Origin of the sequence: Sphingomicrobium aestuariivivum, assembly GCF_024721585.1 — a bacterium.
Taxonomy (GTDB): domain Bacteria; phylum Pseudomonadota; class Alphaproteobacteria; order Sphingomonadales; family Sphingomonadaceae; genus Sphingomicrobium; species Sphingomicrobium aestuariivivum.
Map to the genome: position 1 here is coordinate 1,102,138 of NZ_CP102629.1, position 56,299 is coordinate 1,158,436.

Sequence of the window (56,299 nt, forward strand, 5' to 3'; positions counted from 1 at the left end):
CGGGATAAACGGCCTGTGCCGGCGTCTCCTCGAAGCCGACATGGTGCATCACTCCCTCGCGCCAGCTGTAGGCGCCGTCGCGCAACAGGTTCGGGTGGCGCGCGAGCGGCGACAGGTCGGCGATGGCCGTGCCCGAGACGCCGAGGCTGCCCAGCGCCGGGAAGGCGAGGATGAAGTCGAGCCTATCGATGGGCGTCCCGGAGAGCGTCAGATATTGAAGCATGGGCAAGGGCGCGGCCTGCGCGGGGTCGGTGACCTTCGTCTGCTTGAGGTTGAGCGCTCGCAGGTTCGGCCAGCCTCGAAGCGACGAAATGTCGCGGATCGGATTGCCCGCCAACTCGAGACTCTCGACCGCTTCACTCGGACCCCAGTCGGAAATGTCCTCGATCCCGCACTGTTCGAGGTCGAGCCGCTTGAGCCTGGGGTGATCGAGCAGGCCGGCAATCCCTGAAACCGTGCAGCGGGTGGCAGCGACGTCGCGCAGCACGGGACACTCGCGAAGCGGGGACAGGTCGCCAATCGCCGTATCGGTGAAGCGCACCCGTTCGAGCTTCGGGAGACCCGCCAACAGCCCCGCATCCGCGATACCGCAATTCGTGAAGGAGGCAGTCTCGAGCGCGGCGAAGTGCGGGAGCGCCGCAAAATCTTCGGGCCTGCTCTCGGTGACCTGCAACAGTTCGAGCTGCGGGAGCGCGGGGAGCGGCGCGGACAATCCGGGCCCCTCGTAGGCCGACAGCACCTTGAGGTTCGGCCAGCTGGCAAAGACGCGCGGATCGAGGGTTCCCGTCGGCTTGCGCGGCGTGGAGAAATGACGCGGCACCCCCGCCTCCCACAGCGGCTGGCCGGCATAGTCCCACAAGGCAATATTCTCGAGCATGGACAAGTGCGCCAGCGGTGACAGATCGGCGACCCGGGCAACGTTGATGGCGACATCCGCGAGGCGGGGGCAATCGGTGACCGGTTCGAGGTTGCGGATCGTCGACGTCCACGCTTCCAGTCGCCCGAGCCCCGGCAGACGATCCAGGACCGACAGGTCGACCTCGCGCTCGCCGAGCTGGAGGGTCACCACCTCGGGCAGGTCGGGCAGGTCCGACAGGTCGCCGATGGCGGTGTCGCGGATGTTGAGCACCCGGCCCCGAAAATCGGCCATGTTGCGCGGCAGGCGGTCAAGCGCGGCGAGCCAGATGCGATAGTGATGCGCCGGATCGCAGGTGGCGATGATCCGCTCGGCTTCGGCCAGCGCCACCTCGGCGTCCTCGCTCGCGCGCGGGTCGATCTCGGGCGCGGGCGGGCGCGGCGGCGGCGGCGGCGGCGGCGGGGACTGTCGAGGCGCCGGAGCGGGCCGAGGAGGCATCGCGCGCCCATCGCGCTTTGCACCGAACAACTTTCGCCACACCATCACGCAACTCCCCCACTAATCCGCCGAACAAACAAAGCATGCGAGGGAACTTGTAAAGGGGGCTGGCCGTCGCCTAGAGAGCGCCAGAACAGCCATCAGAGCGAGACCCGACCCGTGACGTCCGATCCGACCGCACCCAAGATCATCACCCTCATCGGCGGGGGCGGCTTCATCGGCCGCTATGCCGCCGAGCAGCTGCTCAAGCACAACGTCCGGCTGCGCATCGTCGAGCGCAATCCCAAGAGCGCGCACACGCTCCAGCCGCTGAGCCGTGTCGGCCAGATTGCGCTGATGCCCGCCAACCTCGAGAAACCCGCGACCATCGAGGCCGCGGTCGCCGGCGCCGATGCGGTCATCAACCTCGTCGGCACTTTCGACACCGCCAAGCAGGACGCGCTCCATGTCGAGGGCGCCCGCACGGCGGCCGAACTAGCCGCCAAGGCGGGGGTGAAGGCCTTCGTGCAGGTGTCAGCGCTCGGCGCCGACAAGGATGGCGAGAGTCATTATGCGCAGACCAAGGCGCAGGGCGAGGAAGCGGTCCGCAAGGCCTTTCCGAACGCCACCATCCTTCGCCCCTCGACCGTCTTCGGCGCCGAGGACGAGTTCACCAACCGCTTTGCGGGCATGATGGATCTGCCGGTCACCCCGATCCTCGCCCCCGAGACCCGCTTCCAGCCGGTCTTCGTGCGCGACCTCGGGCTGGCCATCGCCAAGGCCGCGCTCGATCCGAAGACGCATGGCGGCAAGACCTACGAGATCGCCGGTCCCGAACCGGTCAGCATGCGCGACCTCAATCACCGCATCGCCGGCATGGCGGGCATGGAGCCCAATTTCGTCGAGCTGCCGAGCGTCATGGGCAACCTCATCTCGAGCTTCGGCTTCCTGCCGGGCGCGCCGATGACCAAGGACCAGTGGCTCCTCCTCCAGAAGGACAATGTCGCCACCGGCAAGAACCCCGGGCTGGCCGACATGGGCATCACCCCCACTCCGATGGCCTCGGTCGCCCCCAACTGGCTCGAGCGTTTCACCCCCGGCGGCCGCTTCGGTCGCGCCGCCCGCGAAGGCTAAGCGTCCATGTCCGTTACGCTGCTCGTCGTCATCCTCGGCATCGTCGAGGGTCTGACCGAATATCTGCCCGTCTCCTCGACCGGCCACCTCATCCTCGCGACCGAGCTGCTCGGTTTCGACGCGGCCGAATGGGCGGTGTTCAACATCGCCATCCAGCCGGGCGCGATCCTCGCGGTGGTGGTGCTCTACTGGAAGACGTTCTGGGGCGTGCTCAAGGGGCTGTTCGAAGGGTCCAAAGGCGCGTGGGATTTCACCCGCAACCTCCTCGTCGCCTTCTTCCCCGCGGTCGCGCTCGGCCTCGCCTTCGGTGACCAGATCGACAACCTCCTCGAAAATGCCGTCGTCGTCGCCTGGGCGCTGATCATCGGGGGCTTCGGCATCCTGCTCGTCGAAAAGCTCGCCAACCCGCCCGCGCGTCCCGACATTCCCGAGGACCAGGTCGGCGGCGCGGTCGCCACCATGAGTTTCAGGAAGTCGCTCACCGTCGGCCTCGTCCAGTGTCTCGCGATGATCCCGGGCGTGTCCCGCTCGGGCGCGACCATCATGGGCGCGATGGCCTTGGGCATCGACCGCCGCACCGCCGCCGAATTCAGCTTCTTCCTTGCCGTCCCGACGCTCACCGGCGCCACCGTCTACTCGCTCTACAAGGCGCGCGACGAGCTGGTCGCCGACGACCTCGGCATGATCGGGCTGGGTGCGCTGGTCAGCTTCATCGTCGCTTATATTGTTGTTAAGGCATTCATCGCCATCGTGACGAAAATCGGTTTTGCACCGTTTGCCTGGTATCGTATCATCGTCGGCGTCGCGGCCCTGTTCTGGCTCGGCGCTATCTAGTATTTTGCTTAAGCCCGTGGGGGGACCAATCATGAAGAAGCTTATCGCCCTGAGCGCCAGCGCGCTCGCCCTGACCGTTGCCAGCCCGGCGCTCGCCGCCGAGGCGCAGGCCGTCCAGACCGTCGAACTGGCCCCTTCGGGCGCCAAGCTCGACCTCGCCCGCGGCGCGGTCGACATCCTCTGGCCCGAAGGCAATGCCGAATATGTCGTCGACTATCTGGTCGGTCCCTATGCCGACAAGATGCTCTACACGCCGATCCCGCAGCTGGCCGAGGAATATGGCGTGGTCGAGAGCGCCAAGGCGATCTTCCTGTCGATGAAGGCGCTCGATGGAGAGATGGGTCTCGGACTCGACGGCATCGACGACATGACGCCCGAGCAGATCGAAGCCACCGCCGGCATGTTCATCGCCATGCTCGGCGACAAGTCGGTCGCCAGCATGATCGGCGAGAAGGACGAGCATTTCGACGAGCGCATCTCGATCCTGCGCGACGTGCTCGACAAGGAACTGCCCCCCGTCGCCGCCGCCTTCGACGCGCCTTTCCGCGAGGGCATGGCCCGTGTCTTCGCGCGCCAGTATAGCGAGAGCGAGCTCGTGGAACTGGCTGCCTTCGCCGCCACCCCGACCGGCAAGAAGTTCGCGCACAACTACATGCTCATGGGTTTCCAGCCGGAATATTATCTCGGCATGTTCGAGGGCCTGCCCGCCGCGCTGCCGGCGATGATGCCGCTCGCCGAGACGCTGGAAGCGCGCATGGCGCACCTGCCGCCGATGTTCCCCGAGCCCACTCCCTATTGCGAGGACCTCTCGGAAGAGGAACTGGCGGGCGAGGACGTCGAGTGCATCGCCGATGAGGCTGCCGAAGAACACGACCACGACTAAGCGTCCCTTTTCGTAACGATCGGCCGCTCGCCCCGCTGGACGGGGCGGGCGGCCTTTCTTATCAGCAAGCCTGATCCATGTTGCAGCTCTTCCAATTCCCGCTCTGCGCGCACAGCCGCAAGGTTCGCCTCGTCCTCGGCGAGAAGGGCGTCGCGCATGAACTGGTGCGCGAATATCCGTGGGAGCGCCGCGACGAATTCCTCGACATGAGCCCCGCGGGCGAGACCCCCGTGCTGGTCGATCCGGCGCGCGGCACCGTGCTGATCGGCGCGCAGGTCATCTGCGAATATGTCGAGGAGACCACCGAGAAGGTCGGCATGCTCCAGGGCAGCCCCGAACAGCGCGCCGAGATCCGCCGCCTGTCCGACTGGTTCGACCGCAAGTTCTTCGCCGACGTCACCGCGCCGCTGCTCGAGGAGCGCATGCTCAAGCGCCTCGTCTATCGCTCATCGCCTGACACGGTCCGCCTGCGCGATGCGATGCGCGCCGCCAATGGCCACCTCGATTACATGGACTATCTCCTCGACCACCGCCGCTGGCTGGCCGGCCCGAGCCTCAGCCTCGCCGACTTCTCGGCGGCCGCGCAGCTCTCTGTCGTCGACTATCTCGGCGCGCTCGACTGGCGCGGCCACCAGCAGTCGAAGGACTGGTATGCGGTGATGAAGTCGCGCCCCTGTTTCAGGCCCCTATTGGGCGAGCGCATGGAAGGGCTGGCCCCGCCCGCGCACTACGACAAGGTCGATTTCTAGCAGGAGCGCCCGCGTCGAACGTAAGCGGAGCGTAGCGAGCGTCGTTCGACAAGAGAGCGCGAATGCCGGCCAGCCTGCGATCGAAGATCGACAGGACTGACGGGGTCGGGCCGCCCCGATCCGGCTAGCGCCTACGCGCGCTGATCAGATAATTGAGTTTCAGATCCTCCGAGAGGTGCAGCCCCTTCGACGGCGAGAAGGCGATGCCTTTCGTCTCGATCACTTCCATACCCAGTTCCTCGAGCATCGCGGTCAGCGTCTCGGGCGGGATGAACATGTCATAGTCGTGGGTGCCCTTCGGGATGCGCCCCGTGCCTTCGGCCAGCGTGATCGTCAGCAGCTTCGACAATGGCGTCTTGTTGGGCGTCGACAGGATCAGCAAACCGCCGTCCGCCAGCTTCGAGACCAAGGTGGCGAGGAAGTCGCGCGGATCGGCGACATGTTCGATCACCTCCATCGCGGTGACGAGGTCGAACGTCTTGTCGACGGTCGCCACTTCGCCCGCGACATAGGTGATGGCCAGCCCCTGCCCCGCTGCATGCACCCGCGCCGCCTCGATCAACGGCTCGGCGGCATCCACGCCGGTCACCTCGGCGCCCAGCCGCGCCAGCGGTTCGGCAAGCAGCCCCGCCCCGCAGCCGACGTCCATCGCGCTCTTGCCGTCGAGCGGCGAATAGTCGCACTCGTCCAGCCCGAAGTGCCGGTCGAGCTGTTCGCGCACGAACCCCAGCCGCACCGGGTTCAACTTGTGGAGCATGGCAGACGCGCCCTTGGGGTCCCACCAGTCGCCAGCCATCGACCCGAAATGCGCGGCCTCGGAGGCCAGGATGCTTGTCTTCGCCATGTCCGCACCCTACCAGCACCGGAACGTTTTGCCACGCGGAGAAAATATGCGGGTCGTCATGAAGTTCGGGGGCACGTCGATGGCGGGGATCGAACGCATCCGCCATGTCGCGCGCCTCGTCGAACGTCAGGCCGCCGAGGATGGGGGCACCCAGACCTGCGTCGTCGTCTCGGCCATGGCGGGCGAGACCGACCGCCTCGTGCAATTCTGCAAGGAAGCCGCCGCGCATCACGACCCGCGCGAATATGACGTGGTCGTCGCCAGCGGCGAACAGGTCACTGCGGGTCTCCTCGCCATGACGCTCCAGAACAAGGGCCATGACGCGCGAAGCTTCATGGGCTGGCAGCTCTTGGAGGCCTCGGGCGTCCACGGCAACGCCCGCGTCGAGAAGATCGAGAGCGGCGCCCTGGACGGCGCGCTGCTGGCCGGCACCATCGCGGTCATCCCGGGCTTCCAGGGCCGGACCGAGGACGGGCGCATCGCCACCCTCGGGCGCGGCGGCTCGGACACCAGCGCGGTCGCCATCGCGGCGGGGCTCGATGGCGACCGCTGCGACATCTACACCGACGTCACCGGCGTCTACACCACCGACCCGCGCATCGAACCGACCGCGCGCAAGCTCGAAGCGATCGGCGCCGAGGAAATGCTCGAACTGGCGGGCGCGGGCGCGAAGGTGCTGCAGGTCCGCTCGGTCGGGTTGGCAATCCGCGAGGACATGCCGCTCGTCGTCCGCTCGGCCTTCGAGGACGAACCCGGCACCACCATCATCACCAATTGGGAAGAGACGACCATGGAACGCATCGCCATCTCCGGCATCGCCGCCGACCGCGGCGAAGCGCTGGTGAAGCTCGAAGCCAAGGACAAGCCCGGCCGCCTCGCCGCCGCGCTGCGCGCGCTGGCCGCCGAAGGCCTCAGCGTCGACATGGTCGCGCAAGGCTCGGACAGCCTCCACTTCACCGTGCCCAAGACCAATCTTTCGCGCGCCCTCAAGGCCCTTGAAGGCGCGAAGGACGCCATCGGCTTCACCGCCGTCACCAGCGACGATAATGTCGCCAAGGTCAGCGTCGTCGGGGTCGGCATCCGCTCCAATCCCGAGCTGGCCGCGCAGGTTTTCGACGTGCTCGCCGACCGTCAGGTGCCGCTGCTCGCCGCAACGCTTTCCGAACTCAAGGCCAGTGCGCTAGTGCCCGACGACCAGGTCGACGTGGCGGTCCGCGCGCTCCACGCCGCATTCGAACTGGGGGAATAGAACCATGAGCCACGACAAGCTCGACCGACTGATGCACCGCGGGACCGAGTTCCTCGGCACCCGCTACGCCATTCTCGGCGGCGCGATGAGCTGGATCTCGGAGCGCAACCTCGTCTCCGCCATCTCCAACGCGGGCGGCTTCGGCGTCATCGCCTGCGGCGCCATGCCGCCCGAGCTCCTCGACAAGGAAATCGCCGCCACCAAGGCGATGACCGACAAGCCGTTCGGCGTGAACCTCATCACCATGCACCCGCAGATCGACGACCTCATCGACATCTGCGCCAGGCATGAAGTGGGCCATGTCGTCCTCGCGGGCGGGCTCCCTTCGGGCAAGTCGATCGACCGCATCAAGCAGTCGGGCGCCAAGCTCATCGCCTTCGCCCCTGCGCTCGCGCTGGCCAAGAAGCTCAAGCGCTCGGGCGTCGACGCGCTCGTCGTCGAGGGCATGGAAGCGGGCGGCCATATCGGCCCCGTCTCCACCTCGGTGCTGGCGCAGGAAATCCTGCCCCATGTCGCTGCCGACATGCCGGTGTTCGTCGCCGGTGGCATCGGCCGCGGCGAAGCGATCGCCGCCTATCTCGAAATGGGCGCGGTCGGGGTCCAGCTCGGCACCCGCTTCGTCTGCGCGACCGAATGCATCGCGCACGAGAATTTCAAGAAGATGTTCCTGCGCGCCTCGGCCCGCGACGCCATCCCCTCGGTCCAGATCGACCCGCGCCTGCCGGTCATTCCCGTGCGCGCGCTGAAGAACCGCGAGACCGAGAATTTCACCGCCAAGCAGCGCGAAGTCGCCGCCAAGCTGGATTCGGGCGAAGTCGAAATGGCCGAAGCCCAGCTCCAGATCGAACATTATTGGGCGGGCGCCCTCAAGCGCGCGGTGATCGACGGCGACGTCGAGAGCGGCAGCGTGATGGCGGGCCAGTCGGTCGGCATGGTCAAGCGCGAGGAACCCGTCGCCGACATCATCACCGAACTGGTCGACGAGGCCGCCGCCGCCCTGTCGAACCGCGGCTAGTTCACGGCGGGCGCGGCCATGACCGGCGGCGCGATGTCGCCGAGCTTCTGGCGATAGAGCGCTTCCAGCGTCCCGCGCCGCCGCGCCGCATAATTGAGATTGTCGTAGCGCGAGACGATGAGCCGCGCGACCTTGTCGGCATCGGCCTCGCTGAGCGGGGTCGGGAGCCGCAGTTCCATCGCCTTGAGCTGCAGGCGGATCGTCTCGTACTTGCCGAAAGCCGCCTCGTAGCGGGCCATGGCGTTGCGTGCCTTGCGGATGTCGGCATCATCGCTTCCGGCGTCGAGCGCCTCAAGTGCCCGTCGCGCCTCGGCCTCCGCCGTCGCCAGCGCCATCCCGAGGCGATTGCCCTCCTCCCCTATGGCATCATGCATCGCCTCGACCTCGGCATCGTCCCACGGAATGACCGGCGGTGGCGGCGGCGGGATCAGCGCAAGATGGGCGGCACAAAGGACAATCGAGAGCATGGCGACACTCCTGCAACAACCGGTGCAACAACCGGACCGACCCTAGCGGCATCGAGGTCCTTGTCGAGCCCGCGCGCCCGGGGGGTCTACGGCCGGCCCGCTTCGACCGCGCGCAACTGCGCGGCGAGGCGCGGCACCAGCGCGCGGTCCCGTTCGACCCGCTCGGCAAGATGCCCGACGAGCACGCGGATATCGTGGCGGAAGGAGGCAAGGTCGCTGACCGCGCTGCCCGCATCGCCATAGCGGCCCGCAAACCGCTCGAGCGTGTCGGCGACCGCCTGCGCTTCCTCCGCCCGCGTGCGCGCCAACCGCGCCAGCACCGCATTTTCCCGCCCGGCCACGTCCGCGCCGAGCAGCCGGTCGGCGCGGCCGAGGTGGAGCCGTAGCAGCGTGAGCACCCGCGACAGGCGCAGGCCGAGGAGATGCGCGTCCTGGTCGGCCTGGAAGCGGTCGAGCGCGCCGAGCAATTCTCCCGACAGGCGCTCGATCATCGCCACGTCCCGCGTCGGACAGTCGGCCGGCGGTCCAGCGGCGGCTCGCCCGAAATCGGGCGGCGCCGGTGTCGGCGCGGCGGGCGCGATCGGTCGATGGAAACCCATGCTCTTGTCCCCTTTGCAACTGCCGCCATCCTGCCCGCGCAAAGGCGGCCACGGCCAGTGAGAATCTCACCGTTCCGGACCCGATTGCCGCGCTTTCCTAGCCGGTCCCGACCTGCTAGCGCTTTGGCCATGGTCGAAAGCGCTGCCCTTGCCGCCCGCGAGATTCTCACCGGTCTCCATGCCGTCATGGCGAGCCGCGGTTCGCCGCAGGACAAGCTCGACCGCGTCGTCGACATCATCGCCGATGCGATGGAGAGCGAGGTCTGCTCGATCTATGTCCTCAAGGAGGGCCATCTCGAGCTGTTCGCCACCCATGGCCTCAACCGCGACGCCGTCCACAAGACCCGCCTCGAGATGGGCGAGGGCCTCGTCGGCACGATCGCCGAGCAAATGCTCATCCTCAATCTCGAGGAAGCCAGCCGCCACCCGCAATTCGCCTTCCGCCCCGAGACGGGCGAGGAGCATTTCCACAGCTTTGCGGGCGTCCCCATCGTGCGCCGCGAGACGCCGATCGGCGTCCTCACCGTCCAGCATGAGGACAGCCGCAAATATCTCGATGTCGAGATCGAGGCGCTGCAGACCGTCGCCATGGTGCTGTCCGAACTGCTCGCGTCCGCCGGTTTCGCCGACGGCACCAAGGGCCGCGCCCGCGATACCGGCCCGCAGCAGCTCGCAGGGCTGAAGCTCGTCACCGGCATGGCCCGCGGCCGCGCCGTCTTCCACCAGCCCAAGGTCACCGTCGAACATACCGTCGCCGAGGACATCGAGGCCGAGCGCGCGCGCGTCTATTCCGCCTTCCGCAAGATGCGCGAGCAGATCGACAACAATATCCGCGATGCAGAATTCGGCGTCGGCGGCGAGCATCACGAGATCCTCGAGACCTACAAGATGTTCGCCTATGACGAGGGCTGGAGCCGCCGCATCAACGAGGCGATCGACAGCGGCCTGACCGCCGAAGCCGCGATCGAGCGCGTCCAGCAACGGACGCGCGCAAGAATGCAGGAGATCGACGATCCGCTCCTGAAAGAGCGCATGCACGACCTCGAGGATTTGTCGAACCGCCTCCTGCGCATCGTCTCGGGCCGCGTCGGCACGGCGGCCAGCCAGGGCCTCCAGGAAGATGCCATCCTCATCGCCCGCAACCTCGGCCCCGCCGAACTGCTCGACTACGACAAGCGCCGCCTGAAGGGCATCATCCTCCAGGAAGGCTCGCTTACCGCCCATGTCACCATCGTCGCGCGCGCGATGGGCGTGCCGATGGTCGGCAAGATCGAGGACATCCGCCACATCACCGCCGAGGGCGACGAGATCCTTCTCGACGGCGATCATGCCACCGTCACCGTGCGCCCCGAGGCCCGCACCCGCGACGACTTCGACCAGCGGATGGAGACGACGCAGGCACGCCGCGCCGAATTCGCCGCCAACGTCAAGAAGCCCGCCGAAACCACCGACGGCCAGAAGGTCGAGCTGATGGTCAACGCCGGCCTTGCCGAGGATGCCGACCATTTGGATGCCGTCGGCGCCGAGGGCATCGGCCTGTTCCGCACCGAATTCCAGTTCCTCGTCGCCGCAACGCTGCCGGGGCGCGAGAGCCAGTACAAGCTCTACAAGACCGTGCTCGGCGCGGCGGGCGACAAGCCCGTCGTCTTTCGCACCATCGACATCGGCGGCGACAAGGCGCTGCCCTATCTCGACGAGAAGGACGAGGCCGAGAACCCCGCGATGGGCTGGCGCGCGCTGCGCCTGTCGCTCGATCGCAAGGCACTGATGAAGGCGCAGGCCCGCGCGCTCATCGAGGCCGCCGCGGGCAAGCACCTCAAGGTCATGTTCCCGATGGTCTCCGAGCCGTGGGAATATGAGGAAGCACGCGCCCTGTTCGAGGACCAGATCGACTGGCTGCGCGGGCAAAAGCGCTTCCTGCCGACCGTCATCGAATATGGCGCCATGCTCGAGGTGCCCGCACTGGCCGAGATGCTCGACCAGCTCTTGCCGCGCCTCGACTTCCTGTCGATCGGCACCAACGATTTGACCCAGTTCCTGTTCGCCGCCGACCGCGGCGATCCGCGCCTTGCCGACCGCTACGACTGGCTCAGCCCCGCCATCCTGCGCTTCCTCAAGCGCATCATCGACCAGTGCAACGCGGCGGGCACGCCCGTGCGCATCTGCGGCGAGATGGGCGGGCGCACGCTGGAGGCGATGGCGCTCATCGGCATGGGGCTGCGCCGTTTCTCGATCACGCCCGCCGCCATGGGGCCGATCAAGGCGATGATCCGCTCGCTCGATGCCGGACAGGCTGCCGCGCAGATGGACGAACTGCTCGCCAATCCGCCGCGCGACATGCGCCGCACGCTGGCGGGCTGGGCAAAGCAGAACGGGGTCATCCTCGACTGACTGTCGCCCGCGCGCCCGCGCCGTCGATGGTTGACAAGATTGGCCTGCTCGCCTTCTCTCGCGGGGAAGCGGGAATCTGGGGAAGTTGACGATGGACGAGACCGAAAACGGCATGAACGAGGAATTGCCGGGCCTGACACCCGTCGGCGAGCAACTCCGCCTCGCGCGCGAGGAAAAGGGGCTTTCGGTCGAGGAACTCGCCCGCCAGAGCCGCATCCCCCAGCGCCACCTCGAAAGCCTTGAAGCCGGCAACTGGTCCAAGTTGCCCGCAACGACCTATACGGTGGGCTTTGCCAAGACCTATGCCGACGCCGTCGGCCTCGATCGCACCACGATCGCCGACCAGGTCCGCGAGGAAATGGGCGGCTGGGAATCGCCGACCGCCCATGTCGGCCAATATGAGGTGGTCGATGCCTCCTCCGGCATGCCGCGCTGGGTCATCGCCGCCGCCGCCATCGCGGTGATCGGCGCGGTCCTGCTCTTCTCCTGGCTCAACGAGCGCGCGCTCGTCGCAGAGGAAGAAGCCGCCGAAGCGATCACCGCCGCCGGGGAAAGCGCCCCGCCTCCGGTCGAGGAGGAGGAAGTGCCCGCCATCACCGCCGACACGCCGGTCACGCTCGTTGCCGCGCGCGCGGTCTGGCTGCGGGTCACCGATGGCAGCCGCACCTTGTTCTCGGGCGAAATGGCCGCGGGCGACGAATATGACGTTCCGGCCGATGCCGCCGCCCCGCTGCTCGAAACCGCCCGCCCCGCCTCGCTGACCGCGCGGATCGACGGGCGCGATTTCGGCTTCGAGGGCGAGGACGGTCGCCGCGTTCGCGACGTCAGCCTCCTCGCCCCAGACATTGCCGGGACGAGCGAGGGAACGCCCGCTGCCGAGACGACGACTGCGAGCACCGCCGCGACGACGACCGCACCCGCCGCGCGTCCGGCCCCCGCGCCCGCGCCGCGGCGCGCACTGGTTCGCGCCGTGCGCCCCGCGCCCCAGCCCGAAACGACCACCCCGCCGCCTCCCCCGCCGCCGCCGACCCAGCAGCAGGTGCCGCCTCCGCCGCAGCCGCAGCCGCGCGCCCAGCCGGCACAGCCGACGGCCGGCGAGCCCGAGGCCGAACCCCCGCCCCCGCCGCCCATCGAAGGCGATGACGGCGAGGCCTAGTTCATCCTTTTGAAAGGCTCGCCCTGCGAGCCTTGCGACATAGCGATCCCACCCAAGTCGACAGAGAGTTTCATGCACCGTTTGCTTCTCAGCCTTTGTGCCCTCCTCCTCGTCTCGCAGCCTGCCTATGCACAGGACAGCGACCGTGCCCGCGAGCGCGAGAACCGCGACCGGATCGAGCGCCTCGAGCGCCAGGTCCGCCAGATGCAGCGCCGCGTCTATCCCGACGGCCAGCCCGCCAACACCGCCGGCTTCTATGACGAGCCCGTCGCCACCCGCCAGTCGGTCGACATCATGACCGGCCGCGTCGAGGCGCTCGAGCGCCAGATGACCACGCTGGTGCGCCAGTCGGAAGAATCGCAATACCGCCTCGGCCAGATGGAAGCCGAAGTGGCCCGCATGCGCGCCGCGATCGAGGACCTGCGCTCGGCCCCGCCGCCCGCCCCCGTCGTGCAGCAGCCGGTGGTCGAGACCCCCGTCGAACCCGACGATGCGCTCTCGGGTGATGACGCGGACGACGACAGCACGGCCGCTGCCACCCCTGCGCAGCGCCCCGTCGCGGTCATCCCGATCACCGACCCTGCCCGTCTCGCCGACGGCGAAGAGGCTTATAACGAGGGCTACCGCCTGTGGAACGCGGGCGACAATGCCGGCGCTATCCGCCAGCTCACCGCCATGGTCGAACAATATCCCGGCCACCCCAAGGCGAGCTGGGCGCGCAACCTCAAGGGCCGCGCGCAGCTCGACGCCAACCGTCCGCGCGATGCCGCCGAAACGCTGCTCGACAATTATCGGACCGACCCCTCGGGCGAACGTGCCGCCGACAGCCTCTACTTCCTCGGCCAGGCGCTGATGCGCCTCGACCAGCCGGGCCAGGCCTGTCGCGCCTATGACGAACTCGCCGAAGTCTATGGCGGCTCGATGCGCGGCTATATCGCCGAGCGCCTGCCCGCCGCCATGGCCGCGGCGCGCTGCGACGGCTGATCGACAGATGACGGTGAGCGAGGAGGCGCGAGCCCGCTTCGCTGCCGGCCTCGATGAACTGGTAACGCCCGGCGACATGCTGGGCGTTGCTGTTTCGGGCGGGGCCGACAGCCTCGCGCTCCTGCTCCTCGCGCATGAGGCGCGGCCGGGCCGGGTGCGCGCCGCCACCGTCGACCATCGCCTGCGCGACGAAAGCGTCGAGGAAGCCACCACGGTCGCCCGTTACTGCGCCGACCTCGGCATTCCCCACGACCTGCTCGTGGTCGACTGGAAGGGTGCCCCGCCAATCGCCAATGTCGAGGCTGCCGCCCGCGACCAGCGCTACCGCCTCCTCACGGACTGGGCAGCCGACCACGGCCTCACCGCCATCGCCACCGCGCACCATGCCGACGACCAGGCCGAGACGCTGCTCATGCGCCTCGCCCGCGGTGCCGGCCTGTCGGGCCTTGCCGGCGTGCGCGCCGCCCGACCGCTCGGCGAGCGCGTCACGCTCGTCCGCCCGCTGCTCGAATGGTCGCGCGCCGAGCTACGCGCCATCGCCGAAGGCTCGGGCCTGCCGGTTGTCGAGGATCCGATGAACCGCGATCCCGCCTTCGACCGCCCACGGCTGCGCACCGCGCTGGCTGAAGCAGGGTTCGGCGATGCCCCCGCCTTCGCCGCGAGCGCCCGTCACCTCGCCGGGGCCGAGGAAGCGCTCGCCGTCACCGCCCGCCGCCTGTTCGACGAACGCGCCCGCCGCGAGCGCGGGGCCCTTGTCCTCGCCGCGCCCGCCGACCTGCCCCGCGACCTGCAACGCCGCCTCCTCCTGCTCGCCTTCGACGCGCTCGGCCGCCCCACCCCGCGCGGCCCCGACCTCGCGCGTGCGATGGAAGCGCTGGAGGCGGGCCGCCAGTGCACGCTCGGCGGCCTCCTCCTGCGGCTTGTGGGCGCGGACTGGCACCTGTCGCCCGCCCCGCCGCGCCGCGCGGGGGACGGCGCCTGACCGCCCCCCGCAGAAGGCCCCATTGTCGCCGCCCCTCGCCGTCCCTATCTTGGCGCTAGAAAAGCAAAGTTTCATCAAGGCTTATTCATGGACCCGAACACGCCCCAACCGCCTGAAAATCCCCGCAACCCGTGGATGAAGAGCCTCGTCATCTGGCTCGCCATCATCTTCGGGCTGATCCTGTTCGTGCAGGCCCTGTCGGGTGACACGGCCGCGCAGGGCGGCGAGAAAATCCCCTATTCCGAGTTCATCGACCGCGTCGAGGAAGGCGAGATCCGCTCGGTCACCATCAGCCCGCGCACCGACGGCTCGAGCCTCGTCTCGGGCGAGTTGGACGGCGCCCGCTTCACGACCGATTCGCCCCCCGACGCGCGCCTCTCCGACCGCCTCCTCGACAATGGCGTCGCGGTGCAGGTCCAGCCCGCCGAACAGGCGAGCCTGTGGCAGCTCATCCTCGTCAATTCGCTGCCCTTCCTCCTCATCCTCGGCATCAGCTTCTTCATCCTGCGCCAGATGCAGAAGAACTCGTCGGGCGGCGCGATGGGCTTCGGCAAGTCGAAGGCCAAGATGCTCAACGAGGCCAAGGGCCGCGTTACCTTCGAGGATGTCGCGGGCATCGACGAAGCGCGCGAGGAACTGCAGGAAATCGTCGAATTCCTGAAGGACCCCGGCAAGTTCGCCCGCCTCGGCGGCAAGATCCCCAAGGGCGCGCTGCTCGTCGGTTCGCCCGGTACGGGCAAGACCCTCCTCGCCCGCGCCATCGCGGGCGAAGCGGGCGTGCCCTTCTTCACCATCTCGGGCTCGGACTTCGTCGAGATGTTCGTCGGCGTCGGCGCCAGCCGTGTCCGCGACATGTTCGAACAGGCCAAGAAGAACGCCCCCTGCATCATCTTCATCGACGAGATCGACGCGGTCGGCCGCCATCGCGGTGCCGGCCTCGGCAACGGCAATGACGAGCGCGAGCAGACGCTGAACCAGCTGCTCGTCGAGATGGACGGCTTCGATGCCAACGAGGGCATCATCATCATCGCCGCGACCAACCGTCCCGACGTGCTCGATCCCGCGCTGCTGCGCCCGGGCCGCTTCGACCGCCAGGTCGTGGTGCCGCGTCCCGACATCGAGGGCCGCGAGAAAATCCTCCTCGTCCACATGAAGAAGACCCCGCTCGCCCCCGACGTCGACGCGCGCGTCATCGCCCGCGGCACGCCGGGTTTCTCGGGCGCCGATCTCGCCAACCTCGTCAACGAGGCGGCGCTGCTGGCCGCGCGCAAGGGCAAGCGCCTCGTCGCCATGGCCGAATTCGAGGAAGCCAAGGACAAGGTCATGATGGGCGCCGAGCGCCGCTCGATGGTCATGACCGAGGACGAGAAGAAGATGACCGCCTATCACGAGGCGGGCCACGCCATCGTCGCGCTGCACGAGCCGGCGTCGGATCCCATCCACAAGGCGACCATCATCCCGCGCGGCCGCGCCTTGGGCATGGTCATGCGCCTGCCCGAGCGCGACAGCTACAGCTACCACCGCGACAAGATGCACGCGAACATGGCGGTCGCCATGGGCGGGCGCGTCGCCGAGGAAGTCATCTTCGGCTACGAAAAGGTCTCGTCGGGCGCCTCGGGCGACATCCAGTACGCCACCAAGCTCGCGCGCGACATGGTCACCCAGTGGGGCATGTCCGACGAGATGGGCCCCGTGCAATATGAGGAACAGCAGGGCGAGACCTTCCTCGGCTACTCGCAGAGCCAGGGCATGAACGTCTCGGCCGAGACGGCGCAGAAGATCGACAAGGAGATCCGCCGCCTCATCGACCAGGGCTATGATCGCGCCAAGCAGGTGCTGACCGACCATGGCGATGAGCTCGAGATGCTCGCGCAGGCGCTGCTCGAATATGAGACGCTGACGGGCGAGGAGATCAAGACGCTGCTGGGTGGCGGCTCGATCGATCGCGGCGGCCCCAAGGGGCCCGTCATCCCGCTCGCGGGTTCCTCGATCCCCAAGGCAGGGCGCAAGCCGCTGGGCGGTCCGGCGACCGCCTGATCGGCTTCACGGTGAAATGGAAAGGGCGGCCCTCGGGTCGCCCTTTTCGTTTCTAGCCCCAGGCGCCCAGTGCGAACATCAGCCCGATGAAGATGCCGAGCACCATCCAGGCGAAGATCGACAGCAGCGTGGTGCGCAGCAGCGCCGACAGCCGCCCGAGCTCATAGGCGCCCTTCAATTGCCGGTAGAGGTGGAAGGGCGCGTAGAAGACCGCGAAGACGATCCCCACGAACTCGGCCCCGAGCCATGTCCACAGCCCGATGTTGAGCACGAGCAGCATCATGAAGCTGATCGAATAGGTCACGAACACGGCATGCTTGTAGAGGCTGTGGCGCCGCGAGAAGGGGAAGAGCAGCCACATGAAGGGCAATGACAGCGGGATGAGCAGCCAGCTCAGCTTGTAGGCCTTGGTCTGCACCTTGTAGAAGAAGAGCGCGGGGTTCTCTTGCGCCTCCTCGATGCCCTGTCGCAACGGTTCGAGGAACTCGCTGTCATCCGACAGGTTCGACGTCACCTTGACGTCGCCGTCCTCGTCGCTGGCGATGACGGTGTTGCCCGTTTCCATCTCCTCGAGCTGGCGACGCGCCACGGCCAGGCTCGTGGCCACGCCGGCCCGCGCGCCAGAGGCGCCGGGATAATCGTCACCCTCCATCTCGGCCAGCGTCTGCTCGAGATCCTCGACGCGTTCGCGCTGTTCCTCGACGCTCGCTGCCGGTTCGACCGCCGCCCCGAGATTGACATCGTCGCCGACATTCACCTGGTCGGCCGACACGACCAGCGCGAACATCGCCACCACGGTGAACAGGTAGAAGGCGATCGGGCTGATGTAGCGCGCGCGCTTGCCCGCGACATATTCGCGGGTCAGCTGCCCCGGCTTCCACGCCAGCATCGGCAGCGTGCGCCAGAACTTGCCGTCGAGGTGGAGCACGCCATGGACGATGTCATGGACCAGCCCGCCGATGGTGAAATGCACCTCGCCGCGCTGGCCGCAGCAATGGCAATAGTCGCCCTGCAATTCGCAGCCGCAATTGAGGCAGTGGGTCGGCGTCCCGTGGCCGTCCTCACCATGCCCCGGCTCGACCGCGCGCGCCGCGCCCGCGCCGCCCGCCAGTTCGCCCACTGCCGAAATCTCTTCGCCGCCCATAAATTCCCCGCCTTCTGGCCCCCTAGGTGTTACGCCCTTGCCATACACCGAGGTGCTGGCCCGCGCCAACACCCCATGCTAGCGCAGCTGGCATGGCACGGATCGGCCTTCTCGGCGGCAGCTTCAACCCCGCGCATCGCGGACACCGCCACATCAGCCTCGAGGCGCGCCGTGCCCTCGGCCTCGACGAGGTCTGGTGGCTGGTCAGCCCCGGCAATCCGCTCAAGCCCAAAAAGGGCATGGCGCCCTATGACGCCCGCCTCGCCTCGGCGCGGAAGATGGCGCGGCGCGCCCCGATCAGGGCGATGGATTTCGAGGCCCGCGCCGGCACCCGCTACACGATCGATACGCTGCACGCGCTCTTCCGCCGCTATCCCCAGCACGACTTCATCTGGCTCGTCGGCGAGGACATCATCGCCGAGTTCGACCGGTGGAAGGACTGGCGCGCCATCGCGCGCATGCTGCCGATTGCCGTGATGACCCGTCCGAGCTATAGTGGGGGTGCCCGGGCGGCTCGCGCCATGGGCTGGTTGCGGCACTTCGTCCGGTCCGACAACCATGCCAAGCACTGGACGGACTGGAAGGCACCGGCAATCACGTTCCTGACGCTTGCCCCCGACCCGACTTCCGCAACCGCCTTGCGCGCGCGCCAGCCCGACTGGCACCAGCATATCGACGGACCCGATGAAGCGACCGCGAGGCAGCGGTCGTAACCCCATGAGGAGTGACCTTGCCCGAGCTAGAGACCATGAGCACCGCTTCCGCCCCCACCCCGCCCGTGAAATCTGACGACCCCGACGCGCTCCACGCGCTGGTCATGCAGCTGCTCGACGACGAGCAGGCGCAGGACATCATCACGATTCCGCTCGCGGGCAAGAGCTCGATCGCCGACCATATGGTGATCGCGAGCGGACGGTCGAGCCGGCAGGTCGCCGCCATCGCGCAGAAGCTCGCCGAGAAGGTGAAGGGCCTCGAGGGCGTGACCCCGCGCATCGAGGGCCTCCCGACCGCCGACTGGGTGCTGATCGATGCGGGCGACGTGGTCGTCCACCTGTTCCGCCCCGAAGTGCGCAGCTTCTACAATCTCGAGCGGATGTGGCAGTTCGGCGACGAAGCCGGCGAAGCCTAGGCCTCATAGTCCCGGAGCGCGTGGATGCAGCTGCACATCATTGCGCGCGGCAAAATCGCCCGCTCCCCCGAGGACGAGCTGGTGAAGCGCTACCTCAAGCGAATCACCTGGCCGGTCAAGCATAGCGAATTGCCCGACACGGGCGGCACCGTCCCGCCCGTGCGCCAGACCCCCGTGCGCACCGTCGTGCTCGACGAGACCGGCAAGGCGCTCTCCTCGACCGACTTTGCGAAAATCCTCGGGCGCTGGCGCGACGAGGGGGTGCGCGAGACCCGCTTCCTCATCGGCGCCGCCGACGGTCACGAGGCAGGGGTCAAGCGCGAGGCCGACCTCCTCTATTCCTTCGGCCCCGCCACCTGGCCGCACCTGATGTGCCGGGCCATGCTCGCCGAACAGCTGTTCCGCGCCACCGCGATCATCGCGGGCCACCCCTATCACCGCGAGGGCGCACGGTGAGGCGCCTCGCCTGCGCCCTCCTCCTCGCCGCGGTCGCGGGCCACGGCCTAGCCGCCACCCCGCCGAGCGCGCAGGCGCAGCTCGACCGTATCCGCGGCGAAGCGCGCGAGGCCGAGGCCCGCGCTGCCGCCCTTTCCGAACAGGCCGACGCGGCCGTGACCCGCGCCGAGGGCATCGCCCGCGAACGCCGCGCCATCGCCGCGAAGGTCGAGGCGGGCGAAGCACGCCTTGCCGCCGCGCGGCTCGAACGCGAACGGCTCACCGCCTCGCTCGCCGCCCTGCAGGCGCGCATCGCCGCCGAGCAGGCCCCGTCCGCCGCGCTCGTCGCGGGGCTCGCCAGCCTGTCACGCCGCCCGCCCGTCCTCACCCTCGCCGACGCGCGCTCGATCGACCAGCTGGTGCGCACGCAGGCGCTGGTCGAGGCAACCGCGCCCATCATCGCCGCGCGTACCGAGCGCCTGCGCGGGCGCCGTGCCGAACTCGCCAACATCGCCGTCGCGCTCGAGCAGCGCGAGGAGCGCATCGCGACCGAACAGGCCGGCCTCGATGCCGCCGAACAGCGCCTCGCCGCGCTCGAGGACGAGCGCCTTGCCGCCGCGCAGGCACTTGGAGTCGCTGCCAGCCGCGCCGATGCCCGCGCCATCGCCGCGCGCGAGCAGACCGCCGAGCTGGCCGATGCCGCCACCCGCGAGGCCTTTGCCGCCGAGATCGCCGCCGCGCTCGCCACCTACGATCCCGCCCCGCCGCCGCCCGCCGGCCTCGCGCGGGGCAAGGTAAACCGCCCTGCCCCGCCCTTCCGCTATGCCCTGCCCGCGACCGCGAAGGTGACCGCGGGCCTCGGCTCGCTCACCGCCGATGGCGTGCGTGCGCGCGGCCTCACGCTGCAGACCACGCGCGGCACCGACATCCGCATGCCCGCCGACGGGCGCATCGCCTTCGCCGGTCCTTTCCGGGAACGCGACGGTATCGTCATCATCGATCATGGCGACGACTGGTTCAGCCTCATCGCCAATGTCTCGACCACCTACGAGGAAGGCGACCGGGTTCGCCGCGGCCTGCGCCTCGGCCGCGCGCTGGGGCCCATCGAGGTCGAGCTGTGGCACCGTCAAAAAGCCGTCAGTCCGGCCCTCATCGCAGGTTCATCCTGATTATGGTTCAACTGGCGACACAATAGCGATAGGATCGCTTTGGCCGCTCGCCCGTTCGGCAGCGGCAGAAGAACAAGGAACTTGCCATCGTGAAGCGACTGCGCCCGATCGCCACCGCCCTCCTCCCCGCCGCCGCCATCATCACTTTCGCGACGATGATGCCGGGCATGGAACGGCCCGCCGGCGCGCAGAACGAGGACACCTATCGCGAGCTGGAGAATTTCCTCTCGGTGTTCGAGCGCGTGCGCGCCAATTATGTCGAGGAAGTGAGCGACGCCGACCTCATCCGCGGCGCCATCGAGGGCATGCTCTCGAGCCTCGATCCGCACAGCTCCTATCTGACCGAAGCCGACTTCGCGACCATGCGCCTGTCGACCGACGGCAATTACGGCGGGCTGGGCCTGACCGTCACCAACCGCGACGGCGCGGTGTTCGTCATTTCGCCGACCGAGGACACGCCGGCCGATCGTGCGGGCCTCAAGGCGGGCGATTACATCACCCATATCGACGACGAGCTTTTGTTCGGCCTGAGCCTCGATGAGAGCGTCTCCAAGATGCGCGGCGAGCCCGGCACCGACATCAAGCTCACCATTATCCGTCCCGGCCGCGACGAGCCCTTCGACGTCACGCTCAAGCGCGAGATCATCGACCTGAAGCCGGTGAAGTGGGAAGTCGACGGCGATGTCGGCATCATCAACATCAACCAGTTTTCCGCCCCCACCGCCGAGGGCGTCGAGGCGGCGATCCGCGGCATCGACCTCGCGATGGGTGGCGACGGGCCGGTCGGCTATGTCATCGACCTGCGCGCCAATCCGGGCGGCCTCCTCAACCAGGCGGTCGAGGTTTCCGACATCTTCCTCGAACGCGGCGAGATCGTCTCCGAGCGCGGCCGCGACAGCGAGGATATCGAGCGCTTCTACGCGACCAGCGGCGACCTCACCCGCGGCAAGCCGGTAATCGTGCTGATCGACGCGGGCTCGGCCTCGGCCTCCGAAATCGTCGCCGGCGCGCTGCAGGACCATCGCCGCGCCGTCGTCATGGGCGAGACCAGCTTCGGCAAGGGCAGCGTCCAGACCATCATCCAGACGGGCGAAAGCTCGGCGCTCCGCCTCACCACCGCGCGCTATTACACCCCCTCGGGTCGCAGCGTGCAGGCTGGCGGCATCGAGCCCGACATCATCGTGCCCCAGCTCTCTGATCCCGACCGTCTCGACCGCCCGCGCCTGCGCGAGGCCGACCTTCGCCGCCACCTCGTGGCGCAGGCCGGTGTCGAGGATGCGGTGCTCGAGGACGACAGCAGCCCCGATCCGCGCTTCTCGGCCACCGCCGAGGAGCTCGAGGCCGAGGGCGTCGAGGACTTCCAGCTCCATTATGCGGTCGAGACGCTGACCCGCGTCGGCAAGCAGCCGCAGCGCATCGCGAAGGCCAGCTGATGCTCGCCCCCGCGCGGCCCCGCCACCCGCTGCTGAACCGCGAGGCCGCCCATGCCGCGGCGATCCTCGTGCCGCTGGGACTGCTCGGCGGCGCCATCGGCTCGCAGCTGATCGGCGGCCTCGTGCCCTGCGACATGTGCATCTGGCAGCGCTGGCCGCACGCCATCGCGCTCGCGCTCGCGCTCCTTGCCGTGCCGATGAACGCCATGCGCCGCCCGCTCCTCACGCTCGCCGCGCTCGCCATCGCCGTCTCGGGCGCGATCGGCGTCTATCATGCCGGCGTCGAGATCGGCGTCTTCCCCGGACTTACCACCTGTTCGACCAATGCGGGCGGCAGCCTCGAGGACCTGCTCGCCGCACCGGTGGTGCGCTGCGACGCGGTGCAGTGGGAGTTTCTCTCCATCTCGATGGCGGGCTGGAACGCGATCATCTCGCTCGGTGCCGCACTCTTCATTGTCCTCGGGCTTCGAAAGGGCCGCGCATGAGCCAGAACTGGCGCCCCGGGGACAAGCGTCCCGATGTCGAGCGCATGATCCGCGTCGACCAGGCCGGCGAATATGGCGCGACCCGCATCTATGCGGGCCAACTCGCGGTACTTGGCGAGGACAGCCGCGCCGCCCATGCCGTCGCGCATATGGCCGCGCAGGAAGAGGTCCACCTCGCTCGCTTCAACGAACTGATGGCCCAGCGCCGCGTGCGCCCGACCATCCTCCAGCCCTTCTGGAACGTCGCCGGCTTCGGCCTCGGCGCGGTCACCGCCTTGATGGGCGAGAAGGCCGCCATGGCTTGCACCGACGCGGTCGAGACCGAGATCGACAAGCATTACGAGGAACAGCTCGCCCAGCTCGGCGACAGCGATCCCGAACTGTCGGACGACATCCGCCGCTTCCAGGCGGAGGAGCTCGAGCATCGTGATACCGCGCGCGCCCACGGCGCCGAGGAGGCCCCCGCCTATCCCGTCATGACCGCCGCGATCCGCGCCGGCTGCCGCCTTGCGATCGAACTGTCCAAACGCTTCTAGAGACCGACACCCGCCCTCATGCGTTGAGGGGTTGAAAGGAAGATCCGATGACCAAGCTCGCCCTCCCGCTTCTCGCCACCGCAGCCGCGGCATCGGTGCTCGCCCCCCAGCCCGTCGAGGCGCAGGCGCGCGACCAGCAGGTCACCCGCATCATCGTCTTCGGCGACGATCCCTGCCCCCGCTCGACCGACGACAATGTCGTCGTCTGCGCGCGCAAGGGCGAGAGCGAACGCTATCGCATCCCCGAGGAATATCGCGAGACCGGCGACCGCCAGGAAAGCTCGAGCTGGGCCGCCAACGCCCGCTATCTCGAGACGGTCAACGAGACCGGCATCCAGCAATGCTCGCCCGTCGGCCCCGCCGGCCAGATCGGCTGCCTCGACCGGCTGATCAAGTCGAACAAGGGCGTGCGCGGCGAGATCGACGCCGAAACCGTCGTCCCCGAATAAGGCAGGCACGCCCCCCGCGGGGGGGCGTCCGCGCTAGCGAGCCTGCGCTTCCAGTTCGGCCGCGATCCACGCCTTCACATTGGTCTCGAGCACGTCGAGCGGCACCGCGCCCGAGCCCAGCACCACGTCATGGAAGCGGCGAAGGTCGAAGCCGTCGCCCAGCGTCTCTTCGCTGAGCGTCCGCAATTCGCGGATCTTCAATTCGCCGATCTTGTAGGCCAGCGCCTGTCCCGGCCATGAGATGTAGCGATTGACCTCCGCCTCGACATTGGCCTCGGTCAGCGCCGTATTGTCGAGCATGTAGGCGATCGCCTGCTCCTTGCTCCATCCCTTCGAATGGAGCCCCGTGTCGACGACCAGCCGCGTCGCGCGCCACATCTCGTAGGACAGCCGCCCCATTTCCTTGGCGGGCGTGTCATAGAGCCCCATCTCGATGCCGAGCCGCTCCGAATAGAGCCCCCAACCCTCGACAAAGGCGGTGAAGAACAGGTTGCGGCGCCATTCGGGCTGGTCGATCTCCTGCGCCAGCGCGATCTGGTGGTGATGCCCCGGCACGCCCTCGTGCACCGTCAGCGCGGGCACTTCCCACAAGGGCCGCTGGTCGAGCTTCGAGGTGTTGACGTAATAGAGCCCCGCGATGCCGTTCGCCGGGCTGCCCGGATTGTAATAGGCCGTCGTCGTGCCCTCCGCGATCTCGGCGGGGATCTCGGCGATGCCATAGGGGAGGCGCGGCAGCAGCGTGAAGAGCGTCGGCATGAGCGCGTCGATCTTCTTCGTCTCGCGCGCCACATATTGCATCAGCTCTTCGGGCGTTTTCGCATAATAGACGGGGTTGGTACGAAGGTCCGCGATGAAGGCCTCGCGCGTGTCGAAGCCTGCGTCCTTGGCCACTTCCACCATCTCGGCGCGGATGCGCGCCACCTCGCTGAGGCCGATATCGTGGATCTCGTCGGGCGTCAGGTCGGTCGTGGTCATCAGCCGCGCGCGATAGGCATAATAATCCGCACCCCCGGGCTGCGCCGACACGCCGACCGCCTGCGCGCAATTGGGCAGATAGTCGTTCTCGAACCAGGCGAGCTGGCGGTCATAGGCGGCGCGCACCTCGCCATCGATCAGCGCCGCCGCGCGGCCTTTCAGCGCCTCCCAGCCGGCGGGATCGATAGTGTCGGGCCGCTCGCCCGCGAAGGGCGCGTAGAGACGGCTCGTCGTCACGTCCTCGCCGATCACCCCCGAGATCGAGCCCGCATAGCCATCGAGCACGGTGCAAGGCAGCACATAGCCCCCTGCTACCGCCTCGTCGGCGACCGCGATCGCCTGTTCGTTCTGCGCCGGATAGGCGGCGAGCCGCGCGAGGTAATTGTCATAATCCGCCGCCGTGCGGAACGACAGGTTGTTCGCCAGCCCCGCAAGGCTCTGGTGCCAGCCCGAGCGGTTGGTGAAGTTCATCAGCCGCTGGCCATATCCGGCCCCCTCGATGCCCGTCTCGAGGTTGCGCTCGAGGATCATCTTGTTGACCCGCGCCTTCGCCGTCAGCCCCTCGTCGGGAATGGCCTTCAGCCGCGCGAGGAAGAATTCGCTCTCGCGCACCCGCGCATCCATGGCCTCGAGGCTCATGTCGGAGAGCCTGTCGTCATAATCCTTCACCCCGACCGAGGAGGCGAGCGTGGGATATTGTTCGAGCTGCCACTGCCAGTAGCGTGTCGTCAGCGCCTCATAATCCTCCTGCGGTCCGGCAAGCGCCGGGGTGGCGGCGGTGGTGGCGAGCAAGGCGGCGGCAAGCATGAGGCGCATCGAAATTCTCCCGTGTTTCGGCACCGAAACTAGGCCGAAGCGAGGTCTCGTGTCGATGAAAAACCGGCCTTGTGTCGGCTAGGAGTCTTTCGCATCGCCGCTCGGGAACGTATAGAGAACAGATGGCACGGCTCGACACCCAATCAAAGCTCGGCATCCTCGCCGATGCGGCCAAATATGACGCCAGCTGCGCGAGCAGCGGGGCGAAGGGTCGCGACAGCCGCTCGGGCACCGGCATGGGCTCGACCACCGGCACCGGTATCTGCCACGCCTACGCCCCCGACGGCCGCTGCATCAGCCTGCTCAAGATCCTCCTGACCAACAGCTGCATCTTCGACTGCCATTATTGCATCAACCGCAAATCGTCGAACGTCCGCCGCGCGCGCTTCACCCCGCAGGAGGTCGTCGACCTCACATTGAACTTCTACAAGCGCAACTATATCGAGGGGCTGTTCCTCTCCTCGGGCATCATCAAATCGTCCAACTATACGATGGAGCAGCTGGTCGAGGTCGCCCGCTGCTTGCGCGAGGATCACGACTTTCGCGGCTATATCCACCTCAAGACCATCCCCGATGCCGACCCCGAGCTGATCGAGGCTGCGGGCCGACACGCCGACCGCGTCTCGATCAACGTCGAACTTCCCACGCGGGCGGGCCTCGAGCAGCTCGCGCCCGAAAAGGACGAGGACCGCATCCACGGCGCGATGGGCGAGATGAAGACCCATATCCTCGATGCCAAGGACGCGCGCCGCCGCTACCGCCACGCCCCGCGTTACGCTGCGGGCGGCCAGTCGACGCAGATGATCGTCGGGGCCGACGGCGCAAGTGACGGCGCGATCGTCACCCGCGCGCGCGGCCTCTATGACAATTTCGGGCTGCGCCGCGTCTATTACAGCGCCTTCTCGCCCATCCCCGACCCGAGCGCGGTGCTGCCGCTCAAGCGCCCCCCGCTGATGCGCGAGCACCGCCTCTACCAGTCCGACTGGCTGATGCGCTTCTACGGCTTTTCGCCGCAGGAAGTGATCTCGGCGACCGATGAACAGGGTATGCTGCCGCTCGACATCGACCCCAAGCTCGCCTGGGCGCTGAAATTCCGCGAGAGCTTCCCCGTCGACGTCAACCGCGCCTCGAAGGAGCAGCTGCTGCGCGTTCCCGGCCTCGGCACCAAGGCGGTGGGCCGCATCCTCGCCTCGCGCCGCCACCGCCGCCTGCGCCTCGAAGATATCGCCCGCCTGACCGTATCGGTGAAGAAGGTTCGGCCATTCATCACCTGTGAAGGCTGGTCGCCCACCCTCCTCACCGACCGCGCCGACCTCAAGGCACTGCTCCTCCCGCCAGCGGCGCAGCTCGACCTGTTCGGTACCCCTGTCCCAAAGGCTGCCTGAACCGCAATCGGTTGCGGCGCGTTGGTAGGGCGAACAGAAACAGGAGTTTAGTCCATGAGCCAGCAGACCATTTTCAAGCGCCTCAAGAAGGACCACGAGACGCATCGCGAGCTTTTGAACCGCATCGAGACGATGACCGGCGACAGCGAGGAGCGCCGCCAGCTCTTCCGCAACTTCCGCATGGAAGTGACCGCCCATGCCGCAGCCGAGGAGGAAACCCTCTATTCGACCATGCTCGAGGACCCTGACCTGCGCCACGATGGCCAGCATAGTGTCGCCGAGCATCACGAGCTCGACGAGCTGATGGCCGAGCTTGCCGACAAGGACATGTCGGAAGGCGCCTGGACCGAGAAGTTCAAGAAGCTGAAGCACGACTATCTTCATCACATCGATGAAGAGGAAGCCGACATGTTCCCCGCCGCCAAGGAAGAGCTGACCACCTCGGAAGCCAAGCAGCTCGGCGAGAAATTCGAAGAGCGCAAGCCCGAGGAATATGATCGCGCGCTTGCCGGCAAGGACATGGAAGACACGCGCGAGTAGAGCGTGTCCGGGCCCGTGAGCGTATGACGAACATCCTGCCCGACGGGCCCCAGATCGACATCCACCGCGTGCTCCTCGCCCGCCCCGACGATTATGACGGGTGGCGCGAGGCGGCACGCGGTCTCGTATCGGCGGGCATCCCCCCGCAGGCGGTAAGCTTCGAGGTGGCGGGGGAGGAGGTCGGGCTGTTCGGCGACGATGCCCCCCTCCCCGAGGGCAGCCGCGACATTCGCGTCCCCAAGGCGTTCCCCGGCCTCGCGAAGCGCGTCGCGCTCCATTCGGACCCCGAACGCTATGCGCTGCTCTACGCCATGTTGTGGAAGCTGCAGTCGAACCGCGACGCGCTGTCCGACCGCGCCGACCCGCTTGTCGTGCGCCTCGACCGGCTCGCCAAGGAAGTCGGCCGCGATGCGCACAAGATGCACGCCTTCGTCCGCTTCCGCGAGCTGGAGGAGGAAGGCGGCACGACACGCATGGTCGCCTGGTTCGAACCCGACCATCATATCACCCGCGCAGAGGCCGGTTTCTTCATCCGGCGCTTTCCCAACATGCGCTGGTCGATCCTCACCCCCGAGACCTGCATCCACTGGGACGGCGAGCAACTCGCCGAGACCCCCGGCGCCACCCGCGCCGACGCCCCCGACGGCGATCCGGTCGAGGCGACGTGGAAGACCTATTACAAGTCGATCTTCAATCCCGCGCGGGTGAAGGTGAAGGCGATGACCGCCGAGATGCCCAGGAAATATTGGAAGAACATGCCCGAGACGGCGCTCATCCCCGAGCTGCTCGCGGGCGCGCAGAAGCGCGAATCCGAGATGATCGAGACGAGCCTGTCGCGGCGGGAAACCGTCCCCGCCGTGCCGAAAACTCGCCCCACCAACGTCGAGGCCGCCTGGGCGCAGCTGCGCGAAGAAGCCGGCGCCTGCACGGCTTGCGATCTCCACTGCAACGCCACGCAGACCGTGTTCGGCGAAGGCCCCCTCGACCCCATGCTCATGCTGGTCGGCGAGCAACCGGGCGATGCCGAGGACCTCGCGGGCAAGCCCTTCGTCGGCCCCGCCGGCCAGCTTCTCGATGAAGCGCTGGCAGAGGCCGGCGTCGACCGCTCACGCGCCTATGTCACCAACGCGGTCAAGCATTTCAAATATCAGCTACGGGGCAAGCGCCGCATCCACCAATCGCCCAATGCCGGCGAAATCACCGCCTGCAACTGGTGGCTGAAACAGGAGCGCGAGCTGGTCGTGCCCCCCGTCACCGTCGCGCTGGGCGCCACCGCAGGCCGCGCGCTGTTCGGCAAGCCGGTGACCATCGGCAAGCTGCGCGATAGCCCGCGACAGCTCCCCGACGGCAGCACGGCCTTCCTCACCGTCCACCCGAGCTACCTGCTGCGCCTGCCCGACCGCGTCCGGGCAGAAGAAGAACGGGCGCGCTTCGTGGAAGACCTGAAGCGCGCCCGTCGATTTGCCGAAACCTCATAGTCGCCCCAGCGAAGGCTGGGGGCCATGCCATGGAGGGTTATCGCCGTGACATGGATCCCAGCCTACGCTGGGATGACCCTTCAGGTCAGAAGCCGAAGCGCAGTGTCGCGCGCGCCGTGCGGCCCTCGACCGGATAGAGGTTGTTGTCGTTGTGCGCGAAGACGATGCCGTCGGTGTCGAACAGGTTTTCGACATTGACCTGCAGCGCGATGTCGTCGGTGAGGTCATAGAAAACCCCCGCATCGACCAGCGTCAGCGCCTCGACCTTCACCTCGTTCGAGAAGCTGGCGAACATCGAGCTGCGGTGGCTGACGCCCAGCCCAACGCCGAGGCGATCGGTGACGTCGTAGCGACCCCAGAGCGAGGCGTCGAAATCGGGCAGGTCGGCGACCTGGCGACCTTCGGGCGCGGCGCCCGTGTCGCTGGTCACTTCGGCATTCTGGAAGGCCATGCCGCCAGCCAGGCTGAGGCGCCCGACCTTGCCGTGCACCTCGAGCTCGACGCCCTCGGCGCGGATCTCGCCGGTCAACACCGTGTCACCCGAGGTCGGGTCTTCGGCGCGTACATTGGTGCGATCGAGGCGGTAGGCAGCAAGCGTCACGTCGAAGTCGGGGATGACGCGCCACTTGGCGCCGACTTCGTAATTGGTGAAGCGCTCGGGCTCCAATGCCGCGGTGGTCGGCGACAGCGAGGCGAACTGGTCGCCAGACTGCGGCAGGTAGCTGCGGCTCCAGCTGGCGTAGAAGCTCAAGTCCTCATTCGGCTTGACCACCGCACCGAGGCGCGGGCTCCACAGGCTGTCGGAGCGCGACAGGTCGGTATCGCCGATGAAGTCGGCAACACGGATGTCGACCCAATCGTGACGCAGGCCCGCGATCAGTTCGAGATGCTCACCGATCTCGACCTGGTCCTGGACGTAGATGCCGAAGGCCTCGACCTCGGTTTCGCTCGAGCGTTCGCCCGACCCGCCGCGGAAGGTGATTTCGGGGATGACGATATCCTGCGCCAGCGGCACGAAGGTCTCGCGTCCGTTGGGGCTCTTGTCCTCCGCGGGAAGTCCGTCGAAGAAGCCGCGCAGGCGACCCGCGTCGCTCCACTGCAGGCTCATGTCCGCACCGACGAGGAGGCGATGGGTGACCCCGCCGGTCGCCAGCGTCGCGATCACGTCATTCTGCCACAGGAAGCTCTCGCGCTGGATGAAGTCCTCATAAGCCGTGATCTTGACGCTATCGACGCCGTCGATCTCGGTCACCGCGCTCGAGGGCAGCGCGTTGCGGTAGAATTTGTCGTAACTGCCGAACAGGCCCTTGGAGACGAACGTGAGGTTCGAACCCAACTGCGCCTCGAGACGCGCATCGGCGACATGCTTGTGGAAATCGGTGCGGTTGCCGTCGCGCAGCCCGAAGAAGGTCTCGTCGAACCCGTCGATCGCCGTCGCCGGATTGTCGATCGTGCCCTCGAACGCCGGCGGCAGGCCGCGGTCGACGTCGCGATTGTCCTCGGCATATTCATAGCCAAGGTCGAGGCGCGTGGTCGGCGAGAGATGCACCGAGAGAGTCGGGTTCACCGCGAAGCGATCGCCTTCGATGTCGCGGAAATTGTCGAACCGTTCGTAGACCGCGTTGAGGCGACCTTCGGTGTTGGCGGCCAGCGGACTGTTGAGGTCGAGTTCGACGAAGCCGGCACCTTCACTGTCGATCGAGATGCCGCCCGCGAAATACTGGTCATGGAAGGGGCGCTTGATGACGCGGTTGACGATGCCGCCACCGCCACCGCGGCCGAAAACCAGCGCATTGGGCCCTTTCAGCACTTCGACGCGCTCGACATTGTAGAGGCCGCGATAATGCTGGACATCGTCGCGCAGCCCGTCGGTGAAGAAGTCGGCGGTCGAGGAAAGGCCGCGGATGACGATGGCGTCGCGATGGCCCTCGCCCGATTCGATCGAGATGCCGGGCACGTAGCTGACGACATCGCCGATGCTGCGCAGCGCCTGGTCCGAAATCTGTTCGGCGGTGACGATGCTGACCGCCTGCGGCACGTCGTTGAGGTCGCTGTCGGTCTTGGTCGCGCTCGCGCTGCGGTCGGCGCCATAGCCGTCGCGCTTGCCGGTCACGACGATCGGATCGCCCGGGCCTTCGCCGCCCATCTCGACGGCGACCATGCCCTCGGCGCTCGGCACGGTGCCGGCGACAGCGGCGGCCGGCGCGGCGATAGCGGCGGTGGCGAGCAGGGCGAATCGGAACGACGAACGGGACATGGAAACGGCTTCTCCTCTTGAGTGTTGGAAGCCGCTCTATCGTTACTGATAATCATTCGCAATAGCGAAAAAGGGGCGGGCTATTCCGCCGCGATCAGTTCCTCCGCCGCCTCGAGGTCGACCGACACCAGCCGGCTCACCCCCCGCTCGACCATCGTCACCCCGTAGAGCCGGTCCATCCGGCTCATCGTCACCGCATTGTGCGTGACGATGAGATAGCGCGTCTCGGTCTCGGCATTCATCCGCTCGAGGAGGTCGCAGAAGCGCTCGACATTGGCATCGTCGAGAGGCGCGTCCACCTCGTCGAGCACGCAGATCGGCGCGGGGTTGGTCAGGAACAGCGCGAAGATCAGCGCCACCGCCGTCAGCGCCTGCTCGCCCCCCGACAGGAGCGTCAGCGCGGCCAGCTTCTTGCCCGGCGGCTGCGCCATGATCTCGAGCCCCGCTTCGAGCGGATCGTCCGATTCGACCAGTTCGAGATGCGCCTTGCCGCCCCCGAACAGCGTGGTGAACAGGCTCTGGAAATGCGCATCCACCGCCTCGAAGGCGGCGAGCAGGCGCACCCGCCCCTCGCGATTGAGATGGCCGATCGAGCCGCGCAACCGCGAGATCGCCTCGCCCAGTTCCTCGCGCTCGGCGGCGCTCCCCTGCTGCTCGTCCTCGAGCTGTTTCAATTCTTCTTCGGCGACGAGGTTCACCGGCCCGATTCGCTCGCGCTGCGCGGTGAGCCCCGCCACTTCCTCCTTGAGCGCCGAGGCCTTGGGCAGCGCCGCATCGTCGAACCCGAATTTCTCCGCGAGCAGGATGGGCGGGCAGCCATAGGCCTCCCCGCTCGCCCGCGCGCGGTCGCGCCGCCGCTCGGCCGCGGCCTCGGCGCGCGCCTGCGCCGCCGCCCTGATCTCGCGCGCGTTCGAATGCGATTCGGCCGCCGCCGCCAGCGTGCCCTCGGCCTGCCGGAGCGCGGCCTGCGCCTCGCGCTCGGCCTCGAGCACGTCGGCATTGGCCGCCGCGCGCCCGCGCTGCTCCTCCTCGAGCCGCGCGATCTTCTCGGCAACCTCCTGCGGCTTGCCCGCCAGTTCCTCGCGCTCCAGCCCTTGCGCCTTCGCGCGCTCGGCATTGCCTTGCAGCCGCTCCTCGGCATCGCGCGCCCGCGCCCGCCAGCTTGCCGCCTCGCGCGCCGCCTGCCCCTGCCGCTCGCGCGCCGCCTCGATGCCCTGCTGGCGGGTCGCCACTGCCGCGCGCTGGTCGGCGACCGCGCGCCCCGCCTCGCTCGCTTTTTCCCGCGCAGCCGCGACCTCGCCCGACAGCCCGACATGATCGGGCAGCGCGGCAAGCGCGCGCTGCGCCTCGTGCAACCGCTCTTCAGCGCTCTTCGCGAGCGGCTTCAACTCCTCGCGCCGTTCGGCCAGCGCCGCCTTGCGTTCGTCCTGCCGTTCGATCGCGCCCTTCGCGCGGTCGATGTCGCGCGCCGCCTCGCGCCGCGCTTCCTCGGCGCGCGCCAGTCGCGACCGTGCCTCGCGTTCGGCCTCGCGCGCCTGCCCGATCGCCTTTTCCACCGCATCGCGCGCCGCCTGTGCCTCTTCGGCTGCAGCCCTCAGCCCCGGCAATTTTGCCGCCAGCGCCTCGGCGCGATTGACGCGCTCCAGCCGCTCGGCCTCCGCCGCCCCCTCGCCCGACACGGTGAAACCGTCCCAGCGCCGCATGATCCCGTCGCGCGTCACCAGCCGCTGCCCCGCCGCCAATGCCTGCCCGCGATCCTCCTCCACCACCCCGATCATCGACAGGCGACGGTGCAGCGCGGGCGGCGCCTCCACATGGTCCGACAGCGGCTCCGCGCCCTCCGGCAGCTCGGGATCGCCGCTTTCGTCGGCGCTGCCCTCGGCCCAGCGCCGTGCACCCTCGCCGCCGATCTCGGCGTGCAAATCCTCGCCCAGCGCCGCCGCCAGCGCGCGCTCGTATCCCGGCGCCGCGCGGATCCCCGCGATCAGCCCCGTCTCGCCCTTCTCGAGCGCGCTCGCCAGCACGCGATGCTCGGCCTCGACCGTCGCCAGCGCCGCCTGCGCCTCGGCCCGCGCCGCCTCGGCGGCATCGCGCTTGTCGCCCGCCGCCGCGCCTTTGGCCTCGGCCTCCGCGATCGCCTTCTCGGCATCGGCGACCCGCTTTTTCGCCACGCCTGCCGCTTTCTCGGCGGCTTCCAATGCGGCACGATAATCATCGCCCGCATCCAAGGCCGCTTCCTGTTCGGCCAGCCGCCGCATCTCGTTCTCGGTCCGCGCGCATTGCGCCTGCGCCGCCTCGAGCGCCGCCTCGGCCACCGTGCGCTCGGCCTTGGCCGCCGCCTCGCGCGCCACCAAGGATGCCAGCGCCGCTTCCGCCTCGCTCGCGGCCCGCTCGACATCGCCCAGCCGCCCGCGCAGCTTGGCCGCCTCTTCCTCGTCCGAGGACAGCGTGGCCTCGAGTCTTTTCTGCTCCTCCTCCAGCGCCTTTATCGCGCTGTCCGCATCCTGCCGCAGCGCCGCCTCGCGCGCCTGTTCGGCCGCCAGCGCGCCCGCCGCGGCATCGAGATCGGCGATCCGCCGCGCCAGCGTCTGCTGCTCGGCACGAAGGCTCGCCAGCCGGTGCCCGATCTCCTGCCCCTGCTCGCGCGCCCGCGCTGCGGCCTCGCGCGCCTCGGTCAGCGCCTGGGCGGCCTCACCGCGTGCCTTCTCGGCCGCGTCGCGCTCTCCAGCGAGCGATTTCGCCCGCGCCTCGGCATTCTTCGCATCCGTTTCGGCCGCCTGCGCGGCCTTGTCGGCTTCCTGCCACTGCGCCAGCACCAGCTGCGCCTCGGCGAGCCGGATCCTGTCGGAAAGGATGCGATAGCGTTCGGCCGCCTTGGCCTGCCGCTTGAGGCTTGCCGCTCGCGCTGCCTGCTCGCCGAGCAAATGATCGAGCCGCTCGAGATTGGCTTCGGCCGCGCGCAGCTTCGCTTCGGCATCCTTGCGCCGCTGGTGCAGCCCCGAGATGCCCGCCGCTTCCTCGAGCAATTGCCGCCGCTGTTGCGGCTTGGCGGCGATGACCGCGCCGATCCGTCCCTGGCTGACGAGCGCGGGGCTATGCGCCCCCGTCGCCGCATCGGCGAACAGCAGCGCCACGTCCTTGGCGCGCACGTCGCGCCCGTTGAGGCGATAGGCACTGCCCGCGCCGCGCTCGATCCTGCGCGTGACCTCGGTCTCGCCTGCCTGGTTCTCGCCCGCCTCTTGCTGGCTGCGCTCGACGAGCAGCGAGACTTCGGCGAAATCGCGCTGCGGTCGCGTCTCGGTGCCGGCGAAGATGACATCTTCCATCCCCGAGCCGCGCAAGGACTTGGGGCTGCCTTCCCCCATTGCCCAGCGGATCGCCTCTAGGAGGTTGGACTTGCCGCATCCGTTGGGGCCGACCACGCCGGTCAGCCCCTTCTCGATGCGCATTTCGGTGGGCTCGACGAAGCTCTTGAACCCCGACAGTTTGAGGCGCTTGAACTTCACGTCTGTCGAGCCCCCCGCACCCGTTTACTCGGCGGCGTCGCCCGCCGGCTCGCCGACGGCGGCGGCGAGGATCGGCTGCAGGCCGGGCCACTGGTTGGCGCCCTCGACCACCTTGTTGTTGATGAGGAAGGTCGGCGTGCCCGAGATATTGTAATCGGTGTCGGCGACATTCTTGATCGCGACCAGCTTGGAGGCCGCCGCTTCGTCGGCAAGACAGGCATCGGCCTTGGCGGCGGGCAGCCCGCGCTGTGCGGCGAAGGTCTTGAGCCCCGTCGTTTCGGCGACGAGCTTGAACTGCTCGGCGGGCGCGGCCGCATTAAGCTGGCCCTGGATCGCCTGGAGCTGCGGGATGCTCTCGCCGAACCACTGCTGCTGCGCGCCGAACATGGCGTGGGTCAACGGGAAGAAGGTGCCTTCCGCACCGCAGCGCGCCAGCAGCGAGGCGGTGATGTCGACGACATCGCGGGTGTAATTGCGATATTCGAAGCTCACGCGGCCCGAATTGACATAGTCGTTGACGAGCGGCTCGGTGCCCTCGGCATCGAAGCGCGCGCAGGCGCCGCAGGTCATCGAGCCATATTCGACGAGCTTGATCGGCGCATCGGGGTTACCCATCAGATAGCCGCCCGCATCGGTCATGGTGACGACCTCGCTCCACTCCTGCCCCTCGGGCGCCTCGACATTCTCGATCGGCGCGTCGGCGACCGGCAGGTCGGCATTGCCGCCCGCGGCATCACCGTCGCCATTGCAGGCGGCCAGCGCGAGCGCGGTCGAGGCGAGGATAAGCTTCTTCATGGGTGTGTCTCTCCGAAATTCTACTTCAGTTTCTTCTCGCCGATGCGGCCGACGAGCGGAATGTTGGGAACAGTCTTGGCGCCTTCGAGCCCCGAGGCAAGCGATTCGAGCACCGAGCGAAGTTCGGGATCGGCGATCTCGCGCAGCCCCTCGCCAAGCTCCTCGGGCACGGGGGCGGGGCGCGGGCGCTGCGGCGCGGGCTTGCGCACCGGCAGGCGGCCCTGACGGAACACCACCTTGGTCACTGCGCCCGCACCGAAGAAGTCGTTGACCTTCTCCATGATCATGGGCGCGAGATGCTGGAACAGCGGCGCCTGTGCGCCCTCGACCAGCAGGGTCAATGTGCCGCCGCGCTTCTTGCCCGACGGGAAGCGGATCGATTCGGGAAGGCTGTGGCGCGCGTAATTCTCGCCGACGATTTCGGGCCAGCGTTCGACCACCGCGCCCTGGATGAATCCGAAGCGCTTGAACGCCACCCCCGCGATGGGTGCGACAAGGTCGCCCGCGCGCCGCACGCCATTCACTCGCGGGGCATCCTCGCCCTTTTTCCCACCCCTCTTCGTCATCGGCTCCACCCATGCCATAGGCGGGCCATGCGAAAAAGCCCGCGCCTTCTGTTGCTTGAACATTATCGCACGCACGCAAGGTCGCTGCCTTGGCGGGCGCCGCCGGGCACCAATGCCCTGCCCGACCCCTATCACGTCTGGCTCAGCGAGGTCATGCTCCAGCAGACCACCGTGGCCACCGTCACCCCCCGCTTCGCCGCCTTCCTCGAGCGCTGGCCCACCGTCGAGGCCATGGCCGCCGTGCCGCTCGAGGACGTACTCTCGCAATGGGCCGGGCTCGGCTATTACGCCCGCGCCCGAAACCTGCACGCCTGCGCGGTCGAGGTCGCCGCGCGCGGCGGCTTTCCCGACAGCGAGGCCGAACTGCGCGCCCTGCCTGGCATCGGCGACTATACCGCCGCCGCCGTCGCCGCCATCGCCTTTGGCCGGGACGCCGTCGTCGTCGACACCAATGTCGAGCGCGTCGTCGCCCGCTATTTCGCGATTCGCCGCCCCGTCAAGGACGCCCGCCCCGAGATCCGGAGGCGCGCCGCCTACTTCTACGAGGACGTGGATTCGGGCGAGATGGCGCAGGCGCTGATGGACCTCGGCGCGACCATCTGCCGCCCCGCGACCCCCGACTGCGCCGCCTGCCCGCTGTCGGCAAGCTGCGCCGCCCTCGCCTCGGGCGAGCCCGCGAGCATTCCGCCAAAGCCACCGAAGAAGGCGCGCCCCGAACGCCACGGCACCGCCTTCGTGATCGAAAAGGACAGCGCCATCTTCCTTACCCGCCGCCCGACAAAGGGCGTGCTCGGTGGGATGGCGGCGCTTCCCGGAACCGACTGGCAGGACGGCCCAGCGCCCGCCGGCGGCGCGCCCGCCATCCGCCATGTCTTCACCCATTTCGCGCTGACGCTTGCGGTCGAATCGCGCGATGTGCCGCCCGCCGGCACGGAGGGCTGGTGGCAGCCGAAGGACCGTCTCGACGAGGCCGGGCTTCCCACGCTTTACAAGAAGGCGCTCGCCGCCTTCGCGGAGCGGGAACATACGCCCACCCTCCTGCCTTGAAAGCTGCGAGCCATCGCCCTAAAGGGCACCCAAGCAAATTTTCTGGGGATATCATGCAGGACCGCAACAACACGATCGCCGGCTGGGTTCTTTTCGCCGGTATCATCGCGCTTGGCTCCACCCTCGTCGTCAGCGAAGTCTTCCACGGCGAAGAGGTCGACAGCTGCGCCGAAGACGCCACCGACGGCTATTGCCCGTCCTACGTCGCCGACGCCACGGCGGCAGCGGGTGGCGCCGAGGAAGTCGAACAGCCGATCGCCTTCTTCCTTGCCTCGGCCGACGCCACGCGCGGCGAGAATGTCTTCAAGAAGTGCGCGGCCTGCCACACCGTCACCGCTGGCGGTGCCAACAAGGTCGGCCCCAACCTCTACGACCTCATGGGCAACCCGATCGCCTCCAAGGCGGGCTTTGCCTATTCGGACGCGCTGACGGGCATCGGCGGCAACTGGGACTGGGACAACATGTCGGCCTGGCTCGCCAGCCCGCGTGGTTTCGCCCCCGGCAACAAGATGACCTTCGCCGGCCTCGGTGATCCGCAGGATCGCGCCGACCTCATCATGTACCTCAACGCGCAGGGTTCGGGCATCGCCGTCCCGCCCCCGCCCGCCGAAATCAGCCCCGAGGAAGCCGCGGCCGAAGATGCCGCCGCCGAGGGCGAACTCCAGCCCGCCGCCGACAGCGACACCGCCGACCAGCTGACCGAGGAATCGGTCGAAGGCACCGGTTCGGAAGGCTCGCAGGCGGACGGCGCCAGCGAATAATGGCACGGGCCGGCGACCGGAACGCTCCGGACGTCGCTGCCTATGTCGACACGGTCGATGAAGCGCGTCGCGAAGAATTTCGCGGCGCGCTTTCGCGTTTGAGGGACATCGTTCCCGACGGCTATGACGAGGCCATGACCTGGGGTTTCCCCACCTTCGAGGTGCCGCTCGAGGTGTCGGGGCCCACCTACAACAAGAAGCCGCTGATGTTCGCCGCGCTGGCGGCGCAGAAGAACCACCTCGGCCTCTACATCATGTGCGCCTACATGACGGAGGAACGAAAAGAGCGGCTCGCGGCAGCCTTCGAGGCTGCCGGCAAGCCGCTCGACATGGGCAAGGCCTGCATCCGTTTCCAGCGCGCGGACGATGTCCCGTGGGACGCGGTGGCGCGCGAGATCGACATGGATCCCGCCGCCTTCGCGGAAGAAGCCAGGGTCACGCGCGCCGCCGCCCTCAAGAGCGGCAAGCGCGCCTGACCGGGACCGCCGCCCCTAGGGGTGGTGGCAGGCCTCGTAGCATTTGCACACTTCGGCCCAGGCCTCCTCGGCCGTCTCGACCCAGGTGATGAGGTCGAGGTCGCCGGGGCTGATCGTGCCCTCGAGCGCCAATGCCTCGAGGTCGATGACCTTGTCCCAGAATTCCTCCTTGCCGAAGACGAGGATGGGGAGCGGGTGGACCTTGCCGGTCTGTACCAGCGTCAAGAGCTCGAACAATTCGTCGAAGGTGCCATAGCCGCCCGGGAACACCGCCACCGCGCGCGCACGGATGAGGAAGTGCATCTTGCGCAGCGCGAAATAGTGGAACTGGAAGCTCAAATCGGGGGTGATATATTCGTTGGGCAGCTGCTCGTGCGGCAACGTGATGTTGAGCCCGATCGATTCCTTGCCCTCGTCATGCGCGCCGCGGTTGGCCGCTTCCATGTAGCTCGGACCACCACCGCTCGTCACCACGAAGTGGCGCGCGCCGTCATCGTCGACCGGATAGGTCGAGGCGATGCGCGCCAGCTTGCGCGCCTCCTCATAATAGCGGCTCTTGGCGACGAGGCGCTCGGCGACCTTCTTCTCGTAATCGGTCTTGGCCTCGGCCAGCTTCTCCTGCGCCTTCTCCGGCTCGGGCACGCGGGCCGAGCCATACATGACGAAGGTCGAGGCGATGTTCGCCTCCTGCATCAGGAGCTCCGGCTTCAGGAGCTCGAGCTGGAGCCGCACGGGGCGCAGCTCGTCGCGCAGCATCAGCGCATTGTCCTGGAAGGCCAGCTTGTAGGCCTCGCTCTCGGTCTGCGGCGAGGAGGGGACCGTCGCGGCCGCGGCGGCGTCGGTCTTGGATGACGGGAAAATCGGGTCCCGCGGATTCTGCTTATCACTCATGGGGAGCGGCCTTACCCGCTCCCCATGACAGTTTCTAGCCTTCCTGCGCGTGCGCCCAATCGAGGTGGCGGGTCGCATACATCACGCCCGCGAGCGCCGCGAACAGCATCAGCGAGCCGATCAGCAGGCTCAAATTCTCGAGCCCCAGCAGGATGTAGAGCGCGGCATAGAGCGCCGCCAGCATCGCGCCGATGGTCAGCGCGGGCCGCCATCCGCGCATCACCGCCTTCACATAGAGCGTCACCAGCCCCGCGATCGCGATGCTGGCGACGACATAGGCAGCGGTGAAGCCGGTCACTTCGGCAAAGGCGAGGAGCAGCACGAAGAACAGCACCAGCGCCGCCCCGACCAGCAAATAGGCCACCGCCGACACGCGCCTGCCCCCGATCACGTCGAACAGCAGGAGCGCGAGGAAGGTGAAGCCGATGTGGAGGAAGCCATATTTGGTCGCGCGGTCGACGCGCGAATAGAGGTCCACCGGGCGGAACAGGCTGACGCCCGCCAGCCCGTTGTTCGCCAGTCGCATCTGCGCCAGTTCGGCCGCCCGCGCATTGGCCCCGCCCGTCTCGACGAGGCTCTTGCCGAGCGCAAGGTTGCCGATGCGATAGCTGGCGGTGAAGCCCTCGTCCGTGATTTCGCGCGCCGCCGGCAGGAAATCGCCGGTGAAGCTCGGATGCGGCCAGGGCGAGGTCAGCGTCAGGCTGGTCGTCCCCGCATCGGGGCGCAGGGCAATCGATTCGTTGCCGCGAATCTCATAGGCGAAGGCGACCTCCATCGTCTCGCCCGCCGCGAGCATGCCCGCGTCGAGGAAACCGAAAAAGCCCTCGCCCCCGCGGCTGCCATAGCCCGGGTTGAGCCGCAGCCTGTCGCCCCCGACACTCACGTCGGGATTGTCGCCAAGCCCCTTGGGATCGGCGATCATGAAACGCAGTTCGGCACGGTCCCAGTCGAGCGCCTCCAGCGGCACGCCATAGCGCGCGATGTCCGACGGCAGGGCGAAGCGCAGGCTCCCCTCGACCGCCGCGCCATAGACCACCGCCTCGTAGATGGAGCGCTTCTTCACCTCGGGCGACAGGGTGATGGAGACGTCCTGCACCTCGGGCGACAGGGTCAGCGTTTTCGCGACCCGTCGCGAGGCGGTGCGCGCCACGCCATTCTCGACCACCTGCTCCTCGAGCACCTCGGAATAGGGCACCGCGATGACCGGCGTGCCGATCACCTGCGGGTCGCCCCACCCCTCGACGATCGAGCGCGTCGCGGTGCGCGATTCCGACTGCCGGTCGTAGACCAGCGCCCAGGTCGCGAAGAGCGGGATCGCGAGTAGCAGCCCGATGAGGATGGTGATGGCGAGTTTCTGCCCCGGGGTCCGGGATCCGTCGGCGGTACGCAAGAGGGGCATCACTCACTCCATTCGTCGCTAGAAATACACGGCTCAACGACTCGTCTACGCTTTTGCACGGCTCGTCGTCAACCCGGCTGCGACCAAGCGCACGAAAAAGGGCGCCCCGGTTATCCCGGAGCGCCCCTTTCATCCCGTTGAAGCGGTCGCTTAATAGACGCGCTTCTTCGGCTCGATATAGCCGACCTCGTCGGTCAGCGTATATTCGTGGACCGGACGGTAATCGATGGTGGTCTTGCCACCCTTGCCGCCCCAGCCGTCGACCCAGATGAGGCTGTGCTTCATCCAGTTGGCATCGTCGCGATCGGGATAGTCCTCGTGCATGTGCGCGCCGCGGCTTTCCTTGCGGTTCGAGGCCAGCCCGATGGTCGCCTTCGACTGGACGAGGAGGTTGTCGAGCTCGAGCGTCTCGACGAGGTCCGAGTTCCAGATCAGGCCGCGATCGGCCACCGACACGTCGGTCATGCCCTGGTAGATGGCATCGATCTTCTTCACGCCGCCCGCGAGAAGCTCCTCGGTGCGGAACACCGCGCAGTCCGACTGCATGGTCTTCTGCATCTTGAGGCGAAGGTCCGCCGTGCGGGTGCCGCCATCGGCGTGACGGAAATGGTCGAGACGCGCCAGCGCGAGATCGGCCGCATCGTCCTTCAATTTGGGCTGCGCGCCATTGGGCTTCACCACCTCGGCGAGGCGATGGCCCGCCGCGCGGCCGAAGACCACGAGGTCGATGAGGCTGTTCGAGCCAAGGCGGTTGGCGCCGTGGACGCTGACGCAGGCCGCTTCGCCCACCGCGAACAGGCCCGGGACGACATGGTCGGGGTTGCCGTCCTTCAGCGTGACGACCTCGCCATGATAGTTGGTCGGGATACCGCCCATATTATAGTGGACCGTCGGCACCACGGGGATCGGCTGGCGCGTCAAATCGACGCCCGCGAAGATCTTCGCCGTCTCGGTGATCCCGGGCAGGCGCTGCGCGAGGATGTTCGCATCGATATGGTCGAGGTGAAGGAAGATGTGGTCCTTCTCGTCGCCCACGCCGCGGCCCTCGCGGATTTCCATCGCCATCGAGCGCGACACGACGTCGCGGCTGGCAAGGTCCTTCGCGCTGGGCGCATAGCGCTCCATGAAGCGCTCGCCTTCCGAGTTGGTGAGATAGCCGCCCTCGCCGCGCGCGCCCTCGGTGATGAGCACGCCCGCGCCATAGATGCCGGTCGGGTGGAACTGGACGAACTCCATGTCCTGCAGCGGCAGGCCGGCGCGCAGCACCATCGCATTGCCATCGCCCGTGCAGGTGTGCGCCGAGGTGGCCGAATAATAGCAGCGACCGTAACCACCCGTCGCCAGCACCACCGCCTGCGCACGGAAGCGATGGATCGAGCCATCGTCGAGGCACAGGGCGATGAGCCCGCGGCACTCGCCGTCTTCCATGATCAGGTCGAGCGCGAAATATTCGATGAAGAAGTCGGCGTCATACTTCAGGCTCTGCTGGTAGAGCGTGTGCAGCATGGCATGGCCGGTACGGTCGGCCGCCGCGCAGGTGCGCTGCGCTGCCGGGCCCTGCCCCATGTTCTGCGTCATCCCGCCGAAGGCGCGCTGGTAGATCTTGCCTTCCTCGGTGCGGCTGAACGGCATGCCCGCATGTTCGAGCTCGTAGACCGCCGCCGGTGCTTCGCGGCAAAGGTATTCGATCGCGTCCTGGTCGCCGAGCCAGTCGGAGCCCTTGACCGTATCGTACATGTGCCACGTCCAGTGGTCGGGCCCCATGTTGCCGAGCGACGCGGCGATGCCGCCCTGCGCCGCGACGGTGTGGCTACGGGTCGGGAAGACCTTGGTCACGCAGGCCGTCTTGAGGCCCTTTTCGGCAGACCCCATCGTGGCGCGAAGGCCCGAGCCGCCAGCGCCGACGACGACGACGTCATAGATATGGTCGATGATCTTGTAAGCGGACATTTGCGTCAGGCTCCGAAGACGATGCTGGCCAGCCCGAACAGCGCGAAGCTCGCGCCGCCGATGGCGAGGATATTGAGGACGAAGTGCCAGCCGATGCGGCTGCCTTCTTCATGGACATAGTCGTCGACCACCACCTTGAGGCCGTCGAGGCCGTGCGCGAAGCTGGTGATCACGAACAGCGCCATCGGTACCGCGCCCAGCGGGCTCGAGAGCCATTCGACGATGGTCGGCTGCGTCAGGTCGGGCAGCATCAGCAGCGAGCCGATGAACCAGACCGAGAGCAGCACCAGCGCCACGCTAGTGAAGCGCTCGGTGAGCCAGTGCTCGCCGCCCTCGCCGGCCGAACCCAGCCCGCGCACCTTGGCGAGCGGCGAAGCGCTTTTCCCGCGGCTCATCAGAAAACCCCCTTGAAGATGGCCCAGACGAGCGCGGTGGCGAAGACGCTCGCGGCGATCGTCATGATCGCCCAGAAGCGGTTGACCTTGAGCTCGTAGCCCGCGCCCATGTCGAGGACGAGGTGGCGCAGCCCCGAGAAGAGATGCTGGAAGAAGGCCCAGGTCAGCCCGACCAGCACCAGCTGGCCGAGGAGCGAGCCCATCACGCCCTCGAAGGTCGCATAGGCCCCCGCGCCCGAGGCCAGCGCGACCAGCCACCAGGCCAGCACGCCGAGCCCGACGGTGGTCAGCCCGGCACCGGTCATGCGGTGCAGGATCGAGACCAGCATGTGCGGTTGCCAGCGGTAAATCGACAAATGCGGCGACAGGGGCCGCGAGGAGGGCGCGTTCATCCAATTCCTCACATCAGGGACGTCCGAGCGCCACCCGATAGGCAGTTCCGAAAAACAAGGCAAGGCGGGCACCCACTAACTAGGCTTTAACCACTTTCGCCCTAAGCCGTCACCATATCCAAAAAACCTAAGCGGGTAAGGACGGTTAGACGAGTATGAACAAGGTGATCCAGCAGCAGGTGAACGCGGAATATGACCTCGGTCGTGGCCTGGCCATGTACGACCTCACCGGCGACCTGCCGCATCGTACGCGAATGCTCTATGAAGCCATCGAGGGCGTCGAGATGGAAATGGCCCGTGAATTCTGGCGCCGCTACTCCATGTCGCCCGAGGTAACCGGCGATTTCCCGCCCGAGAAGATCGAGAAGCTGGCCGAGGGCATCGCCCCCTATATCCGTCGCAAGTTCCAGGACCTCGAGAATGAGGACTGGATCGACCAGAGCCGCCAATATGTCGAGAAGTCGCTGGCCAACGGGATCAGCCTGTCGACCCTGCTCGCCGGTGTCGCCGCCGAGACCGAGGCCGCCTATATCGCCGTGCGCCAGGCCGCCATCAGCGAGGAACAGACGGTCGCCTTCGCGCGCACCCTGTCGGACCTGCAGGCGCTCGAGATCGACTGCTTCATCCATCACGCCATCTCGATCACCCGCGCCGAGGCCGAACTCGTGCAGTCGCGCCAGGCGGGCGAATTCAACGACCAGGTGCTCGGCGTCGTCGACCTGTGCTCGATGGAAAGCCAGTCCTTGCGCGAACGCGCCTCCAACTCGGCCTCCTCGGCCCGCGGCATGCTCGGCAAGACCAGCGAAGTCGCCGCCGCGGCCGAACAGTCGGCCGTTGCCATGCGCGAGGCGGCGCAGACCGCCGCCGGCCTCATCCGCGCCATCGAGGATGCGCGTAACGAGGTGGAGACCGCCGCCGACGTCGCCAACCGCGCCGGGTCGCAGGCCGCCGAGGCGGTCGAGGTGTCCGAAGCGCTGTCGGGCCATGTCGAGGCGATCGAATCGATCCTCGGCCTCATCCGCGACATCGCCGGCCAGACCAACCTGCTTGCCCTCAATGCCACCATCGAGGCGGCGCGTGCGGGCGATGCGGGCCGCGGCTTCGCCGTCGTCGCGCAGGAAGTGAAATCGCTCGCCAACCAGACCGCGCGGGCGACCGACGACATTGCCGCCAAGATCGCCGGCATCACCGAATCGACCCGCAAGACCGTCGACACCAACGCCTCGATCCGTTCGACGGTCGAGGACGTGCAGAAGTCGGCCGACCGCATCCGCGAGGCGATGGAGCAGCAGGCGCAGACGGTGACCACCATCACCGCCGCCGTCGACGAGACCGCGCTGGCCGCCGATTCGATGAGCTCGACCATCGCCACCATCCGCGCCGACACCGAGAGCGTGGCCAAGGACTTCGACGGCGTCGAGGAGGGCTTCGCCCGCTTCAACGACCAGATCAGCAATTTCCGCGAAACCACGCAGAATTTCGTATCGCGTTTTGCCGTCTGACACGCACCGAGGGAGAGCGAAGGCCATGACCGAAACTGCAAAGGCGCGGATGAACGCGCTCCAGCCGATCAGCGACGCACAGGTCGCTGCCCGGGTCGAGGCCTACCTCTCCAACGAGGCGTTCGTCGCCGCCCATCCGGGCGTCTGGCCCGCCCTCGAGGATGAATTGCTTGCCGCCGCGCGCACCCAGTTCGGGTCGCGCGGCGAAAGCTTTGTCCGCCGCCTGTTCGGACAGGAACTCGGCGAGCAGTGGATCCGCGACGTCGCCCAGATCGGCATCGTCCTGTTCGGCGAGGAAGTCTCGATCCCGCAGTGGAACGTGGCCCGCAGCCGCATGACGATGGACATCATGGCCGCCGCGCGCCGCAAATATTCCTCCGAGCCGGCCCGCATCGGCGAGCTGTGCGACACCGTCCTCACCACCATGCTCTATTCGGCCGACATCATCCTCGCGCAGGTCGCCGTGTGCGAGGCGCGCGAGGCTGCCGAGGAACGCACCGTCCACGGCCGCCTGTTCCAGCGCAAGGTCAAGCAGATCAGCGCCACCGCCGCCGACAAGGCCAAGGACATGCTCGGCCGCGCCGACCAGAGCGCCACCAGCGCCAAGGGCATGCTCGGCAAGACGAGCGAGGTCGCCGCCGCCGCCGAACAGTCCGCCGTCGCCATGCGCGAGGCCGCCCAGACCGCCGCCGGCCTCATCCGCGCCATCGAGGATGCGCGGCTCGAGGTCGAGACCAGCGCCGATGTCGCGGCGCGGGCGGGTGATGAGGCCCAGAAGGCCGTCGCCACCTCCGAGGCCTTGAAGCTCCACGTCTCCTCGATCGAGGAAATCCTCGGCCTCATCCGCGAGATCGCGGGCCAGACCAACCTCCTTGCCCTCAATGCCACCATCGAGGCGGCGCGCGCGGGCGATGCGGGCCGCGGCTTCGCGGTCGTCGCGCAGGAAGTGAAATCGCTCGCCAACCAGACCGCGCGCGCGACCGACGACATCGCCGCCAAGATCGCCTCGATCACCGAGGCGACCGGCCAGACCGTCGCGTCCAACGCCGCCATCCGCCAGACCGTGAGCGAGGTGCAGTCCTCCGCCGACCGCATCCGCATGGCGATGGAACAGCAGGCCCAGACGGTGACCACCATCACCGCCGCGGTCGACGAGACCGCGCTCGCCGCCGACAGCATGAGCTCGACCATCGCCTCCATCCGCGGCGAGACCGAGGATGTCGCCAGCTCGATCGGCTCGGTGAAGGCCGACTTCGACGATTTCACCCGCCAGATCGAGGAATTCTCCAACGCCTCGGCCGAATTCGCGAGCAACGTCTCGGCCGCCTGAGGCCGGGCTTTGCAGGGGCCGCGAGGGTTCGCTAGGGCAGCTTGATGAACATCCTTCTCACCGGCGCCAGCCGCGGTATCGGCAAGGCCGCGCTCGAGGCGCTTCGCGCCGACGGCCACAAGGTCGCGGGCCATTCCACCGCTGGCGAGGGCGACCTCCTCGCCGCCGACTTCACCGACCCCAATGCCCCCCGCCGCCTGTGGGAAGAGGCCTTCGAGGTGCTCGATCAGCGCATCGACGTGCTCGTCAACAATGCCGGCGTCTTCGAACCCGTCGCCGACAATGCCTCGGACGAGGACTGGCACGCCGCCTGGGGCCGCACCATGCAGATCAACCTGCAGGCCTCGGCCGACCTGTGCCGTCTCGCCATCGCCCATTTCCGCAGCCGCCCCGAGGACACCCCCGGCCGTATCATCAATGTCGCCAGCCGTGCCGCCTATCGCGGCGACAGCCCGAGCCATTGGCATTATGCCGCCTCCAAGGGTGCGATGGTCGCCATGACCAAGTCGATCGCCCGCGGCTATGCGCATGAGGACATCCTCGCCTTCGCCGTCTGCCCCGGCTTCACCATGACCGGCATGGCGGAGGACTATCTGGACAGCCGCGGCGGCGACAAGCTTCTCGCCGACATCCCGCTCGGCCGCGTCGCCGACCCTTCGGAAATCGCCGAAACCATCCGCTGGCTCGCCGTTCAGGCGCCAGCAAGCGCCACCGGTGCCATCATCGACGTCAATGGAGCATCCTTTGTCCGCTAAGCGTATCGCCCTTCTTGCCAGCCTGCCGATCCTGCTCGCCGGCTGCACCATCACCACCGTGTCCTCGGGCACTCCTGCCGAAGAGGCCCCGCGCTTCTTCGAGGCCGCCGCTTATGGCGAGGCCTGCGGCAAGTGGGACGACTGGGACAAGCCCGCCCCGCCAGTGCGCGTCTATGGCGGCACCTATCTCGTCGGCACCTGCGGCATCACCTCGGTGCTCGTCACCAGCCATGAAGGCCATATGCTGATCGACAGCGGCACCGAGCGGGGCGCCGAGCTCGTCCTCGCCAATCTCGAGACCGTCGGCGTCAGCCCCAAGCACATCTACTGGATGAGCCACAGCCACGAGCATCACGACCATGTCGGCGGCATGGCCAAGTTGAAGGCACAGACGCAGGCGCGTGTCATCTCGGGCACCGCCGCCGAATTCCTCGAACTCGGCACCCTGTCGCCCGACGATCCCCAGTTCGGCATGCACGGCCGCTATGACGCGGTCGATGTCGACGACCTGCTGGTCGACGGCGAACAGGTCGCCGTCGGCGACACCGTCCTCACCATGTACGAGACCCCGGGCCACAGCCCCGGCGCGCTGACCTGGACGTGGGAAGAATGCGAGGCCTCGGGCTGCCTCACCATCGTCTATGCCGACAGCCTTTCGGCGGTCAGCCGCGACGGCTTCGCCTTCACCGACAACCCGCAGCTGCTCGCCGCCTATCGCGATTCGATCGACCTTATCGAACAGCTCGACTGCGACATCCTCCTCACCCCGCATCCCAGCGCCAGCGGGATGGTGAGCCGCATGCGTACCGGCAATCTCGTCGATGCGACCGCCTGCGCCACCTATGCCGGCGAGCTGCGCGACAAGCTCGAGGTCCGCATCGCCGAGGAGACGGGCGAGATGCTCGAGGAGCGGATGATGGAGACGAGCGTTCCCACCCTATGAGCTGGCGCGTCACCCTGCCCTGCACCAAGGCCGAAGCCGAGCGCATCGCCGATAGCGGCGACGAACTCTTCGCCCTCCACGACACGCCGCCGGTGCTGAGTGCCGACGAGCCCGACGAGGACAAGCCCGAGGAATGGCGCCTGCGCGCCTATTTCGAGGAGCAGCCGACGACGCAGGACCTCATCCTGCTCAGGAAGCTCGCCCCCGGCGAACCGGTCGTCGAGCATCTCGACGAGGAAGATTGGGTGACGATGAGCCAGGCGGGGATCGAGCCGATCCGCGCCGGCCGCTTCTTCGTCCACACCCCCCATTATCTCGCCGACGAGGATGACGGGGTGATCGACTTCACCGTCGAGGCGGGGCTCGCCTTCGGCACCGGACAGCATGCCACTACCAAGGGCTGCCTCGAGGCGATCGACAAGCTGGGCGCCGAAGGCCTCCACTTCTCCAACGTCGCCGACATCGGCACCGGCACGGGCCTCCTCGCCTTCGCCGCCCACCGCCTCTGGCCCGAGGCGAAGATCGTCGCCTCCGACATCGACCCCGTCGCGGTCGAGGTCGCCGAGCAGAATGCCAGCCTCAACGCCATCCCCACGGGCGAGGGTTCGGGCCATGTCCTCCTCCTCACCGCCGCCGGCCTCGGCCATTCGCTGATCGCGAATCTCAAGCCCTTCGACCTCCTCATCGCCAACATCCTCGCGGGGCCGCTGATCGACCTCGCGCCGGGTTTTGCCGCCGCGCTGGCGCCGGGCGGGACAATGATCCTCTCGGGGCTTCTCGACGAGCAGGCAGAGCGCGTGGCCGCCGCCTATGAGGCCGAAGGGCTCGAGGTCGTCGACCTCGGAACGGGCGAATGGCGCGTGCTGCGGCTGGCCCGTTCCGCCTGATTCACTCGCTTCGTCGCAGCCGAAAAACGATTCGGGCCATTAAATCGCGTTAAAGGGTGGATTCTTCGAAAAGCGGCGATACGCCCTCCTCCCATGAGCGGACTAGGGCGGATCTTCCACCGGGGCACCACTGCACCCCTCGCAATCCTGGGCATGCTGGCGATCGCCGGCAGCGCAGCGACCCTGCCTGCGCAGCAAGTCGGTGCCGCGCTCAATCCCGATCGCGTCTCGGTCATTCGCGCGGCCGAGGCCGACGTGCCCGCGATCGCGGTCGACCTCGACGCGCTCGAGGACGAGCCTGCCCTTGCCCTCGAGGATGTCGTCGAAGAGACCATCATCGAGCCCGAGCCGCTGCCCATCGTCGGCGCCAGCTATTACGGTCGCCGTTTCGCCGGTCGCCCCACGGCCTCGGGCGAGATCTTCGACCCCGGCCAGCTGACCGCCGCGCACCGCACCCTGCCCTTCGGCACGGTCGTGAAGGTCACCAACACGCATAACGGCAAGTCGGTGACGGTCCGGATCAACGACCGCGGCCCCTTCCACAAGTCGCGCGACATCGACTTGAGCCGCGCCGCCGCCGAAGAAATCGGTCTCATCCAGCGCGGCCACGGCAAGGTGACCATCGAACCCGTCGGCTAGGCGATTTACGCCTTCGCCACCTCGGCGAGCCATTCCTCCTCGGTCATCGTCCGCACCCCGAGGTCCTGCGCCTTCTTCAGCTTCGAGCCCGCACCGGGGCCGGCGACCAGCAGGTCCGTCTTTGCCGACACGCTGCCCGCCGCCTTGGCGCCCATGCGCTCGGCCTGCGCCTTGGCTTCGTCGCGGCTGACGCTTTCCAGCTTGCCCGTGAAGACGACGGTCTTGCCCGCCCATTCGGTCTCGGCGACCTCGACCACATAAGGCGCGGGGCGCGCGCGCTCGATCAGGCGCGTGACTTCCTCGACATTGTGCGGCTCGTGGAAGAAGTCGATGACCGCCTGCGCCACCACCTCGCCGACCCCGTCGACATTGGTCAGCTCGGCCAGCGCGCCGTCCGAACGCGCCACCTCCATCAGCCGCTCGACCGTCTCGAACGCCTTCATCAGGTCGCGCGCGGTGACCGCGCCGACATGGCGGATGCCGAGCCCGAACAGGAAGCGCGCCGCATCGAAGCCGCGCCGCGCGTCCACCGCGGCGAGCATATTGTCGACGCTCGTCTCCTTCCACCCGTCGCGCGCGACGAGCGCGTCGCGATGCTCGTGGAGCATGAAGATGTCCGAGGGCTTCTTTACCCAGCCCAGCTCGAGGAATTCGGCGATGCTCTTCTCGCCAAGGCCGTCGACGTCCATCGCCCCGCGGCTCACGAAATGCTTCAGTCGCTCGAAGCGCTGCGCGGGACAGATCAGCCCGCCCTCGCAGCGGATGTCGACCTCGCCTTCCTCGCTCCGCGCCTCGCTGTCGCAGACGGGGCAATGGTCGGGGCGCGGATAGGGCCCGCGGTCGTCATGCGGCGTCAAATTCTCGACGATCTGCGGGATGACATCGCCCGCGCGCTGCACCCGGACCTTGTCGCCCGGGCGCACGCCGAGCCGGTCGATCTCGTCGAAATTGTGTAGCGTGACGTTGGAGACGATGACGCCCCCCACCCCGATCGGCTTCAACCGCCCGACCGGCGTCAGCTTGCCCGTGCGCCCGACCTGGATGTCGATCGCCTCGAGCACCGTTTCGGCCTGCTCGGCGGGAAATTTGTGCGCCAGCGCCCAGCGCGGCGCGCGCGCCACCTGCCCGAGCCGCTCCTGCAAATCGAGCCGGTCAACCTTGTAGACCACCCCGTCGATCTCGTAGCCGAGCCCCGGCCGCGCCGCCTGGATGGCGTCATATTGCCTGAGCGCCTCGTCCGCCCCCTCGCAGGTGGTGAACAAGGGATCGACCGGAAAACCTTTTTCACGCAGCCACGCGACCATCCCGCTCTGCGTGTCGCACGGCACGTCCGAAATCTCGCCCCAGCCATGCGCGAAGAACTTCAAGGGCCGCGCCTTGGTGACGCTCGCATCCTTCTGGCGAAAGCTCCCCGCCGCCGCATTGCGCGGATTGGCGAAAATCTTCTCCCCCGCCTTTTCCTGCCGCTCGTTGAGTGCCGCGAAATCCGCGGTCGACATATAGACCTCGCCGCGCACCTCTAGCACGTCCGGCGCGCCCACGACCGACTGCGGAATATCCGGAATCGTCCGCGCATTGGCGGTCACATCCTCGCCCACGCTGCCATCGCCGCGCGTGGCCGCCAGCACCAGCCTGCCGCCCTCGTAGCGCAGCGAGCAGCTCAGCCCGTCGATCTTGGGCTCGGCGGTCAGCGTCACCGGCGCATCCGCCTCGAGCTTGAGGAACCGCCGCACCCGCCCGACGAAGTCGCGCACGTCATTGTCCTCGAACGCATTGTCGAGGCTGAGCATGGGCTTGGCATGCGTCACCTTCGACAGCGGCGAGGAAGGCGTGTGCCCGACCCGCCGCGACGGGCTGTCCTCGCGTACCAGCTGCGGGAAGGCCGCCTCGATGGCGCGGTTCTCGGCCACCAGCGCATCATATTCAGCGTCCGAAATCACCGGCGCATCGCGGTCGTGATAGGCCGCGTCATGTTTCTTGATCTCGCGCGCCAGCCGCATCAGCCGGTTGGCGGCCTCGGCCTTGGTCAGGTCCTTGGGATCAGCCATGATGGGCCATCATCCAGCCGACAAAGGCGATGGCGGGGATCGCCGACACGGCGGCCAGCAGCGTCGCCGCGCGGAACAGTCCCGGCGACTGTTTCTCGCGGATGAGCCGGACGGCGACGAGGAACACCCCCACCGCCATGACGAGATAGAAATAGAAGAGCGGTTCGACGAACATCATCGCGCGCGTCATCATGATGAGCGCGAAGGCACCCCACGGCAGGACGAGCGTCAGGAACAGGAGCGGCAAATAGGCGCTGCGCACCTGCCACACCGGCAGCGGCTTGTCGGTCATTTGCGGAAGGTCGCCTCGAGAAGGTCGCAGAAGCTGTCCCAGCTGCGGCTCGCGGCATTGTCGTCATAGGCGACGCCGTCGATCTCGAGCTTGCCGGCCTGCGGGTTGGTAAAGGCATGGCCGACCCCGCCATAAGCGTGGATCTGCCAGTCGCAGGCGCCCTGTTCGGTCAGTTCCTGCCCCAGCGCGACGACATCGGCCGGCGGCGCCATCGGGTCGTCCCAGCCATGGAAGACGGCGACCTTGGGCGTCACCTTCTCGGTCGGGAAATTGGGGATCTTGAGGAGGCCGTGGAAGCTGCCCGCGACCTGGAAGTCGGCGCCCGATCGCGCAAGGTCCAAGGTGCACAGCCCGCCGAAGCAAAAACCCATCACGGCCATGCAGTCGCCATCCACGACATCGAGGCCACGCGCGAAATCGAGGATCGCCTGCTGCTGCTTCACATAGGCGCCGCGGTCCTCGAGCTTCTCGTTCATGGTGTCGAAGGCGCGCTGCTTGTCTTGCGGGTTGCCGACGTCGAGCCCGAGCATGTCCTTGCCGAAGATGTCGGCGGCCAGCACCGAATAGCCGAGGTCGACGAGGCGACCCGCATGCTCAACCTCGACCGCACCGCGATTGGCGAAGCTGGGGAGGATGACGACGCCCGGCCGCGCCATTCCGCTGCCGTCGTCATAGACTTCGTGCATGAGCTCGGTGCCCTCGTGGGTCTGGCTCATCTCGCGCTTGTTCATGCCGTCTCTCCCTGTTGTATCACGCCGCTTCCATCAGTTTCGCCGCCGCCGCGCGCGCCTCGTCGGTCACCGCCGCGCCCGACAGCATGCGCGCGATTTCCTCGCGCCGCTCGTCCGGCCTGAGCAGTTCGACCGAGGTGCGCGTCACCGTGCCGTCGCTCGCCTTGGCGATGCGGAAATGATGCTGCCCCCGCGCCGCCACCTGCGGGCTGTGCGTGACCACGAGCACCTGGTGTTTCTCCGCCAGCCGCGCCAGCCGTTCGCCGATCGCGCTCGCCACCGCGCCGCCCACGCCGCGGTCGATCTCGTCGAAGATGATCGTGCCCGCCCCGCCGACCTCGGCCAGCGCCACGCGAATGGCGAGGAGGAAGCGCGACAGTTCGCCTCCGCTCGCGATCTTGCCCAATGGCCCGAAAGGAGAGCCCGGGTTCGTGCTGATCGTGAATTCGACGCGGTCGATGCCGTGCGGCCCCGGCTCGGCGGGCTGCACCTCGGTCACGAAGCGCGCATCGCCGAGCTTCAGCGGCGCCAGTTCCTCGGCGACCCGCGCATCGAGGCGCGTTGCCGCGTCCTCTCGCGCGCCCGACACCGCATCGGCAGCCTCGTCATAAGCCGCTTCGGCAGCGATGATCTCGCCCGCCAGCGCCTCGAGCCGCTCGCTCCCCGTCTCGATCGCCGCGCGCCTGGCATGGAGCTCGTCGCGCAGCTGGCTGAGCCCCTCGACATCGACCCGATGCTTGCGCGCCGCGCCGCGCAGCGCGAACAATCGTTCCTCCGCCTCGTCGAGCGCGCGCGGGTCATGGACCAGCTCGGCGCGCGCCTCGGCGAACAGCCGCTCGGCCTCGTCGGCCTCGATGATCGCGCGGTCGATCGCCGCCAGCGCGCCCGCCAGTCCCTCATGCACCTCGTGGACCCGCTGTAAGGCGCGCGCCGCCTGCCGCATCTGCGCCAGCGCGCCCTCGCCGCCGTTCAATAGCGGGTCGATGTCCGACAGGTCGTCCTCGATGCGCGCCGCATCCTTCATTTGCTGGCGCATCCCCGCGAGTTCTTCTTCCTCGCCCGGCATCGGACCCAGCGCATCCAGTTCCTCGATCGCATGGTCGAGCCATTCGCGGTCCGCCGCCGCCGCCTCGGCCTGCGCGGCCAGGTCGCCCTGCTCCTTGCGCAGCGACGAGAGCCGGCGCCAGGCCGCCTCGACCTCGCTCGTCGACACCTGCCCGAAGGCATCGAGCAGTCCGCGATGCGCCTTGGCATCGAGGAGTCCGCGATCGGCATGCTGGCCGTGGATCTCGACCATCGTCTCGCCCAGCGCGCGCACGATTTTCGCGGGCACGCTCGTGCCGGCCACCCGCGCGGTGGAGCCGCCATCGGCCTTCAGGCGGCGCTGGAGGATGAGCGGTTCGCCCGGCTCGACCTCGATCTCCTCGTCCTCGAGAAGCGCCAGTGCGGCATGCCCCGCAGGCAGCTCGATCTCGGCGACCGCCTCTGCCTTGTCGGCACCGTCGCGCACGAGCGCGCTGTCGGCGCGCGCGCCGAGCGCGAGCCCGAGCGCATCGAGGAGGATCGACTTGCCCGCACCGGTCTCGCCGGTGAGCACGGTCAGCCCGCCGGCAAAGTCCAGCTCGAGCCGCTCGACAAGAACGATGTCGCGGATGCCGAGCCGGCTGAGCATCAGGGCTTATCCTTGCGGGGAATGTTCCTGCATGAGCGCATAGCTGCGTTCATACCATTTGCTGTCGGGGAAGTTGGTGCTGAGCGCCGCGGCGGCCTTCTGCGCCTCGAGCGGGATGCCGAGCGCGAGATAGCTCTCGACCAGCCGGTGCAGCGCTTCGGGGGTGTGGCTGGTGGTCTCATATTCGTCGACCACCTTGCGGAAGCGGATCGAGGCGGCGAGCCAGCGACGGTTGTCCTGGTAGAAGCGCCCGACTTCCATTTCCTTGCCCGCCAGCTGGTCGTTCACGAGGTCGACCTTCAACCGCGCATCGGCCGCATAGCGGCTGTTCGGATAGCGGCGGATGAGCTCGCCGAACGCATCGCGCGCCTGGCTGGTGATCTTCTGGTCGCGGCTGATGTCCTCGATCTGGCGATAATAGCTCATCGCGATGAGGTAATGCGCATAGGGCGCATCCTTGTTGCCGGGATGGATCGACAGGAAACGCTGCGCTGCCGACACGGCCTCGGGATAGTCGCGATCCATATAGTGCGAGAAGGCACTCATCAGCTGCGCGCGGCGGGCCCAGATCGAATAGGGATGCTGGCGCTCGACTTCCGAGAAGATGACCGCGGCGCGGCCCCAGTCGCCGGCATCGGCGCGATCCTTGCCCAGCGCGTAGAGCGTGTTGACGTCGCGCGCGACATAAGCGGTGTCGATCGCCTTGTCGTCGCCCCCGCCTGCACAGGCGGCCAGCGGGAGGGCGAGGAGGGCAGCGGCGAACGCCGCGCGGGTCTTACCAATGAACATGACTGTTTCTCTAACCTTCCCGTATCGGCTCGCCAAGGGCTTAAGCGCGCGCGTCCTCAGACGACCGCGCCGTCGTCCCTGCGTTGCTTGTCCTCGCTGTCCTCATCATGAATGAAGCTGTCCGAGGTCACGCCGAGGAAGACGAGCAGCGGGGCCGAGATGTAGACCGACGAATAGGTGCCGATGAACAGGCCGAGGAAGATGGCGATGGTCAGGCCGAAGATCACCTTGGGACCGAAGACCAGCAGCGCGCCGATCGCCAGGAGCAGCGTCAACGAGGTCGAGATGGTCCGCGCCAGAGTCTCGTTCAGCGACAGGTTGATCTGCTCGACGATCCCCATCTTGCGATATTTCCTGAGGTTCTCGCGGATCCGGTCATAGATGACGACCGTGTCGTTCACCGTATAGCCGATCACCGTCAGGAAGGCCGCGACGATGTTGAGGTCGACTTGCAACTGCGTGATCGAGAAGAAGGCGAGCAAGAGGCCGACATCGTGGAACAGCGTGGCCAGCGCGCCCACCCCGAACTGCCATTCGAAGCGCAGCCAGATATAGAGCGCGATGCCCAAGGAACCGAGCAGGAGGCTCAGCGTGCCGTCCATCGCCAGCTCCTCGGAGACGTTGCCCGACACCGATTCGCCCGAGCCCACGTCGGCGCCCGGATATTCGGCCTCGAGCATGGTCCGCACTTCGGAGACCACCGCATTGGCCGCCGCCTCGTCGCCCTCGGGCTTGGGCAGGCGGACGCGATAGCTGGTGTCCGAGCCGAACTGCTGGATCGAGGCCTCGCCGACATCGAGCGCGTTCACCTTGGCGCGAAGGTCCTCGATCTCGACGGCCTCAGCGAATTCGACCTGGACCGACTGGCCGCCGACGAAGTCGATGCCGAGGTTGAGGCCGCGCGTGAAGGTCAGCGCGAAGCCCAGCACGGCCAGCGCCATCGTCACCCAGATGGCGATGTTGCGAAAGCGCATGAAGTCGATGTTGGTGTTGTCGGGGACAAGCTTCAGAAGTTTCATGATATTTCCCGCCCCGTCAGATGTTGAGCGTCTTGGGACGCGACTTGCGCGCCCAGCGCGCCACCAGCATCCGGGTGAAGACGACCGCGGTCCAGACCGAGGTGACGGTGCCGATCAGGAGCACGACGGCGAAGCCGCGGATGGGCCCCGAACCGAAGTAGAACATGATCGCCGCCGCGATGGTGTTGGTGATGTTGGCATCGAAGATCGCGGTCGAGGCTTCCTTGTAGCCATGTTCGATCGCATCGAGTGCCTTGCGCCCGCGCCGCAATTCCTCGCGGATGCGCTCGTTGATAAGCACGTTGGCGTCGACCGCCGCGCCCATCGTCAGCACGAAGCCGGCGATGCCGGGCAGCGTCAGCGTGGCGTTGAACAGCGCCATCGCCGCGAGGATGAGGAAGGCGTTCACGATGAGCGCCGCATTGGCATAGACGCCGAAGCGCCCGTAGGTCGCCAGCATGTAGAGGACGACCGCCAGCGTGCCGATGAGGGCCGCGAGCGCGCCCTTCTCGATCGAATCCTTGCCGAGGTCGGCCGACACGGTGCGCTCCTCGACCACGTCGAGTTTCACCGGCAGCTTGCCCGACGACAGGGCGATGGCGAGGTCGTTGGCGCTGTCGACGGTG

At 67.8% G+C, this 56,299-nt stretch carries 53 protein-coding genes (2 of these 53 running past the window's edge); 31 read left to right on the top strand and 22 right to left on the bottom strand.

What is annotated here, in order from left to right; genetic code table 11:
* Positions 1-1,354, bottom strand: the 5' portion of a protein-coding gene (locus tag NUW81_RS05805; RefSeq protein ID WP_245111398.1) for a leucine-rich repeat domain-containing protein. Its footprint begins 89 nt before the window's first position; the window shows 1,354 of its 1,443 coding nt (coding positions 1-1,354); it begins with the start codon at positions 1,352-1,354; the stop codon falls past the left edge of the window.
* A gap of 159 nt (positions 1,355-1,513) precedes the next feature.
* Here NUW81_RS05805 and NUW81_RS05810 point away from each other — a divergent pair, with 159 nt between their 5' ends.
* The 4 genes from NUW81_RS05810 (at position 1,514) to NUW81_RS05825 (ending at position 4,933) form a co-directional block, all read left to right on the top strand.
* Complete coding sequence (locus NUW81_RS05810) at positions 1,514-2,467, top strand: complex I NDUFA9 subunit family protein (protein ID WP_245111401.1); 954 nt, start codon at positions 1,514-1,516, stop codon at positions 2,465-2,467.
* A 6-nt stretch (positions 2,468-2,473) separates the two neighbouring features.
* The gene (locus NUW81_RS05815; RefSeq protein ID WP_245111404.1) at positions 2,474-3,301 is read left to right on the top strand and encodes an undecaprenyl-diphosphate phosphatase; all 828 of its coding nucleotides are present in this window, start codon (positions 2,474-2,476) and stop codon (positions 3,299-3,301) included.
* Positions 3,302-3,332: 31 nt separating this feature from the next.
* Positions 3,333-4,184 carry a DUF2059 domain-containing protein gene (locus NUW81_RS05820; RefSeq protein ID WP_245111407.1) on the top strand — a complete coding sequence of 284 codons (852 nt, stop codon included), beginning with the start codon at positions 3,333-3,335 and terminating at the stop codon, positions 4,182-4,184.
* A 77-nt stretch (positions 4,185-4,261) separates the two neighbouring features.
* Positions 4,262-4,933 carry a glutathione S-transferase family protein gene (locus tag NUW81_RS05825; RefSeq protein ID WP_245111409.1) on the top strand — a complete coding sequence of 224 codons (672 nt, stop codon included), beginning with the start codon at positions 4,262-4,264 and terminating at the stop codon, positions 4,931-4,933.
* A gap of 124 nt (positions 4,934-5,057) precedes the next feature.
* On the opposite strand, the gene ubiG is transcribed toward NUW81_RS05825, so the two are convergent.
* The gene (ubiG, locus tag NUW81_RS05830) at positions 5,058-5,777 is read right to left on the bottom strand and encodes a bifunctional 2-polyprenyl-6-hydroxyphenol methylase/3-demethylubiquinol 3-O-methyltransferase UbiG (protein WP_245111413.1); all 720 of its coding nucleotides are present in this window, start codon (positions 5,775-5,777) and stop codon (positions 5,058-5,060) included.
* Positions 5,778-5,835: 58 nt separating this feature from the next.
* On the opposite strand from ubiG, the gene NUW81_RS05835 reads away from it, so the two are divergent.
* Positions 5,836-7,026 (top strand): aspartate kinase, encoded by a 1,191-nt coding sequence (locus NUW81_RS05835; protein ID WP_245111415.1) that lies wholly within the window; start codon positions 5,836-5,838, stop codon positions 7,024-7,026.
* Positions 7,027-7,030: 4 nt separating this feature from the next.
* Positions 7,031-8,041: an NAD(P)H-dependent flavin oxidoreductase gene (locus NUW81_RS05840; protein WP_245111418.1), complete on the top strand. Its 1,011-nt coding sequence runs from the start codon at positions 7,031-7,033 to the stop codon at positions 8,039-8,041.
* Here NUW81_RS05840 and NUW81_RS05845 read toward each other — a convergent pair.
* Together NUW81_RS05845 and NUW81_RS05850 are read right to left on the bottom strand one after the other, a co-directional pair.
* A complete protein-coding gene (locus NUW81_RS05845; RefSeq protein WP_245111420.1) occupies positions 8,038-8,508 on the bottom strand; it encodes a hypothetical protein in 471 nt (156 codons plus the stop codon). The two genes, NUW81_RS05840 and NUW81_RS05845, sit on opposite strands and share 4 nt — an antisense overlap.
* A gap of 86 nt (positions 8,509-8,594) precedes the next feature.
* On the bottom strand, positions 8,595-9,107 hold the full coding sequence (locus NUW81_RS05850) for a hypothetical protein (RefSeq protein ID WP_245111422.1): 513 nt from the start codon (positions 9,105-9,107) through the stop codon (positions 8,595-8,597).
* Between the two features lie 129 nt (positions 9,108-9,236).
* Between NUW81_RS05850 and ptsP the strand changes: the two genes are divergently transcribed.
* The 5 genes from ptsP to ftsH all read left to right on the top strand — a co-directional run bounded on the left by ptsP (position 9,237) and on the right by ftsH (position 16,657).
* A complete protein-coding gene (gene ptsP / locus NUW81_RS05855) occupies positions 9,237-11,498 on the top strand; it encodes a phosphoenolpyruvate--protein phosphotransferase (protein WP_245111425.1) in 2,262 nt (753 codons plus the stop codon).
* Between the two features lie 91 nt (positions 11,499-11,589).
* On the top strand, positions 11,590-12,654 hold the full coding sequence (locus NUW81_RS05860; RefSeq protein ID WP_245111428.1) for a helix-turn-helix domain-containing protein: 1,065 nt from the start codon (positions 11,590-11,592) through the stop codon (positions 12,652-12,654).
* 72 nt (positions 12,655-12,726) lie between these two features.
* Positions 12,727-13,638, top strand: a complete 912-nt coding sequence (locus tag NUW81_RS05865; protein ID WP_245111431.1) for a tetratricopeptide repeat protein — start codon at positions 12,727-12,729, stop codon at positions 13,636-13,638.
* Between the two features lie 7 nt (positions 13,639-13,645).
* Positions 13,646-14,620: a tRNA lysidine(34) synthetase TilS gene (gene tilS / locus NUW81_RS05870; protein ID WP_245111434.1), complete on the top strand. Its 975-nt coding sequence runs from the start codon at positions 13,646-13,648 to the stop codon at positions 14,618-14,620.
* Positions 14,621-14,755: 135 nt separating this feature from the next.
* A complete protein-coding gene (gene ftsH, locus NUW81_RS05875; protein WP_245111437.1) occupies positions 14,756-16,657 on the top strand; it encodes an ATP-dependent zinc metalloprotease FtsH in 1,902 nt (633 codons plus the stop codon).
* A gap of 52 nt (positions 16,658-16,709) precedes the next feature.
* Here ftsH and NUW81_RS05880 read toward each other — a convergent pair whose 3' ends face one another.
* Entirely contained in the window at positions 16,710-17,801 is a 1,092-nt protein-coding gene (locus tag NUW81_RS05880) for a DUF3667 domain-containing protein (protein WP_245111439.1), read from the bottom strand.
* A 92-nt stretch (positions 17,802-17,893) separates the two neighbouring features.
* Between NUW81_RS05880 and NUW81_RS05885 the strand changes: the two genes are divergently transcribed.
* The 8 genes from NUW81_RS05885 (at position 17,894) to NUW81_RS05920 (ending at position 23,437) form a co-directional block, all read left to right on the top strand.
* Positions 17,894-18,514, top strand: coding sequence for a nicotinate-nucleotide adenylyltransferase (locus tag NUW81_RS05885; RefSeq protein WP_245111441.1), 621 nt, complete (start codon positions 17,894-17,896; stop codon positions 18,512-18,514).
* A gap of 35 nt (positions 18,515-18,549) precedes the next feature.
* Positions 18,550-18,930 (top strand): ribosome silencing factor, encoded by a 381-nt coding sequence (rsfS, locus tag NUW81_RS05890; RefSeq protein ID WP_245111443.1) that lies wholly within the window; start codon positions 18,550-18,552, stop codon positions 18,928-18,930.
* Between the two features lie 24 nt (positions 18,931-18,954).
* On the top strand, positions 18,955-19,386 hold the full coding sequence (locus NUW81_RS05895; RefSeq protein WP_245111445.1) for a 23S rRNA (pseudouridine(1915)-N(3))-methyltransferase RlmH: 432 nt from the start codon (positions 18,955-18,957) through the stop codon (positions 19,384-19,386).
* Positions 19,383-20,534 carry a murein hydrolase activator EnvC family protein gene (locus NUW81_RS05900; RefSeq protein ID WP_245111447.1) on the top strand — a complete coding sequence of 384 codons (1,152 nt, stop codon included), beginning with the start codon at positions 19,383-19,385 and terminating at the stop codon, positions 20,532-20,534. Before NUW81_RS05895 ends, NUW81_RS05900 begins: the two co-directional genes overlap by 4 nt.
* A gap of 107 nt (positions 20,535-20,641) precedes the next feature.
* Positions 20,642-21,967, top strand: a complete 1,326-nt coding sequence (locus tag NUW81_RS05905; protein ID WP_376741965.1) for a S41 family peptidase — start codon at positions 20,642-20,644, stop codon at positions 21,965-21,967.
* Positions 21,967-22,452 (top strand): disulfide bond formation protein B, encoded by a 486-nt coding sequence (locus NUW81_RS05910; RefSeq protein ID WP_245111449.1) that lies wholly within the window; start codon positions 21,967-21,969, stop codon positions 22,450-22,452. The genes NUW81_RS05905 and NUW81_RS05910 overlap by 1 nt, the downstream gene beginning before the upstream one ends.
* Positions 22,449-22,988, top strand: coding sequence for a demethoxyubiquinone hydroxylase family protein (locus tag NUW81_RS05915; protein WP_245111451.1), 540 nt, complete (start codon positions 22,449-22,451; stop codon positions 22,986-22,988). Before NUW81_RS05910 ends, NUW81_RS05915 begins: the two co-directional genes overlap by 4 nt.
* Before the next feature lie 47 nt (positions 22,989-23,035).
* Entirely contained in the window at positions 23,036-23,437 is a 402-nt protein-coding gene (locus NUW81_RS05920; RefSeq protein ID WP_245111453.1) for a hypothetical protein, read from the top strand.
* Between the two features lie 33 nt (positions 23,438-23,470).
* On the opposite strand, the gene NUW81_RS05925 is transcribed toward NUW81_RS05920, so the two are convergent.
* A complete protein-coding gene (locus tag NUW81_RS05925) occupies positions 23,471-25,228 on the bottom strand; it encodes a DUF885 domain-containing protein (RefSeq protein ID WP_245111455.1) in 1,758 nt (585 codons plus the stop codon).
* A 122-nt stretch (positions 25,229-25,350) separates the two neighbouring features.
* Between NUW81_RS05925 and NUW81_RS05930 the strand changes: the two genes are divergently transcribed.
* Genes NUW81_RS05930 through NUW81_RS05940 form a run of 3 tightly spaced genes read left to right on the top strand, consistent with a single transcriptional unit; the run spans position 25,351 to position 28,631 of the window.
* Positions 25,351-26,613: a putative DNA modification/repair radical SAM protein gene (locus NUW81_RS05930; RefSeq protein ID WP_245111458.1), complete on the top strand. Its 1,263-nt coding sequence runs from the start codon at positions 25,351-25,353 to the stop codon at positions 26,611-26,613.
* Between the two features lie 54 nt (positions 26,614-26,667).
* Positions 26,668-27,153, top strand: coding sequence for a hemerythrin domain-containing protein (locus NUW81_RS05935; RefSeq protein ID WP_245111460.1), 486 nt, complete (start codon positions 26,668-26,670; stop codon positions 27,151-27,153).
* Between the two features lie 59 nt (positions 27,154-27,212).
* A complete protein-coding gene (locus NUW81_RS05940) occupies positions 27,213-28,631 on the top strand; it encodes a UdgX family uracil-DNA binding protein (protein WP_245113703.1) in 1,419 nt (472 codons plus the stop codon).
* Positions 28,632-28,716: 85 nt separating this feature from the next.
* On the opposite strand, the gene NUW81_RS05945 is transcribed toward NUW81_RS05940, so the two are convergent.
* From NUW81_RS05945 to NUW81_RS05960, 4 genes are all read right to left on the bottom strand, one after another.
* On the bottom strand, positions 28,717-30,888 hold the full coding sequence (locus tag NUW81_RS05945) for a TonB-dependent receptor (protein ID WP_245111463.1): 2,172 nt from the start codon (positions 30,886-30,888) through the stop codon (positions 28,717-28,719).
* 80 nt (positions 30,889-30,968) lie between these two features.
* Positions 30,969-34,394 carry a chromosome segregation protein SMC gene (gene smc / locus NUW81_RS05950; protein WP_245111466.1) on the bottom strand — a complete coding sequence of 1,142 codons (3,426 nt, stop codon included), beginning with the start codon at positions 34,392-34,394 and terminating at the stop codon, positions 30,969-30,971.
* A gap of 24 nt (positions 34,395-34,418) precedes the next feature.
* Positions 34,419-35,189, bottom strand: coding sequence for a thioredoxin domain-containing protein (locus tag NUW81_RS05955; protein ID WP_245111468.1), 771 nt, complete (start codon positions 35,187-35,189; stop codon positions 34,419-34,421).
* Between the two features lie 20 nt (positions 35,190-35,209).
* Positions 35,210-35,755, bottom strand: a complete 546-nt coding sequence (locus NUW81_RS05960; RefSeq protein WP_245111472.1) for a DUF721 domain-containing protein — start codon at positions 35,753-35,755, stop codon at positions 35,210-35,212.
* A 27-nt stretch (positions 35,756-35,782) separates the two neighbouring features.
* Between NUW81_RS05960 and NUW81_RS05965 the strand changes: the two genes are divergently transcribed.
* Genes NUW81_RS05965 through NUW81_RS05975 form a run of 3 tightly spaced genes read left to right on the top strand, consistent with a single transcriptional unit; the run spans position 35,783 to position 38,039 of the window.
* Positions 35,783-36,802 (top strand): A/G-specific adenine glycosylase, encoded by a 1,020-nt coding sequence (locus NUW81_RS05965; protein ID WP_245111474.1) that lies wholly within the window; start codon positions 35,783-35,785, stop codon positions 36,800-36,802.
* A gap of 53 nt (positions 36,803-36,855) precedes the next feature.
* The gene (locus NUW81_RS05970) at positions 36,856-37,563 is read left to right on the top strand and encodes a c-type cytochrome (RefSeq protein ID WP_245111476.1); all 708 of its coding nucleotides are present in this window, start codon (positions 36,856-36,858) and stop codon (positions 37,561-37,563) included.
* On the top strand, positions 37,563-38,039 hold the full coding sequence (locus NUW81_RS05975) for a DUF1801 domain-containing protein (protein WP_245111478.1): 477 nt from the start codon (positions 37,563-37,565) through the stop codon (positions 38,037-38,039). Before NUW81_RS05970 ends, NUW81_RS05975 begins: the two co-directional genes overlap by 1 nt.
* A 15-nt stretch (positions 38,040-38,054) precedes the next feature.
* Here the strand turns inward: NUW81_RS05975 and NUW81_RS05980 are convergent, their stop codons facing one another.
* From NUW81_RS05980 to sdhC, 5 genes are all read right to left on the bottom strand, one after another.
* Entirely contained in the window at positions 38,055-38,930 is an 876-nt protein-coding gene (locus tag NUW81_RS05980) for an LOG family protein (RefSeq protein ID WP_245111481.1), read from the bottom strand.
* Between the two features lie 34 nt (positions 38,931-38,964).
* Complete coding sequence (creD, locus tag NUW81_RS05985) at positions 38,965-40,329, bottom strand: cell envelope integrity protein CreD (RefSeq protein ID WP_245111483.1); 1,365 nt, start codon at positions 40,327-40,329, stop codon at positions 38,965-38,967.
* 150 nt (positions 40,330-40,479) lie between these two features.
* Positions 40,480-42,279: a succinate dehydrogenase flavoprotein subunit gene (gene sdhA, locus NUW81_RS05990; protein WP_245111485.1), complete on the bottom strand. Its 1,800-nt coding sequence runs from the start codon at positions 42,277-42,279 to the stop codon at positions 40,480-40,482.
* Between the two features lie 5 nt (positions 42,280-42,284).
* Positions 42,285-42,674 (bottom strand): succinate dehydrogenase, hydrophobic membrane anchor protein, encoded by a 390-nt coding sequence (gene sdhD, locus NUW81_RS05995; protein ID WP_245111487.1) that lies wholly within the window; start codon positions 42,672-42,674, stop codon positions 42,285-42,287.
* Entirely contained in the window at positions 42,674-43,066 is a 393-nt protein-coding gene (sdhC, locus tag NUW81_RS06000; RefSeq protein ID WP_245111489.1) for a succinate dehydrogenase, cytochrome b556 subunit, read from the bottom strand. The genes sdhD and sdhC overlap by 1 nt, the downstream gene beginning before the upstream one ends.
* A gap of 155 nt (positions 43,067-43,221) precedes the next feature.
* Here sdhC and NUW81_RS06005 point away from each other — a divergent pair, with 155 nt between their 5' ends.
* The 6 genes from NUW81_RS06005 (at position 43,222) to NUW81_RS06030 (ending at position 49,122) form a co-directional block, all read left to right on the top strand.
* Entirely contained in the window at positions 43,222-44,568 is a 1,347-nt protein-coding gene (locus NUW81_RS06005) for a methyl-accepting chemotaxis protein (RefSeq protein ID WP_245111492.1), read from the top strand.
* A gap of 25 nt (positions 44,569-44,593) precedes the next feature.
* Positions 44,594-45,898, top strand: coding sequence for a methyl-accepting chemotaxis protein (locus NUW81_RS06010; protein WP_245111494.1), 1,305 nt, complete (start codon positions 44,594-44,596; stop codon positions 45,896-45,898).
* 44 nt (positions 45,899-45,942) lie between these two features.
* Positions 45,943-46,653: an SDR family NAD(P)-dependent oxidoreductase gene (locus tag NUW81_RS06015; RefSeq protein WP_245111497.1), complete on the top strand. Its 711-nt coding sequence runs from the start codon at positions 45,943-45,945 to the stop codon at positions 46,651-46,653.
* A complete protein-coding gene (bla, locus tag NUW81_RS06020) occupies positions 46,643-47,596 on the top strand; it encodes a subclass B3 metallo-beta-lactamase (protein ID WP_245111499.1) in 954 nt (317 codons plus the stop codon). The genes NUW81_RS06015 and bla overlap by 11 nt, the downstream gene beginning before the upstream one ends.
* Entirely contained in the window at positions 47,593-48,483 is an 891-nt protein-coding gene (locus tag NUW81_RS06025) for a 50S ribosomal protein L11 methyltransferase (RefSeq protein WP_245111501.1), read from the top strand. The genes bla and NUW81_RS06025 overlap by 4 nt, the downstream gene beginning before the upstream one ends.
* 153 nt (positions 48,484-48,636) lie before the next feature.
* Positions 48,637-49,122 carry a septal ring lytic transglycosylase RlpA family protein gene (locus NUW81_RS06030; protein ID WP_245111503.1) on the top strand — a complete coding sequence of 162 codons (486 nt, stop codon included), beginning with the start codon at positions 48,637-48,639 and terminating at the stop codon, positions 49,120-49,122.
* 5 nt (positions 49,123-49,127) lie between these two features.
* On the opposite strand, the gene ligA is transcribed toward NUW81_RS06030, so the two are convergent.
* The 7 genes in view from ligA to secD are tightly spaced (at most 56 nt apart) and all read right to left on the bottom strand, a layout consistent with a single transcriptional unit that may run on beyond the window.
* Entirely contained in the window at positions 49,128-51,170 is a 2,043-nt protein-coding gene (ligA, locus tag NUW81_RS06035; protein ID WP_245111506.1) for an NAD-dependent DNA ligase LigA, read from the bottom strand.
* Positions 51,163-51,462 (bottom strand): hypothetical protein, encoded by a 300-nt coding sequence (locus NUW81_RS06040; RefSeq protein WP_245111508.1) that lies wholly within the window; start codon positions 51,460-51,462, stop codon positions 51,163-51,165. The genes ligA and NUW81_RS06040 overlap by 8 nt, the downstream gene beginning before the upstream one ends.
* A complete protein-coding gene (locus NUW81_RS06045; RefSeq protein WP_245111510.1) occupies positions 51,459-52,193 on the bottom strand; it encodes a dienelactone hydrolase family protein in 735 nt (244 codons plus the stop codon). The genes NUW81_RS06040 and NUW81_RS06045 overlap by 4 nt, the downstream gene beginning before the upstream one ends.
* A gap of 19 nt (positions 52,194-52,212) precedes the next feature.
* The gene (recN, locus tag NUW81_RS06050; RefSeq protein ID WP_245111512.1) at positions 52,213-53,865 is read right to left on the bottom strand and encodes a DNA repair protein RecN; all 1,653 of its coding nucleotides are present in this window, start codon (positions 53,863-53,865) and stop codon (positions 52,213-52,215) included.
* A gap of 6 nt (positions 53,866-53,871) precedes the next feature.
* Positions 53,872-54,654 carry an outer membrane protein assembly factor BamD gene (locus NUW81_RS06055; RefSeq protein WP_245111514.1) on the bottom strand — a complete coding sequence of 261 codons (783 nt, stop codon included), beginning with the start codon at positions 54,652-54,654 and terminating at the stop codon, positions 53,872-53,874.
* 56 nt (positions 54,655-54,710) lie between these two features.
* Positions 54,711-55,673, bottom strand: coding sequence for a protein translocase subunit SecF (secF, locus tag NUW81_RS06060; RefSeq protein ID WP_245111516.1), 963 nt, complete (start codon positions 55,671-55,673; stop codon positions 54,711-54,713).
* A 16-nt stretch (positions 55,674-55,689) separates the two neighbouring features.
* Positions 55,690-56,299, bottom strand: the 3' end of a protein-coding gene (gene secD / locus NUW81_RS06065) for a protein translocase subunit SecD (protein WP_245111518.1). The gene runs 1,022 nt beyond the window's last position; 610 of the gene's 1,632 nt are visible here — the last part of the coding sequence; its start codon lies beyond the right edge, outside the window; its stop codon occupies positions 55,690-55,692.

Bases quoted from the DNA above. Each gene is read 5' to 3' on its own strand.
- sdhC (WP_245111489.1), bottom strand. From the start codon at position 43,066: ATGAACGCGCCCTCCTCGCGGCCCCTGTCGCCGCATTTGTCGATTTAC.
- NUW81_RS05935 (WP_245111460.1), top strand. From the start codon at position 26,668: ATGAGCCAGCAGACCATTTTCAAGCGCCTCAAGAAGGACCACGAGACG.
- NUW81_RS05860 (WP_245111428.1), top strand. From the start codon at position 11,590: ATGGACGAGACCGAAAACGGCATGAACGAGGAATTGCCGGGCCTGACA.
- NUW81_RS06010 (WP_245111494.1), top strand. From the start codon at position 44,594: ATGACCGAAACTGCAAAGGCGCGGATGAACGCGCTCCAGCCGATCAGC.
- NUW81_RS06025 (WP_245111501.1), top strand. From the start codon at position 47,593: ATGAGCTGGCGCGTCACCCTGCCCTGCACCAAGGCCGAAGCCGAGCGC.
- NUW81_RS06005 (WP_245111492.1), top strand. From the start codon at position 43,222: ATGAACAAGGTGATCCAGCAGCAGGTGAACGCGGAATATGACCTCGGT.
- NUW81_RS05850 (WP_245111422.1), bottom strand. From the start codon at position 9,107: ATGGGTTTCCATCGACCGATCGCGCCCGCCGCGCCGACACCGGCGCCG.
- NUW81_RS05955 (WP_245111468.1), bottom strand. From the start codon at position 35,189: ATGAAGAAGCTTATCCTCGCCTCGACCGCGCTCGCGCTGGCCGCCTGC.
- NUW81_RS06045 (WP_245111510.1), bottom strand. From the start codon at position 52,193: ATGAACAAGCGCGAGATGAGCCAGACCCACGAGGGCACCGAGCTCATG.
- ftsH (WP_245111437.1), top strand. From the start codon at position 14,756: ATGAAGAGCCTCGTCATCTGGCTCGCCATCATCTTCGGGCTGATCCTG.
- NUW81_RS05845 (WP_245111420.1), bottom strand. From the start codon at position 8,508: ATGCTCTCGATTGTCCTTTGTGCCGCCCATCTTGCGCTGATCCCGCCG.
- NUW81_RS06040 (WP_245111508.1), bottom strand. From the start codon at position 51,462: ATGACCGACAAGCCGCTGCCGGTGTGGCAGGTGCGCAGCGCCTATTTG.
- NUW81_RS05915 (WP_245111451.1), top strand. From the start codon at position 22,449: ATGAGCCAGAACTGGCGCCCCGGGGACAAGCGTCCCGATGTCGAGCGC.
- rsfS (WP_245111443.1), top strand. From the start codon at position 18,550: ATGAGCACCGCTTCCGCCCCCACCCCGCCCGTGAAATCTGACGACCCC.
- secF (WP_245111516.1), bottom strand. From the start codon at position 55,673: ATGAAACTTCTGAAGCTTGTCCCCGACAACACCAACATCGACTTCATG.
- NUW81_RS05815 (WP_245111404.1), top strand. From the start codon at position 2,474: ATGTCCGTTACGCTGCTCGTCGTCATCCTCGGCATCGTCGAGGGTCTG.
- sdhA (WP_245111485.1), bottom strand. From the start codon at position 42,279: ATGTCCGCTTACAAGATCATCGACCATATCTATGACGTCGTCGTCGTC.
- NUW81_RS05825 (WP_245111409.1), top strand. From the start codon at position 4,262: ATGTTGCAGCTCTTCCAATTCCCGCTCTGCGCGCACAGCCGCAAGGTT.
- NUW81_RS06030 (WP_245111503.1), top strand. From the start codon at position 48,637: ATGCTGGCGATCGCCGGCAGCGCAGCGACCCTGCCTGCGCAGCAAGTC.
- tilS (WP_245111434.1), top strand. From the start codon at position 13,646: ATGACGGTGAGCGAGGAGGCGCGAGCCCGCTTCGCTGCCGGCCTCGAT.
- NUW81_RS05835 (WP_245111415.1), top strand. From the start codon at position 5,836: ATGAAGTTCGGGGGCACGTCGATGGCGGGGATCGAACGCATCCGCCAT.
- NUW81_RS05980 (WP_245111481.1), bottom strand. From the start codon at position 38,930: ATGAGTGATAAGCAGAATCCGCGGGACCCGATTTTCCCGTCATCCAAG.
- NUW81_RS06015 (WP_245111497.1), top strand. From the start codon at position 45,943: ATGAACATCCTTCTCACCGGCGCCAGCCGCGGTATCGGCAAGGCCGCG.
- ligA (WP_245111506.1), bottom strand. From the start codon at position 51,170: ATGGCTGATCCCAAGGACCTGACCAAGGCCGAGGCCGCCAACCGGCTG.
- NUW81_RS06055 (WP_245111514.1), bottom strand. From the start codon at position 54,654: ATGTTCATTGGTAAGACCCGCGCGGCGTTCGCCGCTGCCCTCCTCGCC.
- NUW81_RS05975 (WP_245111478.1), top strand. From the start codon at position 37,563: ATGGCACGGGCCGGCGACCGGAACGCTCCGGACGTCGCTGCCTATGTC.
- NUW81_RS05925 (WP_245111455.1), bottom strand. From the start codon at position 25,228: ATGCGCCTCATGCTTGCCGCCGCCTTGCTCGCCACCACCGCCGCCACC.
- NUW81_RS05910 (WP_245111449.1), top strand. From the start codon at position 21,967: ATGCTCGCCCCCGCGCGGCCCCGCCACCCGCTGCTGAACCGCGAGGCC.
- NUW81_RS05930 (WP_245111458.1), top strand. From the start codon at position 25,351: ATGGCACGGCTCGACACCCAATCAAAGCTCGGCATCCTCGCCGATGCG.
- NUW81_RS05840 (WP_245111418.1), top strand. From the start codon at position 7,031: ATGAGCCACGACAAGCTCGACCGACTGATGCACCGCGGGACCGAGTTC.
- ptsP (WP_245111425.1), top strand. From the start codon at position 9,237: ATGGTCGAAAGCGCTGCCCTTGCCGCCCGCGAGATTCTCACCGGTCTC.
- sdhD (WP_245111487.1), bottom strand. From the start codon at position 42,674: ATGAGCCGCGGGAAAAGCGCTTCGCCGCTCGCCAAGGTGCGCGGGCTG.
- recN (WP_245111512.1), bottom strand. From the start codon at position 53,865: ATGCTCAGCCGGCTCGGCATCCGCGACATCGTTCTTGTCGAGCGGCTC.
- NUW81_RS05960 (WP_245111472.1), bottom strand. From the start codon at position 35,755: ATGACGAAGAGGGGTGGGAAAAAGGGCGAGGATGCCCCGCGAGTGAAT.
- NUW81_RS05945 (WP_245111463.1), bottom strand. From the start codon at position 30,888: ATGTCCCGTTCGTCGTTCCGATTCGCCCTGCTCGCCACCGCCGCTATC.
- ubiG (WP_245111413.1), bottom strand. From the start codon at position 5,777: ATGGCGAAGACAAGCATCCTGGCCTCCGAGGCCGCGCATTTCGGGTCG.
- NUW81_RS05880 (WP_245111439.1), bottom strand. From the start codon at position 17,801: ATGGGCGGCGAAGAGATTTCGGCAGTGGGCGAACTGGCGGGCGGCGCG.
- NUW81_RS05895 (WP_245111445.1), top strand. From the start codon at position 18,955: ATGCAGCTGCACATCATTGCGCGCGGCAAAATCGCCCGCTCCCCCGAG.
- NUW81_RS05885 (WP_245111441.1), top strand. From the start codon at position 17,894: ATGGCACGGATCGGCCTTCTCGGCGGCAGCTTCAACCCCGCGCATCGC.
- NUW81_RS05965 (WP_245111474.1), top strand. From the start codon at position 35,783: ATGCGAAAAAGCCCGCGCCTTCTGTTGCTTGAACATTATCGCACGCAC.
- NUW81_RS05865 (WP_245111431.1), top strand. From the start codon at position 12,727: ATGCACCGTTTGCTTCTCAGCCTTTGTGCCCTCCTCCTCGTCTCGCAG.
- NUW81_RS05920 (WP_245111453.1), top strand. From the start codon at position 23,036: ATGACCAAGCTCGCCCTCCCGCTTCTCGCCACCGCAGCCGCGGCATCG.
- NUW81_RS05820 (WP_245111407.1), top strand. From the start codon at position 3,333: ATGAAGAAGCTTATCGCCCTGAGCGCCAGCGCGCTCGCCCTGACCGTT.
- NUW81_RS05970 (WP_245111476.1), top strand. From the start codon at position 36,856: ATGCAGGACCGCAACAACACGATCGCCGGCTGGGTTCTTTTCGCCGGT.
- creD (WP_245111483.1), bottom strand. From the start codon at position 40,329: ATGCCCCTCTTGCGTACCGCCGACGGATCCCGGACCCCGGGGCAGAAA.